The sequence below is a fragment of the Leucobacter sp. genome (assembly GCF_053528595.1).
On sequence record NZ_JAIVPF010000032.1, the window covers coordinates 1 to 57,671 of the forward strand.

A 57,671-nucleotide genomic window follows, 5' to 3' on the forward strand; every position below is an offset into this window, starting at 1 on the left:
ATCATCATGGGTGTGGTCGCGCTGTCGATGTTCGGCACGTTCTCCCTGCTGCCGCTGTACCTGCAGAACGTCGCGGGCCTCGACCCGACGGCCGCCGGCCTCGTGCTGCTGCCCGGCTCGGTGCTCATGGGGCTCCTCGGGCCGGTCATGGGGCGCATCTACGACGCGCGCGGGCCCAGGACGCTGCTGGTGCCCGGCACGATCCTGATCGCGGTGTCGCTGTTCACCTACTCGACGGTGGGCGTGCACACCCCGATGTGGTTCCTCGTGATCGTGCAGATCCTGATGTCGCTCGGCCTGGCCGGTTCGTTCACGCCCCTGTTCTCGGCCTCGCTCGGCTCGCTCGACCGCTCGCTCTACTCGCACGGGTCCGCCGTGCTCAACACGCTGCAGCAGGTCGGGGGAGCCGCGGGAACCGCGGTGCTCATCTCGATCTACTCGACGTTCCTGCACGCGGGCGAGGCCCGCGGACTGCCGACCGCGGAGGCCGGCGAGCCCGGGGCGCACGCGGCGTTCCTCGTGGCGGCGTGCATCGCGGTCGTGCCGGTCGTGCTGGCGTTCTTCGTGAAGAAGCCCGCCGATCAGGAGGCCGGGGCGCCCGCGGGGCACTGATCCCGGCGCCCTCGGGCAGGCCGCGCCTACCCGAGGGCGCTGATGGAGCGCCGCACGGCCTCGGCCAGCTGGCGCACGGCGGCGGACGGGCCGCCGGGCCCCGCCGGCGCCGCGAGGAGCAGCTCGCGCGCGAACCGCGGATCGTCCACCGGCCGGAGCACCACTCCCTCGGGCGGCTGATTGCCCACGAGGCTGGGCACGAGTGCGACCGCCATGCCGGCCGCGACGAGTCCGAGCACCACCGAGTAGTCGTCGGTGCGGATCGCGACGTCGATCTGGTGCCCCTCGGCCTGGAACACCTCCCGTACGAGGTCGTCGAGGGTGTCGCCCGGGGTCGACCCCATGACCCAGCTCTCGCCCGCGAGCGAGAGCAGCGCCTCGTGGTCGAAGGTGCGGTGCCGCGCGGCCGGATGGGTCGCGGGCAGCGCCACGAGCATCGGATCGGTGAAGAGGTGCGTGGTGTGCACCTCGGAGCGGAACGGCAGGTGGTATCCGCCCGCGGCGTAGACGAGGGCCGCGTCGAGGGTGTGCTGGTTGATGCGGGTGACGAGCGGGGAGAGCTCCTCGAGAGTCGCGTCGAGTTCGATCCCGAGCTCGGCGACGCGGCTCGCGATCCCGGGCAGCAGGCGGGCGGCCGCGGTCGGGAAGGTGCCGAACCGCAGCCGGATGCGGCCCAGCTGGGCGAGATCGCGCACGTCGGTGAGCGCGCGCTCGGCGAGGCCGAGGATCTCCTCGCCGCGCTCGAGCATCAGAGAGCCGGCGGTGGTGAGCTTGCTGCCCCGGGTGCTGCGCTCGGTGAGATCGGCCCCCACGAGGCGGTCGAGATTGCGCAGGTGGTAGTCGACCGTGGGCTGGCTCCATCCCAGCCGTGTGGCGGCGCGCGCCACGGACCCCTCGGCGGCGACGGCGCTGAGAGCCTGGAGCTGACGGAGATCGATCATGAGTACCCTCGGTTCTTCTGGAGCGGGTAGCGCGTTCTGAGGCGATATGTTCAATACAGTATATGGTCCCCGAAAGCCGTTTACGGGGTTCCACCCGGCGTTCGCAGCGCGGGATCATGACTCCATGCTGCATCAGGAGCCGGGTACCTCAGACGTTCGCATCGACGGCAGCGGCGCGATCGCCGCGGGGGATCGCGCGCTTCCGGAGAGCGGAGCGGCCGCGCGGGGGACGGCCGAGCGCCGGACGGTGGGGACCCGGACGGTGGGGACCCGGACGGTGGAGACTCGGCCCGCGGAGAGTGCCGGCACCCGGAGCGCTGAGCCGTTCGCGCGGCGCTTCTCGGACGAGCAGCGCCGCGCGCCCTACGCGGACGCGGTCGAGCGCTTCGGCACCTCGGAACCGCTCTCGATGATGGTGCCGGGCCACGGCAACGACCCCGAGGACGGGGGTGCGCACATCGCGCAGCTCTTCGGCGCGCGCGCGGCCCAGCTCGACGTGCCGCTCATGATCGACGGCATCGACCTCGGCGACGACTCGCCGCTCGTGCACGCGCAGCGGCTCGCGGCCGAGGCCTGGGGCGCTAAGCGCACCTGGTTCCTCACCAACGGAGCCTCCCAGGCGAACCGTACGGCGGCCATCGCCGTGCGCGGTCTCGGCGAGCGCGTGCTGATCCAGCGCAGCATGCACTCGAGCTTCACCGACGGGGTGCTGCTCGCCGGGCTGATCCCGTCCTTCGCGGCCCCCGGCATCGACGCCCGCCACGGGATCGCGCACGGTCTCACCCCGGCCGCGCTCGACGCGGCGCTCACCCGCGAGTCCGAGGCGGGGCGCGCGGTGTCGAGCGTCTACGTCGTCTCCCCGAGCTACTTCGGCTCCACCGCCGACGTGCGGGGCCTCGCCGACGTGGCCCATGCTCACGGCGCGGCGCTCATCGTGGACGGCGCGTGGGGCGCGCACTTCGGCTTCCATCCGGAGCTGCCCGAGTCGCCCGCGCGGCTCGGCGCCGACCTGGTGATCTCGAGCACGCACAAGCTCGCGGGATCCCTCACCCAGTCGGCCATGCTGCACCTCGGCCACGGTCCCTTCGCCGACCGGCTCGAACCGCTCGTGGCGCGCGCCTTCTCGATGACGGCGTCGACCTCCATGAGCGGCGTGCTGATGAGCTCGCTCGACGCCGCGCGTCGCGCGCTCGTCACGGGGGAGCAGCGGATCGGAGCCGCGATCCGTGCCGCCGGAGAGCTGCGCGAGCGGCTGCGGCGCGACCCCCGGTTCTCCATCATCAGCGACGACTTCGGAGCCTTCCCCGACATCGTCGACACCGACCAGCTGCGGGTGCCGATCGACGTCTCCGCCCTCGGGCGCAGCGGTCACTGGGTGCGCGGCCGCATGATCCACGAGCACGGCGTGTACCTCGAGATGTCCACGGCCACGAGCGTGGTGGCCGTGATCGGTGCGCTGCGCGCACCCGACCTCGATCGTTTCATGGCCGCGCTCGAGGAGGTGGCCGACGAGGCCGCGCGACTGGGGCCCGAGGACACCGGGACCTTCCCCGAGCTGCCCGAGCCGGGGGCACTGCGCATGCTGCCGCGCGACGCCTACTTCGGTGCGAGCGAGATCGTCCCCGCCCACGAGGCGGTGGGGCGCGTCTCCGCAGACACGCTGGCCGCCTACCCGCCCGGCATCCCCAATCTGCTGCCCGGCGAGGAGATCACCGCCGACACCGTGGCCTTCCTGCGCGCGGTCGCGGCCTCGCCCACGGGCTACGTGCGCGGCGCCGTCGACGCGGAGGTCGCGGGCATCCGCGTCGTGAGCTGAACAACCTCCATCCGCGCGTCAGGAGTTGTCGCCAAACTTGTCGCGAGGCAGCAACTACTGGCGCGCGTGGATGAGGGATCGTCGGTGCGAGGCGGAGTCCCCCCGGACCGTTCGGAAGGCGTGTGGTCGCCGGACTACGAACGCGGCAGGGGCCGGGATCCTCGACGGATCCCGGCCCCTGCCGCTTCTGCGGTACGCCCCGATTACTTCTTCTCGAAGAGGTTGCCCACGAGCGTCGAGCCGATCAGCACGACCGCCAGCAGCACCACACCGACGATGGAGATCGCCACGATGTCGAGCGGATCGCCCGCGGTCGAGAGCGCCGACTCCTCGTGCCCTCCGTCGTGGGCGAATGCGGGCACCGCCACGAAGACCGAGGCGAGCGCTGCGGTCACGGCGGTGGCGATGCGGGTGCGGATCTTCACGTTGTCTCCTCGGTACTTCTGCGCAGGCGGGGACCGGCTGCCGGTGGGCAGGGGCGCGGGATCGCGCCGTGCTACGCCTCTATTCTGCCCTGAAGCGCCGTGCTTCGCGAACCGACAGGCTGGGAGGGCGCGAAGGCGTCGCCGTCCGTCCGCAATAGGGTGGAGGACATGAACGCACAGCGCCAGCAGACCGCCGTCGATCGGATCGCCGAGACCTGGGTCGACACCCTCGTCGCGCACGATCCCGCGATCGGCACCTACATCGGCCGCGGGGGCGGTGGCCTCGCGGACTACTCGCCCGCGGGTGCGGACTCCCTCGCGGACGCGCAGCGGAGCGTGCTCGCGGAGCTCACCGCGACGGCCCCCGCCGATCCGGTCGACGCGGTGACCCGAGCCGACCTCACCGCCGAGCTGCGGCTCTCGCTCGCCCAGCACGAGGCTCGCGAGCATCTCCGGGACCTCAACGTCATCGAGTCGCCGACGCAGCAGATCCGCGACGTCTTCGACCTGATGCCCACCGACTCCACTGCGGACTGGGAGGTGGTGGCCACCCGGCTGCGCGCGGTGCCCAGTGCGCTCGCGGGATACCGCGCGAGCCTCGCCGCGGGCGCCGCGCGCGGGCTGGCGCCCGCGGTGCGCCAGGTGGAGGAGGTGGCGGCCCAGGCCCGCCGGACCGCAGGCACGGCCGAGGAGCCCGGCTTCTTCGGCCGTCTCGCGGCGTCGTCCGCGGAATCGGCCCCGCTCGCACTGGAGCTCGCCTCCGCCGCCGCGGCGGCGTCGGGCGCCTACACGGAGCTGGCGGAGTTCCTCGAGCGCGAGATCGCGCCGCTCGCCCCCGCGGCCGATGCCTTCGGGCGGGAGCGCTACGAGCCGGCCTCCGAGGCGTTCCTCGGCGCGCGCATCGACCTCGACGAGACCTACGAGTGGGGCCTCGAGGAGCTGGCGCGCATGGTCGCCGAGCAGGAGCGGGTCGCGGCCGAGATCGTGGGCGGAGCACCGCGGCCGGGCATCGTGGCCGAGGCCATCGCGAAGCTCGAACGCGATCCGGCGCGCAAGCTGCACGGCACCGATGAGCTGCAGCGCTGGATGCAGGAGACGAGCGATCGAGCCGTCGCCGAGCTCGGCGAGACGCAGTTCGACATCCCTGACGAGATCCGCGCGCTCGAGTGCCGCATCGCCCCCACGCAGGAGGGCGGCATCTACTACACCGGCCCCAGCGACGACTTCTCCCGGCCCGGCCGCATGTGGTGGTCGGTGCCCGAGGGCGTCACCGAGTTCGACACCTGGCGCGAGCTCACCACCGTCTATCACGAGGGTGTGCCCGGCCACCACCTGCAGATCGGGCAGGCGGTCGTCAACCGCGCCGCGCTCAACGAGTGGCGGCGGCAGCTCGCGGGCACGTCGGGGCACGCCGAGGGGTGGGCGCTCTACGCCGAGCGGCTCATGGAGCAGCTCGGCTATCTCGACGATCCGGCCGACCGCCTGGGCATGCTCGACGGCCAGCGCATGCGCGCGGCCCGTGTGGTGCTCGACATCGGCGTGCACCTGGGCAAGCCCCGCCCGGACGGCACCGGCGTCTGGGACGGCGACTATGCCCTCGGCTTCATGCGCGACAACGTCAACATGAACGACGGTTTCGTGCGCTTCGAGGTGCTGCGCTATCTGGGCTGGGCGGGCCAGGCGCCGTCGTACAAGGTGGGGCAGCGCATCTGGGAGTCGCTGCGCGACGAGGCGCGGGATCGCGCGGAGGCCGCCGGATCCGGCTTCGACGTGCGCACCTTCCACCGCGAGGCGCTGGCGCTCGGCGGGGTGCGCCTCGACACGCTGCAGGCCGCGCTGCGCGGTGAGCTGTGAGCAGCGGGAGCTCCGGGTGAACGAGGATCGCGGCGATCGGCGCCGTGCCGGGGAAGCGCGTCGAGTCGAGGCATCGCACCCCTGCCCCTGCGGGCGGGGCGAGCCGTACGGAGCTTGCTGCGGGCCGCTGCACGCGGGGGAGCCGGCGCCCACGGCCGAGCGGCTCATGCGCTCCCGCTACAGCGCGTTCGCGCTCGGGCTGGGGGAGTACCTGCTGCACAGCTGGGATCCCGCCACCCGCCCCGCCTCGATGGACCTCGACGACCCGGTCGAGTGGAGGCGGCTGTTCGTCGAGCGAGTCGAGGCCGGCGGCCCCTTCGACGCGGAGGGCTTCGTCACCTTCACCGCCGTCGGGCGCACGCCCTCGGGACGCCTCGAGCAGCGCGAGCGCAGCCGATTCACCCGCGCCGGCGACGGACGGTGGGTCTACGCGGACGGGGTCGAGCCGTAGCCGCGCCGTCGGCGCGTCAGCGGATGTAGACGTCGAGGTGGTTGCCGAAGGTGCCGCGGTCGTAGATCTTGCCCTGGTAGCCGAAGGGCGTGTCGAACACGGATCCCTTCGGCGCCGATCCGGCGAGCACGATGTAGCCGTCGCCGTCGCTCACATAGCCGTCGTCGTTGACGTGGCGGCCGGGGATCTGCAGCCCGGGTCCGGGCAGCACCTGCTGACTGTAGTAGGTGAAGCGGTAGCCGTTCCAGTTGACGGCGCCGCTGAACATGAACTGCTGCAGCGTGTACATCGCGCCATCGCCGGACGCCCTCCGGGTCTCGGGGGAGGCCGCGGTGACGCCCGTGTCGATGAGCATCTCCGAGGATGTCGCGGATTCGAGCCGCTGCCGCCCCTCGAACACCGCCGCCGCGTCGGTGGCGGCGTTCGCCATGGAGAGCGGAGCCGTGGCGACCGTTCCGAGCAGCACCATCGAAGCGCCCGCGGCACAGGCGGCGCGGGCGCGGGACCATCGGGGCGAAGCCGGGCGCACGGGAACAGCAGTCATCAGGGCTTCGATGATACCCCGGTCGCCTGGGTGCGGCTCAGCGCCCGGGTGCTCCGGGGATCCACTCGCCGTTCTCGACGCTGAACACGATGTGGGTCTCGGTGCCGCGCACCGAGGGGAGGACGGTGACATGGTCGAGCACGAAGCGGCGCAGCTCCTCGGTGCCGGCCACTGCGACCGTGACCATGAAATCGTAGCGTCCGGTCAGATTCATCACGTTCAGCACGTTCGGCTGCTGCACCATGTGCGCCATGAACTCGTCGACGACCTCCCGGGAGTGGCGGGCGAGGAACACGAGCACCACTGCGCGCAGCGCGTATCCGAGGCGGGCGTAGTCGAGGTCGAGCCGGCGCGGACCGATGACGGCGGCGTCTCTCAGCCGCCGCACCCGGTAGGCGCACGTGGACTCGGCGATCCCGAGCCGATCGGCCAGCCCCCGGTTGCTCAGTCCGGGTTCGCGGCTCAGCGCCTCGACGACGGCGTAGTCGAGGTCGTCGAGCACGGGCTGCCCGTCTTGCGGAATCGTCATGATCCATCCTGTTCTCTGCAGATGACTTGCAGAAAGCATAGTTCCAGGCCCGGATTCTTGGGTGATCGACAAGAACTCTTCCCTCGAGCTGCTGATGAGCGCATCGTGGAAGCATGGACGCTTCGAAGATGAACATCGACACGCTGGCCGTGCACGCGGGCCGGGAGGACCTCGCGTCGCTCGGCGTGCACGCCCTGCCCATCGACCTCTCGACGACGAACCCGCTGCCGGACATCGAGCGGGGCGGCGACTCCTACGAGGCGCTGGCGACGGGCGGCACCCCGCCCGAGGGCGGGAGCGCGGTCTACGCGCGGCTCTGGAACCCGACGGTCGCACGCTTCGAGTCCGGGCTCGCGCGACTCGAGCACGCCGAGTCGGCTGTCGCCTTCTCGACCGGCATGGCCGCCTTCACCGCCGCGCTGCTCGCCTTCACGGCCGCCTCGGGGCGCCGGCACGTGGTCGCGGTGCGGCCGCTCTACGGCGGCAGCGACCACCTGCTGGCCTCGGGGCTGCTGGGCACCGAGACGACGTTCTGCCGCCCCGACGAGGTGGCGGCCTCTCTGCGAACCGATACCGGGCTCGTGGTCATGGAGACGCCGGCCAATCCGACGCTCGAACTGGTGAGCATCCGCGCGGTCGTGGATCAGGCGGGCGACGTGCCGGTGCTCGTGGACAACACCTTCGCCACGCCGGTGCTGCAGAACCCGCTCGACCACGGGGCCGCGCTGTCGCTGCACAGCGCGACCAAGTACCTCGGAGGCCACGGCGACGTGATGGGAGGGGCGATCGCCTGTTCGGAGGCCCACGCGGAGCGGATCCGGTCGATCCGCGCGATCACCGGTGCCCTCCTGCACCCGCTCGCCGCCTATCTGCTGCACCGCGGTCTCACGACGCTGCCGCTGCGCGTGCGCGCCCAGCAGGAGACCGCCGGGCGGGTCGCCGCGTGGCTCGCCGAGAGCCCTGAGGTCGCGGAGGTCTTCTACCCGGGCCTGCACGGCGACCCGCAGGGCGTTCTCGGCGCCCAGATGGCCGGGCCGGGGGCGATGGTGTCGATCCGGCTCGCCGGAGGCGGGGAGGCGGCCGAGCGCCTGACCTCGGCCGTCGAGGTCTTCACCCACGCGGTGTCGCTCGGCGGGGTCGACTCGCTGATCGAGAACCCCGCGGCGCTGACGCACCGCCCGGTGGCGGGCGACGCGAAGCCCGACGCGGGCATCGTCCGCATGTCCATCGGCCTCGAGAGCGCCGAGGACCTCCTCGCCGACCTCGAGCAGGCCCTGCGGACCCCGCGGGTTCCCGAGACCCGGCTGCTCCACGCGCACGCCGGCGGAGGCGCCGGCTGACCGGAGCCGCCGAATGCCCGATCCCGCCATGGATCGGGCTCAGGCCCGCTGAGCCTCCCGGATCCAGGCCTCCACCTCGTCGGCCGTGCGCGGAATACCCGCCGACAGGTTCAGGCAGCCGTCCTCGGTCACCACGATGTCGTCCTCGATGCGCACCCCGATCCCGCGGTACTCCTCGGGCACCGTCAGGTCGTCCGGCTGGAAGTAGAGTCCCGGCTCGATGGTGAACACCATGCCGGGCTCGAGGATGCCGTCGAGATACATCTCGCGGCGCGCCTGCGCGCAGTCGTGCACGTCCATGCCGAGGTGATGGCTCGTGCCGTGCACCATGTATCGGCGGTAGTAGGCGGTGCCGTCGTCCTCGGGCAGCAGCCCCCACTCGCGGGTGCGGCGCTCGATCACCGCCATGGCGGCCTCGTGCACGTCGCCGAAGCGGATGCCGGGACGCACGATCTCACGGGCGGCGTCGGCGGCCTCGAGCACGGCCTCGTAGACGCGGCGCTGCACCGCGGTGAAGGATCCGGAGACGGGAACCGTGCGGGTGATGTCGGCGGTGTAGAGGCTGTCCAGCTCGACGCCGGCGTCGAGCAGCAGCAGGTCGCCGTCGAGCACGGGACCGTCGTTGCGGATCCAGTGCAGCGTGCAGGCGTGGGGGCCCGAGGCCGCGATGGTCTCGTAACCGACCGTGTTGCCGTCGAGCCGCGCGCGCTGGTTGAAGACGCCCTCGACGATCCGCTCCCCGCGGGGGTGCGCGCTCGCCCGCGGCAGGGCGGCGAGCACCTCGGCGAAGCCCTCCGCCGTCGCGTCGACGGCGGCCTGCATCTCGGCGAGCTCGTAGGCGTCCTTCACCAGCCGCAGCTCGGAGGCGGCGCGGGCGAGCTCGAGATCGTCCTCGGTGAGTCCGAGAGAGCGATCGTCGGCGCCCGCGGCGAACTCGGCGAGATGCGCGGTGCGGATCCCGAGCGCCGCGGCGACCTGCGCGAGCGAGGGACGGGGGCCGATCCAGAATTCGCCGATCTCGGGGTTGGCGAAGAACTCGTCGCTGTCGCGACCCGCGCGCTCGCGGAAGTAGAGGGTGGCCTCGTGGGTGGCCTCGTGGGTGCCCTCGACCGGGTCGAGCACCAGGATCGCGCCGGGCTCGGCGTCGGATCCCCAGCCCGTGAGGTGGGCGAACGCGCTGTGCGCTCGGAAGGGGTAGAAGGTGTCGTTGGATCGCTGCTTCATCGCGCCCGCGGCGATCACGAGCCGATCGCCCGGGAAGAGCGAGCCGAGGGCCGCGCGCCGACGCGCGGCATGCGGGGCGGCCGGGTGCGGATCGGGCAGGGTCTCGGGGCGATCGGCCCAGTGGGCCGAGATGTACCGGGCGAAGGCGTCCGTCTGCGGGGTGGTGCTGCGGTTGCTGTTGTCGATCTCCACCTCGTGGGTGGCCTGAGCGGTATCGGTCATGGCTCCATCCTCTCACCCCGCGCTGCCGATGCGGCCCCGCTCCGCGCGGTGCCCGGGGCGGCGCCGGATAGAATACCGGGATGGCAGCATCCGGGACGCAGCGGGGATTCGATCTGCACACCCACTCCGTGTTCTCGGACGGCACGACCCGGCCCGCCGAGATCGCCCGCGAGGCGTCGCAGCTCGGCCTGGCAGGATTCGCACTGACGGATCACGACACGATCGACGGCTGGGACGAGGCGCGTCTGGCGGCGCGGGAGCACGGCGTCGAGTTCCTCCCCGGCATCGAGATCACGACGAAGCACGCCGGCAGATCGCGGCATCTGCTCGGCTACGGGATCGAGCCGAGCGCGGGCGAGCTCTTCGAGGCGCTCGCCGAGGTGCGCACCGCGCGCCGCGCCCGTGCGCGGGAGATGGTGCGCCGCGTGTCGGCGGACTACGCGATCACGTGGGAGACGGTCGTGGGCGACGAGGACGTGCGGACCGTCGGCCGCCCCCACATCGCGGACGCCCTGGTCGCTGCGGGGTATTTCGACGACCGCAGCTCGGTGTTCGAGCAGGTGCTGCACCCGGGCTCGCCCTACTACCTCGGCACCCACGCGATCGACACCGTCGACGCGATCCGCATGGTCCGCGTCGCGGGCGGCGTCGCGGTGCTCGCGCATCCGGCGGCGTTCCGGCAGCGCCGGCCGAGTTCGGTGGACGAGCTGCGGGAGTTCGCGGCGGTCGGGCTGTGGGGGATCGAGCTGCACCACCCGGAGAACCGCATGGACTGGCTGCCGCCGCTCGAGGCCGCCGCCGCCGAGCTGGGGCTCGCGGTCACGGGGTCGAGCGACTACCACGGGGCGGGCAAGCCGAACCGCCTGGGGGAGCGGATGACCGACGCCGCGCTGGTGGAGCGCCTGCGGGCGCTCGTCGTCACGCCCCGCTGAGGCGCGCCGCACTCCCGTCTCGCGAAACCGAGCCGAGTGCTCGAACCCGAGGGTTCCAGCTCCGAAAATCCGATCGGTCTCGGAGAATCGGCTCGGTCCCGCGGGCGGGGCAGCCGCCCCGGCTCCTCAGCCCGCGCTACTCCGCTCCGGAGGCGGCCTCGGCCGCCGGAGCGCCCTCGGCCCCGGCGCCACCGGCACCGCCCGATCCGCCGCGACGGCGGCGACGGCGCCGCTTCGGCGCCGCTCCCTCGCCGGTCTCCTGCAGCAGCGGGGCGCCGGGCTCGCCGCCGCCCTCCTGGTCGTGTCCGTGCCCCTCGTGCCCGTGGGCCTCGTGACGCCCGCGCCCCTGCGGGTTCGCGCTCCGCGTGCGGCGCCGAGCGCGCTTGCGGGCCCCGTCGCCGGATGCCGAACCCTCGTCGGATCCCTCGTCGGATCGCGACGACCCGCTGCGCGGTGCCCGCTCCTTCACCGGGGTGGCCTTGAGCCGCCCCTTCGACCCCTCGGGGATGTTCAGGTCGGCGAAGAGGTGCGGCGACGAGGAGTAGGTCTCCACCGGCTCCGGCACGCCGAACTCGAGCGCCTTGTTGATGAGCGCCCACTTGTGCAGGTCGTCCCAGTCGACGAAGGTCACCGCGATGCCGGTGCGGCCCGCGCGTCCGGTGCGGCCGACCCGGTGGAGGTAGGTCTTGTCGTCGTCCGGCACCGTGTGGTTGATGACGTGCGTCACGTCGTCGACGTCGATGCCTCGTGCGGCCACGTCGGTGGCGATGAGGATGTCCTTCTTCCCGGCCTTGAAGGCCGCCATCGCGCGCTCGCGCTGATCCTGGTTGAGGTCGCCGTGCACCGAGGCCGCGTTGAAGCCGCGGTCCACCAGCTCCTCCTGCAGCTTCGCCGCCGCCCGCTTGGTGCGCATGAAGACCACGGTCTTGCCGCGGCCCTCGGCCTGCAGGATGCGTCCGATCACCTCGTCCTTGTCGAGCGAGTGGGCGCGGTAGATGATGTGCTCGATGTTGGCCTGGGCCGCACCCTCGTCGGGATCCGTCGCGCGGATGTGGATCGGCTTCGACATGAAGCGCCGCGCCAGCGTGACGATCGTGCCGGGCATGGTCGCCGAGAACAGCATCGTGTGCCGGGTCGCGGGGGTCTTCGCGAAGAGCTTCTCGATGTCGGCGAGGAAGCCGAGGTCGAGCATCTTGTCGGCCTCGTCGAGCACCATCTCGCGGACGTTGCCGAGGTTCAGGATCCGCTGGCTCGCGAGATCGAGCAGGCGGCCCGGGGTGCCGACCACGATCTGCGCGCCCGCCTTCAGCTGATCGATCTGTCCCTCGTAGGCCTTGCCGCCGTAGATGGGCACGACCGTCGCACCGCGGTTCTTCGCCGCCAGCTCGAGATCCTCGTAGACCTGTACGCAGAGCTCGCGGGTCGGAACGACCACGAGGGCCTGCACGCCGGGCTCGGGATCGGCGCCCACCCGCTGCAGCAGCGGCAGGCCGAAGCCGAAGGTCTTGCCGGTGCCCGTCTTCGCCTGGCCGATGATGTCCTGGCCGGTGAGCGCGAGCGGGATCGTCTGCTCCTGGATCGGGAAGGCCTCGATGATGCCCTGGTCTGCGAGCGAGTCGACCATGTCCTGGTCGACGCCGAGTTCGAGGAAAGTCGTCACGTTGCGTCCTATTCTGCGCCTGAAACGGCGTGTGGGTGCTGCGCGCGCATTCGCAGAGGGCGCAGCGGCGGGGGATCCGATGTCCTCCGCGGCCAATACGTACGGGGTTCAGTCTATTCCAACCTCCCCGCGGCTCGGCGGTAAGCTGACAGGGTGTTCGAGTGGATCCGTGGGCTGCGCAAGAAGAAGGCCCCAGCGCGCAAGTTGCGGGCGCGCGGCGAGGGGAGCGACGCGGAGCGCGTCGAACTCGCCGAGTTCGCCCCCGGAATGCTGCCCTTCCTCGGGTTGACGGCCTACCTGCAGCTGGAGCTGTACGAGGCCGCGACCCGTGCCGTCTCGGGCGCTCCGACCCTCGAGGCGAAGGAGGTGCTGGCGCGGGTGGCCGGGCTGACCCTCGCGAAGCACCAGCGACTCGCCGATGAGATCCGTCGGCGCGGCGAGGAGCCGCACGTGGTCATGGGCCCCTACTCGCGTGTGATCGACGAGTACGTGGAGCGCATCGACACCGCCGACTGGCATCAGCACGTGCTGTCGCTGTACCTCGTCGGCGGCCTCTTCGACGACTTCTTCGCGAGCCTCGCCGCCGGCATGCGCGACGGGTACCGGGCCGAGGCGATCGAGATCCTCAGCAGCGACAGCGGACGCGACCAGGTCGCGGTGCTGCTCGCCGACGCGCTCGCCGAGGACGACGGGCTGTCCAGCTGGCTGGCGCTCTGGGGCCGCCGCCTCGTCGGCGACACGCTGCTGGTCTCTCGTGCGGTCCTGCTGCTCAGCGAGCACCGGTCCTTCGACGCCGACGAGGTGGAGCCGGTCTTCACCGAGCTCATCGCCGATCACATCCGCCGCATGGACGGCCTGGGCCTGACCGCATGAGCGCGGCTCATCCGTTCGTCCTGCCGGAGGGTCGCAGCCGTCGCCGCGCGGGGCTTCGCCCTGCCCCGAGCGGCCTGCCGGGTCGGGACTCGACCGCATGAGCGGAGACCGGACTCAGCTCCCGGGCGGGCTCGGGAACGGGATCCGGAGCGCGGTCGCGGAATCGCCGCCGCACTGCGAGTACTTCGAGGCCGGGCGCTGCCGCAGCTGCGCGCTCATCGAGACCCCGTACGCGGAGCAGCTGCGGGCCAAGGAGCGGCGCTGCCGCGAACTGCTCCCCGGTGTGCCGGCGGATGCCTGGCTGCCGAGCGTCGGCGGCGGCGTGCGCGACTTCCGCAACAAGGCGAAGCTGGTGGTCGGCGGCCGTCCGGGCCGGGTGACGCTCGGGATCCTCGGCCCCGACGGCGAGGGCGTCGACCTGCGCGACTGCCTCATCCAGTCGCCGGGCATCCGCCGCGCGATCCCGCGCATCGCCGCCTTCGTCGAGCGGACCGGGCTGCCGCCGTACGACGTGCCGCGCCGCCGAGGGGAGCTGAAGTTCGTGCACGTCACCGAGGCGCCGCGACGCGGCGCGACCGAGGGCACCGACGCGGGCCGCGCCGCGGGTGCCGTCGACGCGGGCGGCGAGCTGATGCTGCGGTTCGTGGTGCGCAGCGAGCGGGCGCTCGCGGTGCTGCGGCGCGAGCTGCCCGCGCTGCGGCGCGCGCTCCCGGGCGTCGCTGTGGTCTCGGTCAACCTGCTGCCCGAGCACAAGGCCGTGCTCGAGGGCGAGCGCGAGGAACTGCTGCTCGGATCATCGCTCACGATGGACCTCGGGGACGGCGTGCCGCTGCACCTGCGCCCGCAGAGCTTCTTCCAGACCAACACACGGGTGGCTCGCGCGCTCTACGCGCAGGCCGCGGAGTGGGTCGCCCGCGAGGATCCCGCGTCGCTCTGGGACCTCTACTGCGGGGTGGGCGGTTTCGCGCTGCACGTCGCGAGCGCCGCGCCCGGCGGCCGCGAGAGGCGGGCCCGCCGGGTGCTCGGCGTGGAGATCAGCGAGGCCGCGGTGCGCTCCGCACGCCGCAGCGCCCGCGAGGCGGGGATCGCCGCGCGCTTCGAGGCGGCCGATGCGACGGCCTTCGCGCTGGCGGCCGATCCCGCCGCACTGCCCGAGGCCGTCATCGTGAACCCGCCGCGCCGCGGGATCGGCGCCGAGCTGTGCGGGTGGCTGGAGGGATCGGGGGTGCGGCAGGTGATCTATTCCAGCTGCAATCCCGAGAGCCTGGCGCGGGATCTCGCCGCGATGCCCGCGTATGCGGTGCGCGAGGCGCGGGTCTTCGACATGTTCCCGCACACGGCGCACCTGGAGGCCGCGGTGCTGCTGGAGCGCCGCGGCTGAGCCCGGGCCCGCATCGCACAGCCCCCGCCCGTCCTGCCGCCCTGCCCGCCCGCTCCTTGCACCCGTGGTGAGACTGAGCGAATGGTTCGAGACTGAGCGAATGGTTCGAGACTGAGCGTTCCAGCGTTGCTGCTCGGGTCGGTTTCGAGCAATCGCATCGGTTTCGAGCGAGTGGGTGCGGCGGCGAGTGGGTGCGGCGGCGCGGGTGGAGACCCGCGGCGGCGCGGAGCGGTGCATTCGATTCCGGTATGCGGGGGCGTGGGATGATGAACGCATGAACATCGTGCTGGGAGTGACCGGTGGCATCGCCGCCTACAAGGCCGTCGCGCTGGCGCGCCTGCTCGTCGAGGACGGCCACGAGGTGCACGTCGTGCCCACGGACGACGCGCTGCGCTTCGTCGGCAAGCCGACCTGGGAGGCGATCAGCCGCAATCCGGTGACCACCTCGGTGCACGAGGACGTGCCGGAGGTGCGCCACGTCGCGCTGGGGCAGCGGGCCGACCTCGTGATCGTCGCCCCGGCCACCGCGCACTCCCTTGCGCGCATGGCGGCCGGTCTCGCCGACGATCTGCTCGGCACGACGCTGCTCGCGACCCGCGCGCCGCTGCTCGTGGCGCCCGCCATGCACACCGAGATGTGGCAGCACCCGGCGACGCAGGACAACATCGCGATCCTGCGCTCGCGCGGGGTCGAGTTCGTCGGGCCCGAGAACGGGCGGCTGACGGGCGACGACAGCGGGCCCGGGCGCATGAGCGAGCCGGAGCAGATCGCCGAGCGCGCGCGACGGATTCTGAGCGACGCGGCCGACGGCTCCGGTTCGGCCGCGGATGCGCTCGGCACCGCGGATGCGCTCGGCACCGCGAGTGCGCTCGGCGCGGCGGACGCCGACGGAGCGGCACCCGGGGTCGAGACCCGGGCCGAGGCGGCGCCGCTCGCTCCGGAGGAGCCGGAGGAGCCGACCCATCCCGGAGACCTCGACGGGGTCCGGGTGCTCGTGACGGCCGGCGGCACCCGGGAGCCGATCGACCCGGTGCGCTACCTCGGCAACCGCTCGAGCGGACGGCAGGGGGTCGCGGTGGCCGCCGCGGCGGCTGATCGCGGCGCCAAGGTGGTGCTGCTCGCGGCGAACGTCGACGAGTCGGTGCTCGCCGGGGTGCGGGATCGCGGTGCCGTGCGCGTGGTCCCGATCGGCACCGCGGCCGAGCTCGAAGCCGCGGCCCACGCCGCCGCCTCGGGTGCGGAGGCGGTGATCATGGCCGCGGCCGTGGCCGACTACCGCGTCGCGGAAGTCGCGGAGCACAAGATCCGCAAGGAGGACACGGCGGGCGAGGCGCCGACGCTCACCCTGGTTGAGAACCCCGACATCCTGGTCGGCCTGGTGCGCGGGCGGCGGCCCGGCCAGGTCATCGTCGGCTTCGCGGCGGAGACCGTCGACGCCGTCGCCGAGACCGAGGCCGAGGACGAACTGCTCGAGCGCGGCCGGCGCAAGCTGGCGCGGAAGGGCGTCGACCTGCTCGCGGTGAACGCCGTCGGGTGGACGGAGGGCTTCGAGAACGACGCGAACCGGCTGTACGTGCTCGACGCGGACGGGCGGGTGGCCTGCGAGGCGTCGGGCTCGAAACGCGAGGTGGCGGATCGGCTGCTCGACGCCGTCCGCGACGAATTGCGCGCGCTGAGCCACTGATCCCCGCTCACGGAAGGCACGATCATGACCGACCCGCACCCGGGCCCCGACCACCGGCCATCCGACCGGGGCGCCGCCGAGCCCCGGGCCTCGGCGTCGTCGGCACCGGCGCCGCGGCTTCCCGCTCCCGCCGGTCCCGGAGAGCCCGCGGCTGGAAGGGCGGCCGAAGCCCCCGCACCCGCGATCCCGAAGCCGGTGGCGCAGCGGATCCGCCGCTGGATCGTGGTCGTCATCGTGGCGTCCTTCGCGATCGCGGCCGCCGCCGGCATCGCCGTGCTCCTCGGCGGCGCGACCTCGGGGCCCGCCACGAAGGTGCTCAGCACGACTGCGCTGATCGGGATCTTCAGCGTCGCAGCGCTCTGCGGCGCGGCGCTGATCGGCCGGCGGGTGCAGTGGTTCGGCTGGATCGCGGTCGGGATTGCGGTGGTGACGCTCGCGCGCCTGCTGTGGATGATCTGGATCGAACCCGAGTGGGACGAGGGGGCGTTCAAGCTCACCATCACGCTGGTGATCCTCACGGGTGCGTGCTCGATCGCGTCGCTGCTCCTGCTGCTCGTGACCCACGACCGCAGACCGGTGCGCAGCGCGCTCTTCGCGACGCTCGCCATGCTCGCCGCCGGCGTGCTGCTCACCCTCGTGCTGCTCTGGGAGCTGGTGGGCGACTACCCCGACGGGTATCTGCAGGCCACGGGCATCGTGTGGATCCTCGCCGCCCTGGGCATCGTGGTGCTGCCCGTGATGTCGCTGCTGCTGCGCTCTCCGGGCACGACGGCACCGCACGGACCCGGTGCGGCGGGCGGCGGGGGCCCGCTCACGGACCAGGGGCCGCGAGCGGACGCCGATCCCGTGCACGACCTGTCGCGGAACTCGCTCGAGCGGATCGCCGCCGCCGCCCGCGCCGAGGGACTCAGCCCCGACGAACTCGTCGAGCGCCTGCTGCCGTAGCGGTGCGGCGGGTCTAGCTGATGAAGCCGACCTTGCGGCTGCCCTCGCCGCCGAGCTCGATGTAGGAGATCGACTCGGCGTCGACGAGGTACTGACGGCCCTTGGTGTCGGCGAGCGCGATGAGCGCGGCGTCCTTGGCGACCGCGTCCTCGACGAGGGCGCGCACCTCGTCGGCCGTCGAATCGGTCTCGAACGAGAGCTCACGGGGCGAGTGCTTGATGCCGATGCGGACTTCCACGGGGTGCCTCCTCGAATGCCGCGGCGCTTGCCACGGAGCGGTCTGTGTACGACTGACTCCGAGTCTAGGGCCGAGAGCGCCCGCCGCGGCCCCACCCGCCCTCGCGTTCGCCCTCGGCGCAGCCGCGGCGCCGGAACCGGGCGATGTCGGAGGTGCTCACTAGGCTGAGCGCATGACCGGATTCGACCCCTCCCAGGCTCGCGCGCTCGAGCTCGATCCGGCGCGTCACGCCCGCATCCTGGGAGCGCCCGGCAGCGGCAAGACCCGCGTGCTGGTCGAAGCCTACGCCCGTGCGCTGCGGCGTCCGGGATGGAGGGAGGAGCACGTGCTCGCGCTCGCCCCCAGCCGCCTCGTCGCGACCGAGCTGCGCGCGGCGGTCGAGCGCAGCGTCGGCCGGGCCATCGGCGGCACTCCCGTCCGCACGGCCGCATCGCTGGGGTTCGCAGTGCTCGCCCGAGCCTCCGCCCTCGCCGGTCGCGAGGCCCCGCGGCTCCTGACCGGCACGGCGCAGGACGAGGAGATCGCCGCGGTGGTCGAGGTCGGGCTCACGGACGTGGAAACGACCGGTACGGGTGTCGCCGGGCTCTCCGCCGAGGTGCTCCGCAGCCCCGCCTTCCGGGCGGAGCTGCGCGAGCTGTGGCGCATCGCCGACGACTTCGATCTCGACGCGGCGCCGTTCGCGGAGCGCCTGCGCGGTCTGCGCGGGCGGGCGGGTGGCGAGGCCTTCACCCGGCTGCCCGAGCCGGGGCTGCTCGACCGGTGGGTCGACGGGCTGGACCTCATCGCCGCGGTGACGGATGCGCTCGCGCGCGAGCGCCCGGACGAACTGAGCTCGAGCGGGCTGCTGCGAGCGGCGGCGGCCGCGGTGCGGGCGGAGGGGGCGGTCGCCTCGGAGGCCGCCGGTGGGATCCGGCTGCCGCGGATGATCCTCGTCGACGACGCGCAGGAACTGGGGGAGGGCGAGCTCGCCCTTCTCGCGGCGTGCGCGAGCGCGGGCAGCGCCGTCTGGGTGTTCGGCGATCCCGACATCGCGACGAGCGCCTTCCACGGCGAGCGCACCGAGGCGCTCTCCCGGCTCGGTGCGGAACTGGCGCGGCGGGGCGGCGCAGGGGCGCCGCCGGCGGAGCCCGAGCAGCTCGCCGTGCTCGAGACCGTGCACCGGCACGGCACGGAGGTGCGCGGACTCGTCGGGGAGCTGACGACCCGCATCGGCGCGGCCGGCGCCGGCGAGCAGCGCGCGGCGACATCCGCGGACGACGGTGCCGCACCCGCCGCTCCCGACGCGCCTGCCCCCGCCCCGGCTACCCCCGGGGCCGCCGTTCCCGGGGCTGCCGTTCCCGGTGCCGCTGCTGCAGATACCGCCGCCGTGCAGTTCGCCGCGGCGGGTTCGCCGGCCGAGCAGCTCGGGATCATCGCGCACCGGCTCAGAGCGCGGCATCTCGGCCTGCACGGGGCTCCGCCGGTCGCCTGGCGAGACATGGCGGTGATCTGCCGCAGCCGGGCCGAGGCGTCGCGGGCCGCACGCGCCCTCGCGGCGCATCAGGTGCCCACCGGGGTGGCGGCCGGCGGGATCGTGCTGCGCGAGCACCAGATCGTGCGCGAGCTGATCCTCCTGCTGCAGCACGTGCTCGGCATCCGCGAGTTCACCGCCGCCGACGTGCTCAGGCTCGTGGGCGGCGTGGTCGGGGGACTCGATCCGGTGGCGATCCGGCGCCTGCGGGGGGCGCTCCTGCTGCAGGAGCGCCGCGAGGCGGGGGCCGAGGGGCGGGAGCCGCAGCCGATCGACGGGCTGGTGCTCGAGGCCTTCGCGATCCCAGGTGCGACTCCCGTCATCGACAGCGCCGGAGGGCGGGCGCTGCGCCGTCTCGGCCTCCTCGCGGCGGCGGCGTCGCAGGTGCTGCAGGCGGGTGGCACCCCGCGCGAGGTGCTGTGGGCGCTGTGGGAACGCACGCGCCTCGCCGAGCGGTGGCAGGACGAGGCGCTCGAGGGCCGAGGTGCGCGCGCCGACGAGGCGCATCGGTCGCTCGACGCCGTCATGGGGCTCTTCTTCGCGCTGCAGCGGCATGAGGAGCAGGACAGCGAGCAGCCGATCGCCGAGCTGCTCGAGGATCTCCTGCAGAGCGCCGTGCCCGAGGACTCGCTGGCGCAGCGCAGCCAGCGCGCGGCGGTCACGGTCACCACCCCGCAGGGGGCCATCGGCCGCGAGTTCGGCGTGGTCGCGGTCATCGGTGTGCAGGACGGGGCCTGGCCGAACCTCCGGGCGCGCGGTTCCCTGCTGGGCACCGCCGCGCTGGAGCGCTGGCTGCGCGGCGGTGAGGCGATCCCGCCGTCCCGTCGCGACACGATTCACGACGAGCTGCGGCTGTTCGCGCACAGCTGCGCCAGGGCGCGCGACGAGCTCCTCGTCGTCGCGATCGCGGACGAGGATCAGCGCCCCAGCCCCTTCTTCGGGTTCGGGCGCGATCACCTGCGCGAGGACCTGCCCAGCGCCCGCCTCACCCTGCGCGGTGTCACAGCCGAGATGCGGCGCAGGCTCGCGTGCGATCCCGCGGACGAGCAGGCGCTGCGCGCCCTCGTGGCACTCGCGGGCGAGCAGGCGACTGGCGCCCATCCCGACGAGTGGTACGGCGTGCTGCCGCCGAGCACCACGGCGCCGCTCTACGACCTCGACGGCGACCCCGAACTGCGGGTCCCGGTGAGTCCGTCGCAGCTCGAACGCGCGGAGAACTGCCCGCTCGACTGGGCGGTCGCCGCGTTGGGCGGGGGCGGCGGGAGCGTGCAGGCCGGCCTGGGCACGCTCGTGCACCACGCGCTCGAAACGGCACAGGGGCACGACCCGGAGGAACTGCTCGACGCCGTGCTGAGCGAGTGGCGCAAACTGCCCTTCGAAGCGGAGTGGGAATCGGAGCGCACCAGACGGCTCGCCGAGGCGCAGACCCGCGGTCTCGCCGCCTATCTGCGCGATTTCGAGGCGTCCGAACGGCAGCTCCTCGGTCGCGAGACCCGGTTCGCCGTGCCGATCGACCGTGCGGTGCTGCGCGGTGTGGCCGACCGGATCGAGGCGGTGCCGCGCGCCGACGGCGGTGTGGAGATCAGCGTGCTCGACCTCAAGACGGGGAGGAACCTGCCGTCCAAGGCGGACGCCGAGACTCACGCGCAGCTGCAGGCCTATCAGCTGGGCGTGACGCGGAACGCCTTCGACTTCGACCGCGCGGAAGCGCACGCGACGGAGACCTCGATGGCGGACCCGGCGGTGGACCCGGTGGTGGACCCGGTGGTGGAGGACTCGAAGGGGGGAGGGGCGGCGACTGAGACCTCGGCGGCCGAGGCCTCGGCAGCAGCCCCGGCGGCGGAGATCCCCGAACCGATGAGCGGCGGCGCCAGGCTGCTCTACGTGCACCCCGACGCCGCGAAGAAGGCGGAGTACGTCGAGCGCGTGCAGCAGCCGATCACGGAAGAGGCGGCGGAGGAGCTGGTGCGTCGGGTCGCGGAGGTCGCACGGGTCATGGCGGCCGGGGAGTACACGGCGCGCGTGGAGCATCACTGCTCCGATCCGCACCAGCCGGGCGACTGCAGACTGCACATCATCCCGGCGGTGAGCCGCGCATGAGCGACACGATGACGGCCCCCCTCGCACTCGACCGCGGCTCCCGACCCGTGTTCTCGGCCGAGCGCATCGCCCGGATCCTCGCGACCCCGCCGAAGCCGCCGGTCGTGCCCACGCCCGAGCAGCGCGCGGTCATCGAGCACCCGCTCGGCGGCAGCACGCTCGTGGTCGCGGGCGCGGGCAGCGGAAAGACCGAGACCATGGCGAATCGGGTCGTCTGGCTCGTGGCGAACGGGCTGGCGGCACCCGACGAGATCCTGGGGCTCACCTTCACCCGCAAGGCCGCGGGAGAACTGCGCGAGCGCATCACCGGCAGGCTCGAGACCTTCGCCGCACGGCTGCGCGACGCCGATGAGCGCGGAGACCTCTCGGCGGACGAGTCGGCGCGCGCCGCGCAGCTGATCGAACTGCTCGCCGATGGCCTCGACATCCCGGAGGTGAGCACCTACAACTCCTTCGCCGCGGGTGTGCTGCAGGAGTTCGGCGTCGCGGCCGGCGCGGCGTCCGGCTCGGTCGTCATCGACGAGGCGACGGCCTGGCGCATCGCACGCGAGGTCGTGCTCGAGAGCGACGATCCCGCACTCGCGAGCAGCGAGCTCGGCATCGCACAGCTGGTGCGGCACGTCCTGAACCTCGATCACGCCGTCGCGGATAACCTCACCTCCCTCGACCGCGTCGACCAGGTCGTCGAGGAGTTCGCCGGGGTACGGCGACTGCCCTACAACGAGAAGACCCCCCTCGACAGCGGCAAGATCTACGCCCCCGTGCGCGACGCGGTCGCGAGCCTGGCGGAGACCCCGCTCATCACCCGGCTCGCGCGCGCCTACGCGGATGAGAAGCAGCGCCGGGGACTCGTCGAGTTCTCCGATCAGCTCGCCCTCGCCACCCGCTCGCTCGAGCGATCGGCGGACGCGATCCGCGTGCTCCAGCGGCGCCACCGCGCCGTGCTGCTCGACGAGGTGCAGGACACCTCCGTGGGGCAGACCCGATTCCTGTCCATGATCTTCGCGGGAGCCCCCGTCATGGCCGTCGGCGATCCGCACCAGTCGATCTACGGCTGGCGGGGCGCCTCCGCCGAGGGACTGCAATCCTTCCACGTCGATTTCCGGGCACGGACCGCAGCGGTCCCGGCGCACGCGCCGGCGACGCTGACGCTGTCGACGAGCTGGCGCAACCCGGAGCGGGTGCTCGACGCCGCCAACGCCATCTCGGCCCCGCTCGCCGCGGAGGCCGCGGTCGAGGTGCCGCGCCTCGCGCCGCGCCCCGGAGCGGGGGCCGGAACGGTCGAGTGGTGCTATCCGGAGACCGTGCACGAGGAGCGGCTCGAGGTGGCCGACTGGATGCGCGCCGCCCGGGCGGCGCACCTCGCCGAGCACGGCGAGCAGCCGAGCGCCGCCGTCATCTTCCGCAAGCGCAGCCCCATGGCGGCGTTCTCTGCCGCGCTCACGGACGCGGGCGTTCCCAATCGGATCGTCGGCCTCGGCGGCCTCCTCACCACCCCGGAGGTCACCGATGTCGTGAGCGTGCTGCGCTGCCTCTGGTACGCCGACGCCGGGGGGCCGCTCATCCGGCTGCTGACCGGGCCGCGCTTCCGCCTGGGCGTCGCCGATCTCGGAGGTCTGCGCGACGCGGCCCGGTGGTTCGGCGACCGGGACGTCTCGCAGCAGCCGATCGGCGAGGCGGAGCGCTCCGCCGACAGCGTGCTCCCCGACCCCGATCGGCAGTACACCCTCATCGACGCGCTCGACCAGATCGCCTCGATGCGCGATCTCGATCATCGCGCGCTGCGGGGGATCAGCGAGACGGGACGCGTTCGCCTGCGCGAGGCGGGCCGGATGCTGGCCGGCCTGCGACAGGGCGTCGGCGGCAGCGTCGGAGAGCTGATCAGCGCCACGGTGCAGGCACTGCGCCTCGACATCGAGCTCGACGCCAACGAGGCCCGGGAGCTGGCCGGGAGCTCGGCGGCCCACGCCAATCTCGACGTGTTCGCCGAACTCGTGGAGGGCTACCTCGCGGTGGACAGCCGCGGCACGCTGGCGTCGTTGCTCGAGTGGATCGAACGCGCCACCGAATCCGACGAAGCGGCGGAGCACGTCGCGGCGCCGCAGCCCGGCACGGTGCAGCTCATCACCGCGCACGGGGCGAAGGGACTGGAGTGGGATCTGGTCGCCGTGCCCCGGCTCGTGAGCGGAGAGTTCCCGGGTACCCCGCGCACCGGAACCGGCTGGCTGCGCACCGGAGAGATCCCCGACGAGCTGCGGGGCGACGCCCCGGCCAGGCCGCAGCTGAACTGGCGCATCGCCTCCACGCAGAAGGAGCTCTGCGACCGGATCGCCGCGTACAAGGAGGAGCTCAAGGAGCGGCATCAGGAGGAGGAACGGCGGCTGGCCTACGTCGCCGTCACGCGCTCCGCCGATCGGCTGCTGCTGAGCGGATCGTTCTGGGGCGGGCAGACGCGCCCGCGCCCGCCCTCGCCCTATCTGCTCGAACTGCAGGAGGCCGGAATCGTCGCCGGTCTGCCGGAGGCCAGCGCGCACGAGAGCGATCCCAGCGAACTCGCCGAGCTCACGATGCAGTGGCCGCCGGACCCGCTCGGGGCCCGGGGCCCTGCGGTGCTGCGCGCGGCCGAGACGCTGCGCGCAGCACTCGACGCGCGCGAGCCCGGATGGGACTGGCGCGGGGACGCCGATCTCGACGAGACGGTCCGCCTGCTGCTCGCCGAGCGGCGTGCTGCGCAGGAGGCCCGGGGCGGGAGTCCCCGCGGCGGAGCGGCCCCGGCTGCTGCTGCTGCGAAGACCGCTTCGGCCGCGGCCGAAGCGGCGGAGCTCCCGGAGCGCATCACCGCCTCGACCTTCCACGAGTTCGTCGAGGACCCCGAGCGGGCCGAACGGCGGCGGCTGCGCCCGGTGCCGCAGCGCCCCTACCGGCGCACACGCATCGGCAACCGCTTCCACGAGTGGGTCGAGCGGCGCGCCACCACGGCCCGAGGCACGGCGCTACCGCTGAGCGGGCTCGAACTCGAGCTTCCCGATCCCGAGCTGACCGAGTTCGACGGTGCCGGCCTCGGATCGGCGGGCGCCGCGGACGCGGCGGGGCCGGGCGGAGAAGCCTCCGGCCCGGCTGGAGGGGCCGCGGGAGCGGTCGCGGGTGCCACGAGTGCCACTGGCGCGGAGGCCGCCGGTGCGGGGGATCCCGGGCCCGAGGACGAGGCGGCGCTGCAGCCGCTGATCGAGCAGTTCGAGCGCTCGCGCTGGGCCGACCGGAGGCCGATCGCCGTGGAGCAGGAGGTGACCCTGCCCTTCGCGGGAAGAACCCTCGTGTGCAAGCTCGACGCGGTCTACCGGGTGACGGACTCCGCGGATCCGGAGGGAGCGACCGCGCGCTACGAGATCGTCGACTGGAAGGCCGGGCGGCCGCCGCGGAACGACCGGGAGCGCGAAAGCCGGTTCTTCCAACTCGATCTCTACCGGCACGCCTACGCGCAGTGGGCCGGCATCGATCCGGCGCTCATCGACGTCTCGCTCTTCTACGTGGCCGAGGGCGTCGAACTGCGCGGCGGCACGCCTCGCAGCATCGACGATCTGGAACGGATCTGGAGGGAGGCCGCGGCCCGGCTCGCCGGGGCTCCCGAGCGCTGACTCACCCCAGTGCGTCGAGCGCGAGATCCGCGCGATCGGTGATGACCCCCGATACGCCGAGGTCGACCAGCTCGCGCATGCGCTGCGGGTCGTTCACCGTCCAGACGTGCACCTCGACTCCGTTGCGGCGGGTCTCCTCGATCAGGCGGGGGCTCAGCACGCGCAGCGGACCCCGGCGCTCGGGGATCTGCAGCGCGTCCACCTCCGAGAGCGCACGCCCGATCCGGGGGCCGGACCGCGAAGCGATCGCCGCGAGTACTGCCACGAGCCGTCGGCGTCCCGGCGAGGTCGCGGGGCGGTGGTGCGATCCCGGGACCGCGGCGGCGGCCTGCAGCGCCCGCAGCCGATACGCGTCCGAGAAGCTCGTGACGAGCACCCGGGCCCCGTGGCGGGCGACGGCGCGCCCCACGGCCTCGGCCGCCTCCGAGGCCTTGACATCGATGTTGAAGCGCGCCCGCGGGAACGCCTCGAGCGCCTGCTGCAGTGTCAGGAGGCCGCCCCGATCCGCCATGAGGGCGGTGAGCTCGCTGATGGACACCGCCGAGATCGGCCTCGGGTCGCCGACGACCCGGCGCAGATCGGCGTCGTGGGAGAGCACCACCTCGCCGTCGCTCGTGAGATGGCAATCGGTCTCGAGATACTCGGCCCCGGCCTGCACCGCCGACTCGAAGGCGACGAGGCTGTTCTCGACGACGCCGGAGGCGGCAAGCGCATCGGGCACGAAGCCGCGATGCGCGAGCACACGAGGTCTCGGAGTGCCGGAGAGATAGGGGTGGGTCATGCGTCCGTGCGTTTGACGGTCAGCGGCGCCCGGTCCGAGGACTCCGCCCGTCGGGATCCGGTGGCCCCGGCAGATCCGACGGATCGATGGGCTCCGTGAGCTGTTCCGAGGGATCGGTCGCGGCGGCGGCCCCGGTCGGGCCGGTCGCCTCGCCGCCGCCGGCGCGCCCGGGCGTCTTCTCCGAGTCGCCGTCCGCGGAGCCCCCGTCCGCGGAGGCGCGCCCGTCGGTGTCGCCCGGCTCGGAGGCGTCGGGCTCAGAAGTCCCGTCCCGCGACGCCCCGTCGGGAGCCCCGTCCTCGGGGACTCCGTTCTCGGAGGCGCCGCCGTCGCGGAGCGGCTCTACGAAGTCGGTGTCGACCCCGAACATGCGGTCCTCGTCCAGTGCCTCGTACGCTGCGGTGTCCGAGAGCTGATCGACGACCTCCGGAGTTTCGGCCAGCAGCGCGGAGACCTCGGCCTCTCCCATCGGCGCACGCGGAGCGCTCGAATCGAGCGCGCGGCCGAGCGGCCCGGCGATGCCGACCATGCGATCGAGCATCGCGATCGCGTCGTCCACGACCGAGCGATCGTGGGAGTCGACGCCGTGCAGCAGCCAGCGCGCCACCTCCAGCTCGTGGTACAGCGCGGCCCGGGTGCGCAGGTGGCTCAGCGATCCCGCGTTGCGGAGCTGAGCGTATCTCGCGAGCACGGCATCGAGCACGTCGGAGCCGGCCTCCAGCAGCCAGGATAGGTCGGCTGCGGGATCGCCCAGCGACAGCTCGGACCAGCCGAGCACCGCGGTGACGCGATCCTCCTCGACGCGCATCTGATCGGCGTCGAGCGAGCCGTGCACCATGACCGGGGAGAAGTCCCACAGCTCGGCGCTCTCGACCGTCTGCTCCCAGCGCTGCAGCACCGTCTCGGGCAGCAGCCGCGTCGCGCTCGCACGGTCGATGAGCCGCGTGGCGCGCAGCCGCAGATCCTGCGCGCTGCGCACCGGCAGGCCGCCCTGCTGCGCGACGTTCAGCGGGAGTTCGTGGATCGCCGCGATCGCCTCGGCGATGGGCTGCAGCAGGAGCGCGTCGTCGGCGAGATCCTCGGCCGTGAAGCGCGCGCCCTCCAGCATCGTGAAGACGACGGCGCGCGTCTCCCCGGCCCGGGTCATTCCGAGCGTGCGCGGTACCGCGAACGGCAGGCGGCTGCGCGGGCCCTCGGTGAGGGCCGCGAGTCCGAGCACCTCGGCGGACTGCTGCACCTCGGCGGCCTGTGAGCGCGGCACCCGCACGAGCAGTTCCTCGTCCTCGCTCGCCACGACCGCGGCCGCGTAGCTCTCGTCATCCAGATTCTCGCGAACCCCGAAGACCACGAGACCCGGCACCGCCGAGGTCGCAAGCGCGGCTAGAGTGAAAGGAATGCTGGCCATGTACTCAGGGTATGCACGTGCGGAGCCTCGGCCCACGCGCCACGCGCACCGCATCCCATACCGGACCGCGAACGACTGCACCGAGCGGATCCGGGGCGGCGTCGCGGAGGCGCCCGCGCACGAGAGGAGAAGCGATGAACCCCGATAGGCCTCCGCTCGCGAGCGGCGCCCTCGACCGCGACGCAGCGACCCGGATGGAGCCCCGCCGCCTGCGCGCCGCCTGGGCCGAGCCCGGAGCGCGGCTGCTGCGCGTACGGGGTGTGGAGATCCCCGTGCGCCGGAAAGCGGGCGCGCTGCGGCTCGCGCTGCTGCCGACCTCGGACGAGTACGCGCTGGCCGATCCCGGCAGCGGCGCGGCGCGGCACCTCTACCTCGGCCGGATGAACGGCGACCCGGTGTTCGCGATGGCGGACGACGGCGCGGCGGATGCCGATGCGGCGGACGACGGTGCGACGGACGCCGAGGATCGCGGCGCATCGGCCGCCCTGAACGCCGATGAACGGGATGCGCACTCGGACGGCGAGGAGTGGCGGCACCCCTTCGAGGTCGGCGGCGAGCTGAGCGACACCGAGCGAGAGCTCGTGGGCGTCGCCTCCGCGCTGCTGCGGTGGCACGAGAGCGCGGCCTTCTCGTCGCGGGACGGCTCTCTCACCGCGCTCGAGTACGGCGGGTGGGCGCGGCGCGATGCGCACGGGGGAGAGCTGTTCCCGCGCACCGATCCGGCCGTGATCGTGCTCATCGAGCACGGCGACCGGGTGCTGCTCGGCTCGAACGCGCTATGGGAGACGGGGCGGTTCTCGCTGCTCGCCGGCTTCGTCGAGGCGGGCGAGTCGCTTGAGCAGGCGGTCGCGCGCGAGGTCTTCGAGGAGTCGGGGGTGCGGCTCGGCGACATCGAGTACGTGACTTCCCAGCCGTGGCCGTTCCCGAGATCGCTCATGCTGGGGTTCCGCGCCCGCCTGGCCGACGGCGCCGATCCGGACGATCTGCGTCCGGATCCGGAGGAGATCTCGGAGCTGCGATGGTTCACCCGCGCCGAGCTGCGCGTTCCCTCGCCGGGCATCACGTTCCCGATGCCGCTCTCGATCGCGCGCTGGATGATCGACCGCTGGGTCGCGGAGGGCGACGCCGGTGGCGAGTGACGGCGACGAGGTGCTCGCGGGCCTCGATCCCGAACAGCGGGAGATCGCGGAGTGCCTGCGGGGTCCGGTGGCGGTGCTCGCCGGGGCCGGAACGGGGAAGACCCGCGCCATCACGCACCGGATCGCGCACGGCGTGCGCACCGGCGTGTACGCGCCGGATCGGGTGCTCGCGGTCACCTTCACCCGCAAGGCGGCGGGTGAGCTGCAGGGCCGTCTGCGCGGGCTCGGCGCGGAGGGGGTGCGCGCGCAGACCTTCCACGGCGCGGCGTTCGCGCAGCTGAACCACTTCTGGCCGCAGCTCGTCGGCGGCGCCGCCCCGAAGATGCTGCCGGGAAAGGTCGCGGCCGTCTCCCAGGTGGTCGAGAGCCTCGGCCTGCGTCTCGGCGGTGAGGCGCTGCGCGATGTCGCCTCCGAGATCGAGTGGCGCAAGACTTCGATGCTCGGCATCGACGGGTACGAGTCCCGGGTGGAGGAGCGGCCGGTGCCCCTCGGTCTCACCCGCGAGCAGCTCGTCGACGTGCATCGGGGGTACGCGGCGCTGCTCGAGGAGCGCCGGCAGATCGATTTCGAGGACGTGCTGGTGCTGCTCACCGGCATGCTCGAGACCGAGCCCCGCGCCGCGCTGCAGGTGCGCGAGCGCTATCGCTTCTTCACCGTCGACGAGTTCCAGGACGTATCGCCACTGCAGCACGCCCTGCTCCGGGTGTGGCTCGGCGACCGGGACGACGTATGCGTGGTGGGCGACGCGAGCCAGACCATCTACTCGTTCGCGGGGGCCTCGAGCTCGTACCTGCTGCGCTTCGGCGTGGAGTATCCGCACGCGCGGCAGATCCGCCTCGAGCGCAACTACCGCTCGACGGAGCCGGTGGTCCGCCTTGCGAACCGCCTGATGCGCGACCGGCCGGGCGCGCTCACGCTCCAGGCCACACGCACGGAGGAGGTCCACGCCGAACTCGCGCCGACGTTCGAGTGGTTCGCGAGCGAGCACGACGAGGCCGAGGCCGTGGCCGACTCGATCGCGGCGGCGCTGCGGGCCGGCACCCCGGCCTCGCAGGTCGCGATCCTCTACCGCACCAACGCGCAGTCGGCGCGCTTCGAAGCGGCGCTGCAGCAGCGCGGGATCAGCGCTCGCGTGCACGGCGCCCAGCGGTTCTTCGAGCGCGCGGACGTGCGTCAGGCGGTCATGCTGATCCGGGGCGAGGCGAAGGTCGCGGACTCGCGTCCGCTCTTCCAGATCGTCAGCGACGTGCTGCGGGCCGGCGGGTGGACGGCGAGGGCCCCCGAAGGCGCCGCCGAGCGGGAGCGCTGGGAGGCGCTCGGCGCGCTGCTCTCGCTGGTCGACGAGATGCCGCCCGGTGCAGGGATCCGCGAGTTCAGCGAGGAGCTGCTCGCACGTCAGCGCACCCAGCACGAACCCACCCTCGACGCCGTCACGCTGAGCGCGATCCACGCGGCGAAGGGTCTCGAGTGGTCGCTCGTGCACGTGGTCGGCCTGAGCGAGGGGATCCTGCCGATCGCGCACGCGAGCGATGAAGCCGGTGTCGACGAGGAGCGGAGGCTCTGCTACGTCGCCTTCACCCGGGCCCGCGACGTGCTGCGGCTCTCGGGGGTGGAGGGGGGAGCCCGCTCCGCTCGTCAGCCGTCGCGCTTCGTCGCGGAGGCCGGGCTGCTGCACTGAGCGCGCATCCGCATCCGCCGTGCGGCGACACGACGTCGATGCGCGGTGCCCCGTGCACGAGACCACGGTGCACGGGGATCGTGAAGCGCTTCACGTGAGCCGTCTCCGCGCCGGAGAGCCACTCCCGGATCAGCAGCGCGGCGAAGGCGGCGGCCATGTGCGCGCTCGCGGCGGTCTCGCTGCGCGGCGTGCGACCCGAGAGTTGCGCCGCGAGCACCGGATAGGCCGGATCCCGGCTCAGGAAGCCCAGAGAGATGCAGCTGTGGCACGGGCGTCCCCGCGCTCCGACCAGCGGGCCGACCTGAACCGCGCCGTCCGTGAAGCGGACGAGCAGGTGCGGGACCTCCTCGATGAGCCAGCGCTGCGCGCGCTCGAGCGGCTCGAGGAACCGCTCGACGTGGACTGCGAGCTCGCAGTGCGCCCCGGACGCACCCTCTTCGCCGCCGTCGAAGGTGCACAGCCCGGTGGCGATGAGCGCGTCGCGCAGTCCGGGAGGTTCGCGGCCGTCGTCGCCGAGGATCGTGCGCAGCAGTCGCGGTCGCGCCGTCGGAGCGGACGGCCCCGGCGGCCCCGGCGCGGTGAGGAGTGCCGGAGCGAGGTCGTCGAGCAGCCGTCGGGCCTCGGGAGGCATGAGGCCCGCCCGGCGGGCCTCTTCGAGCAGCTCGTCTCCGGGCACTCCGGAGACCAGCCTGCCGATGAACCGCTGCGCACCGGCGGAGGGACTCCGTATCCGGGCGCGCGCCCGCTCGAAACCGATGCGCAGCGTCTCCGGGTCCTCCCAGCAGAGGGGGAGATCCGGGTGGATCCGGGTGATGAGGTCGTTCATGCCCCGAGTCTGCAAGGCCCGGACGTCCTCGACCGCGCTATCCACAGGAACGCGGATGGATTCGATCGGGGCCGCGGCGCGGAGTCGCTTGTGGACGAAGGGCCGGCCCGGCCGGGGCTCAGCTCGTGCCGCGGCCCGTGCCGTCCTCCCCGCCCTCGTGCGGCGGCAGTTCGCCGTCGAGCAGCTGCGCGAGCGCGGCGTCGAACTCATCCGACTCGGCGTCCGGTGCTGATCCGGCCAGCCCGAGGCGCTCCAGCAGCCGCGCGGGGTGATCGAGCTCCTCCGAGCTCGGCAGCAGGTCGGGATGCGCCCACAGCCCGTCCCGGGTGGCGACATCGCTGCGCTCGGCCACGAGGCGCCACAGCGCCGCGGCCTCGCGCAGTCGGCGCGGCCGCAGCTCCAGTCCCACGAGCGCGGCGAAGGCGTGCTCCGCCGGTCCGCCCGTCGCGCGGCGCCGGCGCACCATCTCGGCGATGGCCTCCGCGCCGGGCAGGCGCTTCGCCGCGTCGGCCGTGACGACGTCCACCCAGCCCTCGACGAGCGCCAGCATGGTCTCGAGGCGCGCGTGCGCCGCCTCCTGCGCGTCGGTCTTCGGCGGGATGAGAGCGCCGCCGGCGATGATCTCCTGGATCTGCTCCGGGTGCTCCGGATCGATCTCGCGGGCGAGCTCCTCGATGCGATCGGTGTCGATCCGGATCCCGCGCGCGTAGTCGGTGATCGCCGTGAGCAGATGCAGCCGCAGCCACTTGGTGTGGCGGAAGAGCCGGGCGTGCGCCAGCTCCCGCACCGCGAGGTAAAGCGTCACCGCCTCCGCGTCCTGATCGAGGCCCTCCGCGAAGGCCGCGACCCCGCCGGGCAGGAGGGCGCCGCCCTCGCGCCCGGTGCCGGAGAGCAGCGGGATCCCGATGTCGCCCGCCGACACCACCTCGCCCGACAGGCGGCCGACGATCGTGCCCAGCTGCACCGCGAAGAGGGCCCCGCCCACGCTGCGCAGCATGGGCGTCGCGCCCTGCAGCGCTCCGCTGAGCTCCTCGGGCATCTGGCTCTGCAGCGCCTCCATGAGCGCCTTCGTGATCGACTCGGCCACGGGTTCCGCCAGCCCCACCCAGGTGTCGATCGACTGCTGCACCCACTCGATGCGGGTCAGCGTGCGGGGCGCGTCGGGAGTGGTGCCGAGCTCGGTCGCCTCGTCGAGCCACAGCGCCGCCACGGGGAACGCCCGCTCGGCCGGGGCCGGGTCGGCCGGCGCGGCGCCGTCGCTCGCCACCTCGATCGCGGTGCGCCGCGCGGCGGACCAGTCGATCCCCTCGCCGGGATGCTGCATCGCGCCCTGCAACGTGCTGAAGAGGCCCTGCAGGGCCTGCGGATCGATCGGCAGGCCGGCGGCCTTCGCGAACTGCTCGGGATCCATGCCGCCGCCGGGGGCGCCGCCCGAGAGCATGTTCCGCAGCATGCGCTGCAGCTCTTCGAAATCGTCGCTCCGGCCCTGGTCGTCCGCGCCGTTCTGGTCGTTCGCGCTCATCACCCGTTCCTCCGGTCATCCGTTGCCCACCACGCTACGGCACCCCGATCAGATCCGCCTGCTAGATTGACCGTCGCTCGGCGATTTCCATTGCGCCGACTGCGAACAGCGGCGCCGAGCCGTGGAGGGGCGGGACCGGGTGGACGACGAGGGCATCGAGCGCCGCAGATCGCGCGTACTGCTCGGGATCGCGATCCTCGCCTGCGTCATGCTGCTCGCGGCCGTGGTGCCCTCGCCCTACGTCATCGAGCAGCCGGGTCCCGTGGTCGACACGCTCGGCGAGGTGAAGATCGACGACGAGCCGGCTCCGGTCATCACGATCGACGGCGCGCGGACCTATCCCACGACCGGCGAGCTGAACCTGCTCACTGTCTCGATCCTCGGCAACCCGGATCAGCCGAAGAGCTGGCTCTCACTCGTGCCGGCCCTCCTCGATCCCGCCCAGCGCGTGGCCCCCGTCGGGGAGTTCTACCCCCAGGGTGTCACGGTGGAGCAGCGCGAGACGGAGAACGCCGTGCTCATGGACTCGTCCCAGGCGCAGTCGGCCGCAGCCGCCTTCCGCGCGGTGGGGGCGCCCGTGGGCGTCGAGCTGAGCGTCGCGGGCGTGTCGGAGGACGGCCCCGCCGACGGCCTGCTCGAGACCGGTGACCGGCTCGTGAGCCTCGACGGCCGGGAGGTCGAGGACTTCGACGATCTGCGCCGCGGGATCGCCGAGGCGGGCGCGGGCACCGAGATCCGCGTCGGGATCGTGCGCGACGGTGAGGAGCGCGAGGTGCGGCTCACGCCGCGACTGCCGGAGGGCGGGGACCAGCCGCTGATCGGCGCCATGATCTCGAGCGCGTACGAGCTCCCGGCCGAGGTCGACATCAGCCTCTCGCAGATCGGGGGCCCGAGCGCGGGGCTCGTGTTCGCGCTCGCGATCCTGGACCGGCTGACGCCCGGCGAGTTGCTCGACGGGCGCGTCGTCAGCGGCACGGGCACGATGACGGACTCCGGGGAGGTCGGCGCGATCGGCGGCCTCGCGCAGAAGATGTGGGCCGCGGAGCGCGCCGGCAGCGAGCTGTTCCTCATGCCGCTCGACAACTGCGCCGATCTGCCCAGTCGGCTGCCGGCGGGCCTGCGGATCGCGCCCGTGGAATCGCTCGACGAGGCGGTCGCCGCGATCGACGCGCTGACCTCCGGCGAGGAGCCCGCGGGGATCGAGCGCTGCGACGCGCTCGCGGGGGAGTAGCGGCGCGCGCACCGCGGCTGCACCGGGCGGGTGGGCGGGTCGCATGCGCCGGCCTGGCGCGAGTGTCGCTCCGTACCGGTCGCGGGGCGCGGGGGTTCTTGTCAGGGGCGACCGATAGGGTGGTACGGACCCCGCCCGGCACCCCTCGGGGTGCACTCTGGACAGGAAGAACTACAGAGACGTGACCGACCAGAACGCACACGCTCCGGCCCGTCAGCGCCGACTATCGCCGCTCGCCATCACCGTGATCCTGGTGGTGGTGCTGATCCTCGGCTTCCTCGCCGTGGCAGCGGTGCTCGCCGAGGTGATGTGGTACCGCCAACTCGGATATCTGCCCGTGCTGACCACCCAGTGGATCGCGGCGGGAGTGATGTTCGCGATCGGATTCGTCGGAATGGCGGTGCCGGTCTTCTTCGCGATCGATATCGCCTACCGCAAGCGCCCCGTCTACGCCCGCCTCACCGCGCAGCTCGACCGGTATCAGGAGCTGTTCGAGCCGCTGCGCCGCCTCGTGAAGTGGGGGCTGCCGGCCGTCGTTGGCCTCTTCGCCGGCTTCAGCACCGCGGCCCAGTGGCAGCGCGCGCTGCTGTGGCTCAACGGCGAGGCGTCGGGGGAGAAGGACGCCCAGTTCGGACTCGACATCTCGTTCTTCCTCTTCGATCTGCCGATGCTGCGCGGGATCGTCGGCTTCGCCTCCGCGGTGGTGCTGATCTCGCTCATCGCGGGGGTGGCCACGAGCTACCTCTACGGCGGCATCTCCTTCTCGGGCCGCGATGTGCGGGTCTCGAAGGCCACCCGCATCCAGGCGGCGGTGCTGGCCACCGTGTACCTGCTGCTGCAGGCAGCGAGCCTGTGGCTCGATCAGTACGGAACGCTCACGGGGGCCAGCGGGCAGTGGACCGGCGCGCTCTTCCAGGACGTGCACGCCGTGATCCCCGGCAAGCAGATCCTCGCCGGCATCGCGATCATCGTGGCTGTGCTGTTCCTCGTCACGGCCTTCACGGGCAAGTGGCGGCTGCCGGTGATCGGCACCGCGCTCTTCCTCGTGTCGAGCATCGTCCTCGGGATCGGCTATCCCTGGGCGGTGCAGCAGTTCCAGGTGCGCCCCGACGAGAAGAGCCTCGAGGCGGAGTACATCCAGCGCAACATCGAGGCGACGCGAGCCGCGTACGGCATCGACGACGTGCAGGTCGAGCGCTACGACGCGGTGACCGACGCCGAGCCCGGCGCGCTGCGCAACGACGCCGAGACCACGGCCAACATCCGCATCATCGACCCCGAGGTCGTATCGCCGACGTTCGCCCAGCTCGAGCAGATCCGTCAGTACTACCAGTTCCCCACCTCGCTCAACGTCGACCGCTACGAGATCGACGGCCGCGTGGAGGACACGGTCTCCGCCATCCGCGACATCGACATCAGCGATCAGAGCGGCTGGTACAACCGCACGCTCGTCTACACGCACGGCTACGGCCTCGTCGCGGCCTATGGCAATCAGCGCTCCCCGGGCGGCGAGCCCGTGTTCCTCGAGAACGGGATCCCCACGAGCGGCAAGCTCGGCGAGTTCGAGCCCCGCGTCTACTTCGGCATGAACTCGCCCGAGTACTCGATCGTGGGCGGCGAGCGCTCCAAGCCGATCGAGCTCGACTTCCCGGCGGACGCCGAGAGCACCGCCGAGGCCACCGCCGACGATCCGGAGCCGGCCGAGCCCGAGGGCGGCGAGGCGGCCGAGGAGACTCCTGCCGAGGAGACGCCCGCCACGGAGGAACCGGCGGAGGAGGAAGCGGTCGAGGAGGCCCCCGCGGGCCGTCAGAACATGACCACCTTCTCCGGCGACGGCGGCCCCACGCTGAGCAATCTCTTCACGAAGCTGATCTACGCGCTGAAGTTCCAGGACATGGAGGTGCTGCTCTCGGGCGCCGTGGTCGAGGGATCGCAGATCCTCTACGATCGCAACCCGGTCGATCGAGTGCAGAAGGTGGCGCCCTACCTCACGATCGACAAGTCGCCCTATGCCTCCGTGGTCGACGGCCGCATCGTCTGGATCATCGACGGCTACACCACGTCCGCCGACTATCCGTACTCCCAGCAGAACGACATGAACGCTCTGACGGTCGACGCGGACAACGAGCGCACGGACCCGATGCCCAAGACGGTCAACTACATCCGCAACTCGGTCAAGGCGACGGTGGACGCCTACGACGGCTCCGTGAAGCTGTACGCCTGGGACACCGAGGATCCGCTGCTGCAGTCGTGGGGCAAGATCTTCCCGGGCACCCTCGAGAGCGTCTCCGAGATGAGCGGCGACCTGCTCAGCCACGTGCGCTACCCGAGCGATCTCTTCAAGGTGCAGCGGGCGGTGCTCGGCCAGTACCACGTCACCGACTCCGACGCCTTCTACTCGGCCGAGGACCGGTGGCGCACGCCGGACGACCCGGTGTCGAGCGCCGCCGCCGGTGCGGTGAAGCGGGCCCAGCCGCCGTACTACCTCACGCTGGCGGCCGGGGCCGAGGCCGACCCGAACTTCTCGATCTATTCGACCTACATCCCGGATCAGCAGGGCGAGGGCTCGCGAGACATCCTCACCGGCTACCTCGCGGCGAACTCGAACGCGGGCTCCGACGCGGGCGAGATCTCCGAGGAGTACGGCACGCTCAAACTGCTGACGCTGCCGAAGGGCAACCCGATCCCGGGCCCCGGACAGGTGCAGAACAGCTTCACCACCGACTCCGAGGTGTCGCGCCTGCTCAACATCCTGCGTCAGGGCGAGAGCCGGGTCATCAGCGGCAACCTGCTCACCCTGCCGGTCGGCGGCGGCCTGCTGTACGTGCAGCCGGTCTACGTGCAGGCGTCTTCGGGCACCAGCTTCCCGATCCTGCAGAAGGTGCTCGTCGCCTTCGGCGACCAGATCGCGTTCGAGGACACTCTCGACGAGGCGCTGGACTCCCTCTTCGGCGGCAATTCCGGCGCCAACGCCGGTGACGGCGGCGTCGAGGTCCCGGCGTCGCCGGACGAGCCCGACGGAACCGGCGAGACCGAGGATCCCTCGGGCGAGGAGGAGCCCGGTGGATCCACGGGGTCCGACTTGAGCCTCGACGAGGCGCTGCGAGAGATGCAGCAGGCGATCCAGGACCGCGACGAGGCCATGCAGGCCGGCGACTGGACCGCCTACGGTCGGGCCGACGAGCGCCTGCGACGGGCCCTGGAGGCCGCGCTGCAGGCCGAGTAGCCGACGCGCCGACGCGCGCACGGCCCGGTCCCCGATCAGGGGGCCGGGCCGTCGTGCGTTGTGTGCCGCTCTGCGTGCCGCCCGCAGCCCGGCGTGCCGCCCGGCCCACCGCCCTGCCCGCGGCCCGGCGTGCCGCTCTGCCCGCCACTCCGCTATGTCGCTCTGCGTGCTGTCCACCGCTCCTCTCATGCGAGGCCTCTGCTCGAGATTCGCGCGTCAGTAGTTGTCACCAAATCGGAGAAATGGCAGCAACTTCTGGCGCGCGGAGTGCAGGGTCCGTGGGTGGAAGGGCGCGCCGACGCCCGTTCACACGTTGCCGCCGATGATCCCGTGTGGTTCTCAGGCCCCGCTCGGTGCTCCGCTCACAGCTGGGCGCAAACGCATTGGGCGCAGAGATTCTTCGCCGGTGCGAGAGCTCTCGATCCGGTCTGCTGCGACGGCCGGGCTCGGGACATGCGAAAGGCCCCTGATCTGGATTTCTCCTGATCAGGGGCCTTTCTTGTGTCGCTTATCCGTTGCGGGGGCAGGATTTGAACCTACGACCTCCGGGTTATGAGCCCGGCGAGCTACCGAACTGCTCCACCCCGCGGCACAAGAATTTACTTTAGCACGGATTCTGAGCCGATGCGAATCGAGCCGCGAAATCGCCTGTGGACAGTCGGAGCAGCCCACCCCGAGGAGCCCGCAGCATCGATGGAGGAGCGCCTCTCCGTGGTGCTCCCGAGCGATTCGCATCAGGAGGCACGAACATGATCAGACCGAATCCGGGACGCCCCGCCGTCGGCGGCGAGGCCCCGCGCACGGCCCTTCGACAACGCTCCGGGCGGCTGCTCCGGCGGCTGGCGGGAGCGACGGCGGCGGCCCTGTTCCTCGGGGGAGCGATCGTCGCGGTCGACTCGGTCCCGGCCGAATCCCTGCCGCGGGGCGAGAGCGTGAGTTTCTCCGGCGGCCTCACGATCTCGAACTTCGTCATGCCGAACGGGAAGCGGGCCTACTGCATCGAGGTGTCGATGAGCGAGCCGTCCGGGCGCGTCTCGGGAGGCGGCCGGGTGAGCCTGCTGCCCGGGCGCTCGGGCGCCTTCTCCTCGTGGGGCGATCCCGCCGGGATGCGGCAGATGAACTACCTCATCGATCGGCACGGGCAGAGCGGCGACGCGTGGACCGCGGCTGCGGTGCAGCTGACGATCTGGCGCATGCGCGAGAACTTCCGCAGCGGCAATGCCCACCTGAATCAGAAGATCGCAACGCTGCAGGCATCGCAGCGGGGGCGGAATCTCATCGCCGCCTCCGACCGGCTGTACGCCGAGGCGAAGCAGCGGGCCCAGCCGCCGACGACCCCCGCCGCCGTTACGGGAGTGCTTCAGCTCGGTGCAGACCCCGGAGGACATCCGGGTCGGTTCCGCGTCGCGTATCCGAAGGGCACGACGTCGCTCACGGTGCAGGGCGGTACCTTCATCCGCAACGGGGCGTCGCAGCTCGCGGTGCCCGCGGGCGAGGCATCCGCGCGATACATCGAGCTCCGGGCAGGGGCGAAGAAGCTGGAGGTCTCCGGTGCGTGGGTCTCGACCGGCGCGGTGGGGTGGGAGCCGCAGCTCGACGTCTACACGACCACCACCGCGGTGGGAGGGACCGGTCAGCGCGTGGCCGTCGCCACGGGCGCCTCGAAGCGCCAGGATCGCACCGGAGCCTTCGAGGCGGTGTCGCTCGACACCCGCGAGTGGGCACCCCCGACGGCCTCCTCGCTCGCCCAGCCCTCCGCGGAGCTGGGAGGCACGATGGCGGACGAGCTGATCGTCACGCCGCCGCAGGGCAAGGAGCTGCGGATGTGGCCGGGCGCCGAGGCGGACTTCACGGCCTATCTGCTCCCCGAGGCGGGCGCGCCGAAGTACGATGACACCTGGCAGCCGCTCCTCGGCGAGCCCTACGAGGCGCAGGCGGAGGATCCCGAGACCGGGGAGGCGCTCTGGCGGGAGTGGTGGTCGGCGCCGGACGGCAGCCCGCTCCTGGATGCCGACGGCGAGCGGATCCCCGTGCTGGATGCCGACGGCGCGGTCAACGCCGGAATCGCGGGGGACGGCAGCGCCTACCCCGTGCCGCAGTTGGACGCGGCGGGGCAACCGATCCTGGACGAGGACGGCGAGCCGAGATACTTCACCGGCAGGGATCCCGTTCTCGAGGAGCGCCGGGATCCCCTGCGGTGGAGTGCGGCGGAGATCGCCGAGATGAGCGCTGCAGAGCGCTGCATCGTCCAGCCGGTGCACCGGCAGTCCGGCGTCCCCGTGCCCGGGGCCGGGCGCTTCAGCACCGGACCGGTGCCGGTGCGCAGTTCGGGGACGATCCACTGGGTGGAGCGGGTGCGCTCGGGCGGAGCCGTGGTGCACGAGGGCAGGTGCGGGGTCTCCAACGAGACCACCCGCATCGGGCAGCCCGGCGTGGTGACTCAAGCGCTTCCCGAGGCCGTGGTCGGGGAGGAGGTGCACGACGTGGCGACGCTCTCGGGGGCGTTCGCGCCCGGGGCGGAGTACTCCGTGCGGTTCGAGGCGTACCGTGCACCGGAGCCGGGCGACGCCGATCCCGCCGCCGGGGGAACCGGGGAGACTGCACCGGGCGAGCCCGTCTGCTCGGCCGAGAACATCGTGTTCCGTTCCTCGTACGTGCCGGTCGCGGGTCCCGGTGAGGTGCGTTCTCCCGGGTTCACCGCCCGATGGGAGCACGGCACCGTCATCTGGTGGATCGAGACGCTGTTCGTCGATACCGGCGACGGTCCTCGTGCCATGCATCGCGGAGAGTGCGGGCTCGAGAACGAGACCACCCGCATCGGGCGTCCCGCCGTGGAGACCGTCGCCACTGCGACGGCCTCGGCCGGGGATCGCATCTCGGACATCGCGCGGATCTCGGGTCGACTCGAGGCGAACGAGGAGGCCAGATGGGAGATCGCCTTCAGCGGCTATCGCGAGCGGTACGAGCCGGTGGAGGGCGCGGACGACGCGAGCTCGGCTGCCGAGGGGAGCGCGGAGCGTCCCGTGTGCGGTGCTGAGAACCGGTTGTTCGAGACGGGCGCGGTGGAGGTGACCGGACCCGGTGAGGTGCGTTCGGACGAGGTCGTCGCGCAGCCCGAGTGGGCCGGTCCCGTCTGGTGGGTGGAGAGGCTGTGGCTCGTGCAGGGCGAGGAACGGCTCCTCGTGCACGAGGGCGAGTGCGGCCTGCCGCATGAGACCACGACGATCAGCGCTCCCGAGGTGGTCACCGAGGCGAGCGGTTTCGTCGCCGTCGGCGATCGCATGGGCGACACCGCGATCGTCTCGGGGGAGCTGAGCTCGCGCGACGGCGTCGTGCACGAGGTGCTGTTCGAGGGGTTTCGCGGGGATCCGCGACTCACCGGGACCGATGCCGCTGAGTGCGTCGACGGGAATCGACTGTTCGCCACGGAGCCCGTGCCGGTGACCGGCCCCGGCGAGGTGACCTCTCCCGAGGTGACCGCGCTCCCGGAGTACGGGGACACCATCTGGTGGGTGGAGACGCTCGTGCTGCGGGACGGCGAGGCGTCGACGGTGCTGCATCGGGGCCGGTGTGGACTGCCGAACGAGACGACGACGGTGCAGCATCCGGAGGTGCGCACCGAATCGGCGGGCGCCGTGACCGTCGGCGAGGACATGTACGACATCGCGATCGTGACCGGTGCGCTCTCGCAGCGCGACGACCTCGAGTTCCGCGTCGTCTTCGCCGCCTACGAGCGTCCCGCCTCGGGCGCCATGAGCTGTGACCCGGGCACGGAGATCGAGGATCTCGGCGATGCCGAGGGGGTGGTCGTCGCCGGTCCGGGACGGTACGAGTCCCGGCACGTGCGCACGACGGAGGAGCACGTCGGCCTCGGCGGCTACGTCGAGACGCTGGTGATGATCGAGGACGGAGAGACCCACGTGGTCCGCACGGGGGAGTGCGGCGCGTCGAGCGAGGAGTTCGAGGTGCGTGCTCAGGAGTCCCCGGACGCTCAGCGTCCGCCGTTGGCGTCGACGGGCACCGCTCCGCTCCATCCGCTCCTGATCGGCTCCGGCCTGCTGCTGCTCGGCGGGCTCCTCGTCGCCATGATCGTGCATCGGCACCGCACTCGCCGCGAACGTGTGCGGGAGTGCCGCGACATGGCGGAGGTGCTCGAGTGACCCGATGCCCGCGGTGCCCGCGGAGCTGGCGGTGCTGGTGAACCGGTGGAGCGAGTGGCGCGGGCGAACGGTCTGAGCGGGCGAACCGGTGGCGCGAGCGGTGCGGGCGGATTCCCCGGCGGGAGCGCCGCTCCGCCGGGGATCTGCAGATCACATGCAGTGCTCGCAAACGTAATTCATAGCTTCACGAGCCAGTCTGGACGTACGAAGAAGGGAGCTCCCGATGACCACCACCCCGGAGTACGACCAGCAGGGCTCATCACGCGACGCCGAAGCCCACGACGGAGCGAGGACCGCGAACGATGGGACGGGCCCCGCTGCGGCTGCGGGAGGTGCGAGCGGATCCCCGTCCGCGGACGCCGCGCCCTCCGCCGCAGCCGAGTCCGCCCGCGCCGGTCAGGCGCCGCAGGCCCCCCAGGAAGCCCAGGCTCCCCGGGCTCCGCAGATCCAGGCTCCGACGCCGCCGCAGACGCCGACCACGCCGCAGGGGCAGACCCCGCAGGCACAGGCACCGCAGGCGTTCTCGCAGACGCAGCCGACCACCCCGCTGCCCGAGGCCGCTGCCGCCGGTGGCTATGGTTCGCCGGCCGCCGGGGACCCCGCGCAGCGGTCGATGCACGCTCAGCAGCAGCCCTACGGGACCGCCGCTCCGGCCGGCTACGGCGCCCCCCAGGTTCCGGTTCAGACCCAGACCCAGACCCATCCCCAGGCGCACCACTTCCCGGCCGCGCCTCCGCAGGACGGAACCGCTGCGCCGGTGCAGTCCGGCCCGGCTCAGCCCAAGAGCCGGACCGGGGCGCTGCTCGCGGGGCTCGCGATCGGCGCGCTGCTCGGCGGTGTGGTCGGCGGCGGCGTCGCCGCGGTGGTGGCCTCGAACGTCACCCCGCAGACGGTCGCCCAGGGCGGGAGCGGAGCGATCACCCTGAACAACCCGGAGAATGCGACCGCGATCTCCGGCGTCGCCGCAGTCGCGACTCCGAGCGTCGTGACGCTGGAGGTCTCGAGCGGCAGCACCGGAGGATCCGGCTCCGGGGTGATCTACCGCGAGGACGGCTACATCATCACGAACGCGCACGTCGTCACCCTGGACGGGGCGGCCACGAGCGGGGCCCAGATCCGCGTCAAGCTGAGCGACGGCCGCATCCTCGACGGCGATCTCGTGGGGGTCGACCCCTACGCGGATCTCGCGGTGGTCAAGGTCGATGCGGACGGGCTGTCGGCGATCCAGGTCGCCGACTCGGATCAGCTCGACGTCGGTGATCTGACGGTCGCGATCGGCGCCCCGCTGAACCTGGCGAACACCGTGACCAGCGGCGTGGTCAGCGCGCTGAACCGCGGCATCTCTGTGGGCAGCCCCCTGATTCCGCAGGATCCCACGCCGCAGGAGGACGACGGGCAGGACAACGGCCAGGGCGACGGACAGGACGACGGCTACGGATTCCCCTGGGACTTCCGCTTCGGTCTCCCCAACGAGGAGGGCCAGGAGCAGTCGCAGCAGACGGCGGGCGGCACGGTCACCCTCCCCGTGATCCAGACCGACGCCTCCATCAACCCGGGCAACTCGGGCGGCGCGCTGCTCAACGGCAGCGGAGAGCTGATCGGCATCAACGTCGCGATCGCCTCGGCGACGAGCGCCAACGGCACGGCCGGCAGCGACGGCCTCGGCTTCGCGATCCCCGCCAACCTCGCCACCCGCGTCGCCGACGAGATCATCGCCGGCGAGCAGCCCTCGCACGGCCTGCTCGGCGCGACGGTCGCGGACTCGACCCAGGACACCGACGAGGACGCGAACCACGCCGGCGGCCTGCTGGTCGATGTCACCCGCGGTGGTGCGGCCGATGAGGCCGGCCTGCGATCCGGCGACGTGATCACGGCGGTCGACGGTGTTCCCGCGGTGGACGGCACTTCGGTCTCCGCGCTGATCCGCATGCACGCCGGCGGCAGCACGATCACGATCGACTACACGCGGGGCGGCGAGGCCGGGCAGACCGAGGCCACGCTGGGCACCCTCGAGTGGTGACCGGATAGCGACGCGGCTCCTCGACGACGCCGCGAGCGGGTGCCCCGGGCGCCCGCTCGCGGCGTTCCCGTCTGCGATGGCCTAAGGTGGATCCGATGAGTACCGCCGGATTCAGCTTCGCGAGCGGCAACCTCGAGAAACTGCTCGCGCTCCCCAAGTACCTGCTGTCGTTCATCGTCTCCTGGTTCGTGCCGCGCGACGCGCGCCGCTGGGTGTTCGGCAGCGGCATCGGCGTCGGCGAGGGGGCGCTCGCGCTCGCCCGCGCGCTCCGACGGGAAGAACCGGACGCCGAGATCGTCTGGCTCGTCGCGGACGACGCCGAGGGCGAGGCCGCGCGGGCCGAGGGCTTCGAACCCGTCGCGCGGACGGGCTGGGCGGGCTACCTGGCCACGCTGCGCGCAGGCCAGATCGTGGTCACGCACGGTCTCGGCGACGCCAACCGCTTCGGCGTGCACGGCGCCACGGTCGTGCAGCTGTGGCACGGCGCTCCGCTCAAGCGGCTGCACCTCGACTCGCCGGTGACCACCGCAGTGAGCGGGCCCGCGCCGGTGCGCGCCCTGCTGCGGCGCATGTACCTCGCCGGCTCCCGGGAGGTCGACCTCTTCGTCGCGGGATCACCGACGGCCGCCGACCGGCTGCGCTCGGCCTTCCGCGTCGCGCCCGGCAGGGTGCGCGTGCTGGGGGATCCCCGCGATGACGCGCTCGCCGAGCAGGCGCGGGATCCCCGCGCCGCCCGCGCGGCCCGCAGCGCGCTGCTGGGGCTGCTCGGCGCCGCCGGGGCGGCGATCGGCGACGACCGGACCGTGGTGCTCTACGCGCCCACCTGGCGTGACGGCGAGCCGGACCCCGCGGTTCCCGACGCGGCAGCGGCGGAGCGCATCCGGCAGGCCCTCGAGCGTGCGAACGCCCACCTCCTGATCCGATCGCACCCGCTCGGGAGCGGCGCCTACGAGGGGCTGGCCGGAGACCGCATCCACCTGCTCGGCAGCGACGTCGTGCGGGATGTCACTCCGCTGCTCGGCGGGGTCGACGTGGTCGTCACCGATTACTCCTCCCTCGCACTGGACTTCTCCCTGCTCGGGCGCCCGATCGCCTGGTTCGCCCCGGATCTCGAGCGCTATGCCGACACGCGCGGCCTCTACGAACCGCTCGAGGTGACGAGCGCCGGTCGTGTGCTCCGCGACTGGACCGCGGTGGCCGAGCGGATCGAGGAACTGGTGCCGGGATCCCGGGCGTTTCGCGCCGCGGAAGCCGACACGCGGGCCCTCGCGGCCCGATTCCATGCCCGCCCCGAGGGCGACGCGGCCGGCCGGGTGCTCGCCGAGACCCGTCGGCTGCAGCAGCCGGCGCGTGAGCTCGTCGACGCCGATGCCGCGTTCTTCGAGAGCTTCTACGGCCGTCAGGTCGGCTGCAACCCGCTGGCGATCGACCGCGAGATCGCGCGCCGCCTCCCGGCCCTCACCCGTTACTGGAGCGTGACGAGCGAGGGACAGGAGGTGCCGGAGGGCGCGATCCCGCTGCTCGTCGGCGGACGGGACTGGTTCGCCGCCCGGCGGTACGCGCGCCTGCTCGTGGTGAACGACTGGCTGCGGTACGGGTTCCGGCGACGACGCCGGCAGACCGTGCTGCAGACCTGGCACGGCACAATGCTCAAGCACCTCGCGCTCGGGCGACCGGGCGTGGGGCTGCGCACGCGGATCGCGATCCACCGCGAGAGCCGGCGGTGGAGCCTGCTGCTCTCGCAGAACCCGCACTCGACCGAGCAGTTCCGCTCGAGCTACGCGTTCCGCGGCGAGATCCTCGAGACCGGTTACCCCCGCGACGACCGGCTCGCCCGCGCGATGGTGGGCGACGAGCGCAACCCGATCGAGGTGCGCACGGCCCGAGCGGCCCTCGGCGTCGACCCGGGCAGCCGCGTGCTGGTCTACGCACCCACCTGGCGCGACGGCGGGATCACCCTCGTCGACGATCTCGACGTGCGACGCCTCGCCGAGGAGCTGGGCGAGGACTGGACCGTGGTGGCGCGCGGTCACACGCGCACGCACGCCTTCGGCAGCTACGGCGTCGGAGCGCGGGTGGTCGACGCTTCCCGGCACCCGGACGTGAACGACGTGATCCTCGCGGCCGATCTGCTCGTCACGGACTACTCGTCGATCATGTTCGACGCCTCGATCGTCCGGGTGCCGATGGCGTTCTTCGTGCCGGATCTCGCGGCGTACCGCGACCGGGAGCGCGGATTCGCCTTCGACTTCGAGCGCGAGGCGCCGGGGCCGCTGCCGACCCGGCGCGCCGAGCTGGTGGACCTCGCGCGCGAGCTCGCGGAGCGAGGCGCCGATGCCGCCTGGGTGCGAGCCGGGGCCGAACGCGCGGCCGCGTGGCGGATGCGCTTCAATCCCCACGACGACGGCGGCGCCGCCGTGCGCGTGGTGGACGCGCTCGTCGAGCGCGGGGCGCTGCCGGGGGCCTAGCGGGCTCCGGCTCTACCGGGCTCCGGCTCTACCGGGCTCGTTCGTCGTGGTGAGTCGCTCCAGCAGCCGGTCCGGGAGCACGCGGGTGAGCGGGGCGGCGAGCCGGTAGCGCCAGTCGGAGACGACGACCCGCCGGCCGCGGCCGAGCCCGCGCAGTCCCTCGCGCGCGACGCGCGCGACCGGCGCCCAGGCGAGGCGGGGGAGCGCGGGCAGGTGATCCACCCCCATGCGCTCGTGGAACTCCGTGTCGAGCAGTCCCGGGCAGAGCACCGTCACGCGCACGCCGCGTCGGCGGTACCGCGCCCGCAGCGAGCGCGACAGCGACACGAGCGCCGCCTTCGCCGAGCCGTACGTGCCGGCAGGCGTGAACGCCGCGACGCTCGCGACGTTGAGGATCCAGCCGCGGCCGCGCCGCAGCATCCCCGGCACGGCCGCGTGGCAGAGCCGCAGGGGCACCCACGACAGCAGCTCGTGCAGCCTGCGCTCGTCGGCGAGGTCGCTGGCCTCGAATCCGTCGTACACCCCGAAGCCCGCGTTGTTGACCAGGATGTCGACCGGATCGTCGTCGCGCTGCAGCCGTGCCGCGACCCGATCCTGTCCCGACTCCTCGGTGAGATCCGCCGCGAGCACCTCCACGCGCACGCCGTACCGCTCCCGCAGCTGCTCGGCGATGCCCTCGAGGCGAGCGGTGTCGCGCGCGACGAGCACGAGGTCGATCCGCTTCGCGGCGAGCTGGCGGGCGAACTCCCGGCCGAGTCCTGCCGATGCCCCGGTGACGAGCGCGGTGCGGCTCACGGGATCACACCCGCGAACGATCGACCACGCGGCCGCCGCCGAAGAGGATGCCCCGCAGGAAGCCGGCGCCCCAGCTCAGGTGCATGGTGACGAGGGCGACGGCGGTGAGGGCCCGGTCGCGCAGGCCCCGCTGATCCGGGATCCGGGTCACGGCGAAGGCGATCCCGAGCAGGTAGCCGACCGCGGGAAGGAGCAGCAGCGGCCATCCCGAGGCCCAGGGGAGCAGCCCGGCCGTCAGCAGCACGAGCGCGACGAGGCTCGTGGCGATGCCGAGCACGAGCGCTCCGGGCACGAAGAAGCGCCAGGGGTTCGCCCGGCCGTAGCGCCGCACGAGCACCGCGCGCCAGGTGCCGGTGGCGAAGAACTGCCGTGCGAGGTCGCCGAACGAGGCCCGCGGCCAGTAGGTGACGCCCAGCGCGGGTTCGAACCACACCGTGTATCCGGCGCGCCGCAGCCGCAGATTGAGCTCCCAGTCCTCGCCGCGCAGGATCGCGGGGTCGTATCCGCGCACCGCCTCGACCGCCTCCCGGCGGAAGATGCCGAGGTACGCCGACTCCGCCGGGCCCGCGGTGCCGTCGCCGTGATAGGCGCCGCCGCCGAGGCCGAAGGGGCTGTTGTAGCCGCGTGCGATGGCACGCTGCACCGCGCCGAGCCCGGCGGCGCGCATGACGCCGCCGACGTTCGCGGCCTCCTCGCGGCGCAGTGCGGCGATCCCGCGCCGGGTGTAGTCGGGGGTGAGCTCCGAGTGCGCGTCGACGCGCACCACGACGGCGTGCCGGCTCGTGGCGATCGCGCGGTTGAGGCCCGCGGGGATGTCGCGCTCGGGATTGGCGACGAGGCGCACACGCGGGTCCTCCGCCGCGAGGCGGCGAGCGATCTCGTCGCTGCGATCCCGGGACGGACCGAGCGCGAGCACGAGCTCCTTCTCGCCGGCGTAGTCCTGGGCGAGGATCGTGCGCACCGCGTTCTCGAGGAACGCCTCCTCGTTGAGCACCGGCATGACGTAGCTCACGGCGGGTTGCTCCGGCAGCGCGGAGAGGCCGGGAGCGGGGGTCTCGGACGGGGAGGGGAGCATCACCTCAAGATACTCCCACAGGATTCGCCGACTACCCTGGAGGGATGCAGTTGGCGAAGGATGCGAAACGCGCGGTGCGCCTGGCGAAGCGAGTGCTGAAGGGCCGTCGAGCCTACTTCGAGCTGAGGACCCTGCTCGCCGATCGCGAGCCGCTCGCCGAGCAGCACTACCGGGTCGGCGTCTACTTCGCCGACAGCGACGTGAACATCTACCAGATGCGGCAGTGGTACGCCCCGCTGCAGGAGCTCTCGAAGCGGCTCCCGGTGCTCGTGCTGGCCCGCAACGCGGCCGGGGCGCTGCAGCTCACGCGCGAGAGCGGGCTCGACGTGGCGTTCGTGCCGAAGGTGACCGACATCGAGCGGACGATCGAGCAGCAGCGGCTCGACGTGATCCTCTACGTGAACCAGAACACGCGCAACTTCCAGATGATGCGGTACGGCCACCGCTGGCACGTGTTCGTCAACCACGGCGAGAGCGACAAGATGTACATGACCAGCAACCAGCACAAGGCGTACGACGTCGCGCTGGTGGCGGGCGACGCGGCGCGCGCCCGCCTCTCGAGGGTGCTCTGGGACTACGACGTCGAGAGCCGCACGATCCCCATCGGCCGCCCGCAGACCGACCATCTGAGCGGCCGGCCGCCGTTCGAGCCCGACGATCGCACCGTGGTGTTCTACGCGCCGACCTGGGAGGGGGATCGCCCGGCCGCCTGCTACGGCTCCGTCGCGACGCACGGCGAGGCGCTCGTGCGCGGGCTGCTCGGCACCGGGCGCCACCGGGTGGTGTACCGGCCGCACCCGCGCAGCGGTGTGGTGGACGCCGACTTCGGGGCCGCGAACCAGCGCATCATCGCGATGCTGGAGGAGGCGAATCGCCAGGATCCCGAGGCGCAGCACGTCTACGACGACTCGCCGGCGCTCGGGTGGCAGCTGAGCCTGCCTGACGTGGCGATCTGCGACATCTCGGCGATGGTCTACGACCGTCTCGCCACCGGCAAGCCCCTCATGGTGACGCGGCCGCTCGCCCCCGAGGCCTCGGTGGACGAGGGCGGCTACCTGAGCGTCTGCGAGTGGCTCGACGCGGCCGAGACCGGCGACATCGTCGAGGTGCTCGACCGCGTCATCAGCGACGACGCCGCGCGCGAGCGCCTCGGCACCTGGTCGCAGCACTACTTCGGCGACACGTCTCCCGGTGCGCCGACCGCGCGGTTCCACGCGGCGATCGACGCGCTGCTCGCGAAGGCCGAGGAGTGGCGGGGGCGGAGCTGAATCAGGCCGGGTGATCGCTGTTGTAGCGATCCAGCACCTCGTCGATGGGGCCGTCGAGCGCGAGCCTGCCGCCGTCGAGGTAGAGCCCGCGGCTGCAGAAGCGGCGCAGGTCGCGCTCGTTGTGCGAGACGAGGAAGAGGGTCTTGCCCTCGGCGAGCAGCTCCTCGATGCGCCGGTAGCACTTGGCGCGGAAGGCCTTGTCGCCCACCGCGAGCACCTCGTCGACCAGCAGAACGGGTTCGTCGAGCTGCGAGATGAGCGAGAACGCCACGCGCACCTTCATCCCGCTCGAGAGGTGCTTGAACGGGGTGTCGATCACCTCGTCGGCGCCGGCGAAGTCGATGATCGAGTCGAAGCGCTCGGCGATCTCGCGCTTCCCGAGACCGTGCAGCCCCGCGGCGAGATGCACGTTGTCGCGCACCGTCAGGTCGCCGACGAAGCCGCCCGTGATCTCGATCAGCGGGGCGACGCCCCCGCCCACCTCCACGCTGCCCTCGTCGGGGAACAGCACCCCGGCGACGAGCTTGAGCAGGGTCGACTTGCCCTGGCCGTTGCGGCCGACCACGCCGATGGCCTCCCCGGCGCGCACCTCGAACGAGACGCCGCGCAGCGCCCAGAACTCGCCCGGCCGGCTGCGGCGGGAGCGTCCGGCGAAGAGATCCTTGAAGCTGCGCCGGGATCCCCGATTGCGCCGGAAGCGCACGCCCAGCCCCTGCGCCGAGATGATGGTCTGCCCGGTGACGATCGATGCGGTCCCCATCACAGCTCCTTCAGGACGCCGCCGATGGTTCGGCGGAAGACGATCACGCCGGTGGCGAGGATGGCGAGCGAGAGCGCGGCGGAGACCCCGATGAGCGGCCAGTCCAGCTGGTCGGGGAAGAACCCCGCGCGGAACAGGGCGAAGATGCCGGAGAGCGGGTTGAGCCACGCCAGGGGCTGGGCGAAGCCCGGGAGGTCGGCGGCGCCGTAGATGACGGGCGACGCGTAGAAGAGCACGCGCAGGATCAGCTTCGCGGCCCGCTCGACGTCGCGGAAGAACACGGTGAGCGGTGCGATGATGAGGCCGATGCCGAGCGTGAGTGCGGTGAAGAGCAGCACCGCGACCGGGAACAGCAGCAGCCCCCACCCGGGCTTCGCGCCGGTGGCGATCGCGAAGGCAGCGAGCACCGGGAGGCTGAGCAGGAACTCGATGCCCTTCGAGCACACGATGCGTCCCACCCAGATCCAGTGCGGCAGCGACACCGAGCGCACCAGCTTCACGTCGCGCAGGAATGCGCGCGTGGAGTCCGAGACCGCGCCGTTGAACCACACCCACGGCAGCATCGCGGTGAGCAGGAAGACGATGTAGGGCTCCTCGCCGACGGTGCGCGAGAAGACCTGGGTGAAGATGAACCAGTAGATGAGGCTCATCAGCAGCGGGTCGAGGATCGACCACAGGTATCCCAGCAGCGACGTGGAGTACCGCACCTTGAGGTCTCGGCGGCTCAGCAGCCACAGCGAGGACCACGCGCTCGCGCGCAGCGGCCGGAGCTCGGAGGAGGAAGTCACAACAGCTATTCTGCCGGTTCGGAGGGCCACGGCGCGCATCGGGGCGTGCGCGGCGCGGTGCGCGGACGCCGCAACTCGGAGTGCACGCCCCGACGCACATCCGCTACGCACGTTCCCGGTCCGATGATTTGCTAAATTAGAACGCGTGCCGCCCGAAACCACGTCTGCCATGCCCATTCCCGAAGCGGAGTCGGAGGGGCGATCGCCGCGTACGGGTCGTATCCAGGTGCCGGTCCCCTCGGTGGTGCGCGCCCGCGAGCGCGGGCGCATCGCCGAGCAGAACCCCGTGGTGCTGCGCACCGAGATGCTCACCAAGACCTACGGGAGCCTGATCGCGGCAGGCGACGTGTCGATCGAGGTGCACGCCGGATCGTTCACGGGCATCGTCGGCCCCAACGGCGCGGGCAAGACCACCACGCTCTCCATGATCAGCGGCCTGCTGCGCCCCACCTCCGGCCGGGTGACCGTGGGCGGCGTCGACGTCTGGTCGGACGGGCCGGCGGCGAAGCGGCTCATCGGCACGCTGCCCGACCGGCTCCGGCTCTTCGACCGGCTCACGGGTGCGCAGCTCCTCTACTACTCGGGCGTGCTCCACGGCGTTCCCGAGGCCTCGGTGGCCCAGCGCTCGGCCGAACTCGCGGCCGCGTTCGGCCTCGAGTCCGCGCTCGGCCGTCTCGTCTCCGACTACTCCGCCGGCATGCAGAAGAAGATCGCCCTCGCGTGCTCCATGATCCACGCGCCCGAGGTGCTCGTGCTCGACGAGCCCTTCGAGACCATCGATCCCGTCTCGGCGTCGAACGTCACCGAGATCCTGGAGAAGTACGTGGGCGGCGGCGGCAGCGTGGTGATGTCGAGCCACAGCCTCGACCTCATCCAGCGGGTCTGCGACCACGTCTCGATCATCGTCGACGGCAGCGTGATCGCCCAGGGCACGGTGGACGCGGTGCGCGACGGCCTCAGCCTGGAGGAGCGCTTCACGAAGCTGACCGGGATGAGCGACGCGAGGAAGGGGCTCGAGTGGCTGCACGGCTCTTCCGACTCCGTCTAGCGCTGCTGGGAGGGGACTTCCGGGGATCGTTCGGCAGGGGCCTGCGCACCTCGCTGTGGTACCTCGTACTCGCCGCCGCCGCGGTGCTGCTGGCCTATCTGCCCGCGCGCCTGCTGCCCGCGGGTGAGGATCGCGCGCTCGTCGACACCATCGTCGGCTCGCTCGTGCTCGCCGCCGTCTTCCTGGTGCCGTTCTTCGAGAACCGCCGCCACCTCGAGCCGCGGCAGTTCGCGCTGTTCCCGTCCGGTCCCGGATCGATCGCCGTCGCACTGCTCCTGACCTCGATCGTGAGCTGGCCGTTCCTGCTGCTCGCGGTGTGGCTCGTCGCGCTCGCGATGCTGCGTCCCGAGTGGCACCAGCCGGGCTGGCTCGCCCCCGCGGCGCTCGTACTCGCGGCGCTCCTCGCCGTCTGCAGCGCCCGCGTGATGTCGGCGCTCTCCAGGCTCCTCGCCGGTCAGCGCTTCGCCGGTGCCGTGCGCACGGTCGGCGCGGTGCTGTTCGTGGCGTTCCTGCCCGTCGCGGTGTTCGCCGGCGCGACGGTCTTCGGTCCCGAGGGCCGCGACGCCGCGGCCGATGCGGCGGAGGTGGCGGGCTGGACGCCGTTCGGCGCGCCGTTCGCCGCGCTCTCGCTCGCGGCCTCGGGCGACGTCGACGGCGCCGTGCTCCGGCTCGCGGTGGTCGCCGGTGCGATCCTGCTGCTGATCGGACTCTGGATCCCGATCGTCTGGGTGTCCAATCAGCACATCGAGCGCCCGGTCGATCCGGGAGCGGCGCGCACCGGCCTCGGCTGGTTCGAGCGCTTCGCCGCCCGACCCGCCCAGGTGATCGCGGCGCGTCAGCTGACCTACTGGGCCAGGGATCCCCGTTACCGGGTGGCGCTGTTCGCGATCCCGATCGCCCCGATCGTCATGATGCTCGCGTTCTGGGTGGCCGGCGCGGATCTGCGCACGCTGTCCCTCGTGCCGCTGCCGGTGATCCTGCTGCTGCTCGGCTGGTCGCAGCACAACGACGTCTCCATGGACTCGACGGCCATCTGGGAGCACGTGGCCAGCGGCATCCGGGGTCGCGCCGACCGCGCGGGCCGGCTCGCGCCGGTGCTGATGCTCGGCGTGCCGATCGCCCTCATCGGATCGAGCCTCACCGTGACGGTGCTGGGGGACTGGCGGGTGCTGCCCGCGGTGCTGGGCATGAACCTCGCGGTGCTGTTCGTGTCGAGCGCCGTGTCGAGCGTCTTCTCGGTGCTGATGCCGTACCCGGCCACCCGCCCGGGCGACAGCCCCTTCGTGCAGCCGCAGTGGTCGGGCTCGGGATCGGGGCTGGCGCAGACCCTCTCGATGCTCATCGCCCTCGTGCTGGCCGTGCCGCCCGTGTGGTTCTCGGTGCTCGCGCTCATCGACGTCGGCTTCGTGCAGAACATCTGGGCCCTGGCCTTCGGCATCGGCTACGGCGCCCTCGCGCTGCTGCTCGGCGTGCTCATCGGCGGATGGATCTTCGACCGCAGCGGGCCCGAACTGATCGCGGTGACCCAGGTCTTCGACTGACGGGGGCCGCGCGGCCGGGCAGGAGTAGAATGGCCGCATGGGTATCTTCACGCGACGAGACTCCGACCCCGCGGGGGGCACCGACGTGCTCGACCGCGAACTCGAGAAGCTGCTCGAGGACGCGCAGATCGAGGACGGCGACCACGAGCGCTTCTCGCACTACGTGCCGAAGGACAAGATCCTCGAATCGGCCGTGACGGGGAAGCCGGTGCGCGCGCTCTGCGGGAAGAAGTGGACCCCCTCGCGCGATCCCGAGAAGTTCCCGGTGTGCCCCGACTGCAAGCGGGTCTACGAGCGGATGAAGGGCTGATCCGACCGCGTCCGTCGGAGCGGCCGTGCCCGCCGCGTCCGCCCTGCGGTGCCCGGCCCGTCTAGCGGTACTCGGTGGGGATCGCGGGATCGCCGCGGGTGAGGCTCATCGCGACGAGCGGCAGTTCGCGCACGCGCAGCGCGTGACGCTCGCGGGCGGCGGCGATGCCCTCCGCGCCGGTGTGCCCCGCCTGCACCGCGCCGTCGACGACGAGCGGTACGAGCACCTCGCGGGCGCCCCCGCCGGTGGTCTCGGCGAGCTCGGACCCCTCGCTCTCGCCGCCGGGGCCGTCTCCCAGGAGGATCAGCTCGGCCGTCGCGACGCCGCGCGCATCGTATGCGCGGCGCACGCTCTTGCGGCCTCCCACGGAGACCTTGTCGGCCGACTTCTTCGCGACCGAGACCCACTCGCCGGCGTCGTCCTCGTGCGCGACGAGCTTGTACACCATGCCCATCGTGGGCGATCCCGAGCCGACCACCACGGAGGTGCCCACGCCGAAGCTGTCGACCGGTGAGGCGGCGAGTGCCGCGACCGTGTGCTCGTCGAGGTCGTTGGTGACGGTGATGCGCGTGCGGGTCGCGCCGAGCTCGTCGAGCAGGCGGCGCACGCGCGCGACGACGACGGGCAGGTCGCCCGAGTCGATGCGCACCGCCCCGAGCTCCGCGCCGGCGACCTCGACCGCCGTGCGCACGCCCTGCTCGATGTCGTAGGTGTCGACGAGCAGGGTGGTGCCGGTGCCCAAGGCCGCGACCTGCGCCTCGAAGGCGTCCCGCTCGCTGTCGTGCAGCAGGGTGAAGCTGTGCGCGGCGGTGCCCATCGTCGGGATGCCGTAGCTGCGGCCGGCCTCGAGGTTGGAGGTGGCGCTGAAACCCGCGATGTAGGCGGCGCGCGCCGCGGAGACGGCGCTGCGCTCGCCGGTGCGGCGCGAGCCCATCTCGGCGAGCGGCTTGCCGCCCGCGGCGTGCGTCATGCGGGAGGCCGCGGTGGCGACCGCCGAGTCGGAGTTGAGGATGCTGAGTGCGAGGGTCTCGAGCAGCACTCCCTCGGCGAAGCTCGACTCGACCGTGATGAGCGGGGAGCCGGGGAAGAAGACCTCGCCCTCCGGATATCCCCAGACGTCTCCGCTGAAGCGGAAGTCGGCGAGCCAGTCGAGCGCGGCGTCGCTGACGATGCGCTGCTCGCGCAGGAAGTCGAGCTCGTCTTCGGCGAAGCGGAAGCGCTCGATCGCCTCGAGCAGCCGTCCGGTGCCGGCCACCACGCCGTATCGCCTCGCACCCGAGAGGCGCCGTGCGAAGAGCTCGAAGACGCTGCGCCGGTGCGCGGTGCCGGCCTGGAGCGCCGCGTCGACCATGGTGAGCTCGTAGTGATCGGTGAGGAGAGCCGTCGAGGTGTGCACGTCGCCAGCATATCCGGTCGTCGGTGCGGGCTAGCGGAAATCCCGGGAGGTGATGCCGGCGGGCGAGGCGAGCGGCTCGAAGGCGTCGGCGATGATGTTGACCACGCCCTCCGGGGAGCGCTCGACCGCGCCCCGGATCACGAGTGCGGGGGAGGATCGGGCCACGAGCCGGTTGCGCAGCCAGACGTCCCGCCACGTCACCACGTTGACGCTGCCGGCTTCGTCCTCGAGCGTGACGAAGACGATGCCTCCCGCGGTGCCCGGCCGTTGGCGATGCGTGACGAGGCCCGCGACCTCCACCATCGTTCCCGGGCGCGTGCGCCGCACCCGGTCCGAGCGCACCACGCCCCGTGCGTCGAGCGATTCGCGCAGCAGCGCGAGTGGGTGCGCCGCGAGCGGGATCCCCGTCGTCCACAGGTCGAGCGCGGTCTGCTCAGCGGGATTCAGCACCGGAAGCAGCGGCGGCTGCACGTGCACCGCGATGCCGGGCAGGAACCGCTCGCGGTTGTCCGCCGCCGGCACGGCCGCCCAGAGGGCCTCGCGGCGTCCGATCCCGAGGCTCTCGCAGGCGCCCGCGGCGGCCAGCGCCTCGATCCTGCCGCGGTCGAGATCGGCCCGGCGGGCGAGATCCGCGAGGTCCGCGAACGGGGCCTGCTCGCGCGCCCGGGTGATGCGCTCGGCGGCCTCGAGTTCGATGCCGCGGATCCCGGTGAGGCCGAGCCGCACCGCGAAGGCCCCGTCGCGGCGGTGGGCGCCGCTCGTGTCCGGCGCATCCGGGTCGAAGGGCCCGACAGGCGGTTGCGTCTGGGCGATGCAGGCGTCGGAGCCGGTGCTGCGGGCGCGGGGAGCGGGCGCTCGATCTGCGGATGCTCCGGCTGCGGGCGCTCGATCTGCGGATGCTCCGGATGCGGGCGCTCGATCTGCGGATGCTCCGGATGCTCCGCCTGCGGGCGCTCCGTCCGTGGATGCTCCGTCCGCGATCGCTTCGAGTTCCGCTTCCGCACCCGAGCGCTGCACGTCGGGCGGGCGCACCTCGACGCCGTGGCGCCGCGCATCCTGCACGAGCTCCCGCGAGGAGTAGAACCCCATGGGCTGCGAGCGCAGCAGTCCCGCGAGGAAGGCCCCGGGATAGTGCAGCTTGAACCAGGAGCTGACGTAGACGAGCAGGGCGAAGCTGAGCGAGTGGCTCTCGGCGAAGCCGAAGTCGGCGAAGGACTTGATCTGCTCGTAGAGCCGGGCGGCATCCTGGTCCGTGATCCCGTTCCGCTTCATGCCGGCGAAGAGCTTCGCCTCGAGGCTCTCGATCCGCTCCTCGCCGCGTTTCGAACCCATGGAGCGGCGCAGCAGGTCGGCGTCCTCGGCGCTGCAGCCCCCGATCGTCGTGGCCATCTGCATGAGCTGCTCCTGGAAGATGGGGATGCCCAGGGTGCGCTCGAGCACGGGCTCGAGCAGCGGATGCGGATAGGTGACCGGCTCTCCCTCCCGGCGACGCAGGTACGGGTGCACCGCGCCGCCCTGGATGGGGCCGGGGCGGATGAGCGCGATCTCGATGACGAGGTCGTAGAACGTGCGGGGCCTCAGTCGCGGCAGGGTGTTCAGCTGGGCGCGGCTCTCGACCTGGAACACGCCGACGGCGTCGGCCCGGCACAGCATGTCGTAGACGCCGGGCTCCTCTTTGGGGATCGTGTCGAACGCCCAGCGCTCGCCCGTGCTCGCGGCGACGATGTCCATGGTCTTCTGCAGCGCGCTGAGCATGCCGAGGCCGAGCAGGTCGAACTTGACGAGCCCCATCGTCTCGCAGCTGTCCTTGTCCCACTGCAGCACGGTGCGCTTGTCCATGCGGGCGTGCTCGATGGGGCAGACCTCGCCGACGGGTCGCTCGGTCAGCACCATGCCCCCCGAGTGGATGCCGAGGTGCCGGGGAGCCTTCAGGAACTGCCGGGCCAGCTGCTGCACGGGCGCGGGAATCGGGCTGTCGGGGTCGTCCTCGATCCCGCCCCACCGCTCCAGCCCCTTGGTCCAGGCCCGCTGCTGGCCGGGGCCGTAGCCGAGGGCCTTGGCCGCGTCGCGGATCGCGGCCTTGGGGCGGTAGCTGATGACGTTCGCGACCTGCGCCGCGTTGCGCCTGCCGTACTTCTCGTAGACGTACTGGATGATCTGCTCGCGCTTCTCGGAGTCGAAGTCGACGTCGATGTCGGGCTCCTCGTCGCGCATGCTCGACAGGAAGCGCTCGAAGGGGAGCCGGTAGAAGATCGCGTCGACCGCTGTGATCCCGAGCACGTAGCACACGGCCGAGTTGGCGGCGGATCCGCGCCCCTGGCACAGGATCCCTCGGCTCCGGGCCTCTCGCACCAGGTCGTGCACGATGAGGAAGTAGCCGGGGAACTCCTTCTTCTCGATGACGGCGAGCTCCTGCTCGAGCCTGGTCCGGTGGCTCTCGGGGAGGGACGCGCCGTAGCGGCGCCCGGCCCCCTCCCACACGAGCCGGCGCAGCCAGCTCATCTGCGTGTGCCCCTCGGGCAGCTCGAGCCTCGGCAGATTGGGGCGGGCCGCCTTGAGTGGGAAGGCGAGCTCGCGGGCCAGGGGCACGGTGCGGGCGACCGCGTCGGGGTAGCGCGCGAAGCGGCGGAGCATCGCGGCGCCGCTGCGCAGGTGGGCGCCTCCCGAGGCGGGCAGGTGCGGATCGAGCTCGTCGAGGCTGCGTCGCGCCCGCACCGCGGCCATGGCCTCGGCCAGCCGCGCCTGGGCTCGGGAGGCGTAGTGCACGTTGCCCGTCGCGATCGTGGGGAGCCCGCGTTCGGCGGCGAGGCCGGCGAGGCGTGCATTGCGTGGATCATCGCCGGGGTGCCCGTGGTGCGTGAGCTCGACGTAGACGTTGTCGGCGCCGAAGAGAGCGGTGAGGCGGTCGAGCTCGGCCAGCGCCGGTGCGTCGCCGGCCCCGCGGGTCGAGGGACCGCCGGCGCCGATCATGCCGGCCGCGCCGATCCCGCCGGTCGCATCAAGGGCGCGGCGCACCGCGCCCTTGCGGCAGCCCGTGAGGATCACCCACTCGCCACCGCCGGCCTCGGCGAGCGCCTCCAGGTCGTACACGGGACGTCCCTTCTCGCCTCCGGCCAGCTGCGCCTCCGTGATCGCACCGGCGAGACGGTGGTATCCCTGCGCACCGCGGGCGAGCACCAGCAGGTGCGTTCCCGCGGGATCGGCGGCCCCGAGCTGCGGCGCGTCGAGCCCCAGGGAGAGCTCGGCCCCGTAGACGGTGAGGAGCGAGGCGCCGCGCTCTCCGTCCCGGTCCTGGTCCCCGTTCCTGTGCGGGTTCCCGTC

Annotated in this window: 40 protein-coding genes and 1 tRNA gene (1 of these 41 running past the window's edge); 23 read left to right on the plus strand and 18 right to left on the minus strand. The window is 72.5% G+C overall.

Annotated features, from left to right (window positions below):
• Positions 1-612, plus strand: a 612-nt coding sequence (locus ACWKZU_RS06345) for an MFS transporter (protein WP_449281558.1), incomplete at its 5' end; no start/stop codon positions are given.
• 26 nt (positions 613-638) lie between these two features.
• On the opposite strand, the gene ACWKZU_RS06350 is transcribed toward ACWKZU_RS06345, so the two are convergent.
• Positions 639-1,553, minus strand: a complete 915-nt coding sequence (locus tag ACWKZU_RS06350; RefSeq protein WP_449281559.1) for a LysR family transcriptional regulator — start codon at positions 1,551-1,553, stop codon at positions 639-641.
• 124 nt (positions 1,554-1,677) lie between these two features.
• Here ACWKZU_RS06350 and ACWKZU_RS06355 point away from each other — a divergent pair, with 124 nt between their 5' ends.
• Positions 1,678-3,369 carry an aminotransferase class I/II-fold pyridoxal phosphate-dependent enzyme gene (locus ACWKZU_RS06355; RefSeq protein ID WP_449281560.1) on the plus strand — a complete coding sequence of 564 codons (1,692 nt, stop codon included), beginning with the start codon at positions 1,678-1,680 and terminating at the stop codon, positions 3,367-3,369.
• Between the two features lie 203 nt (positions 3,370-3,572).
• Here the strand turns inward: ACWKZU_RS06355 and ACWKZU_RS06360 are convergent, their stop codons facing one another.
• Entirely contained in the window at positions 3,573-3,794 is a 222-nt protein-coding gene (locus tag ACWKZU_RS06360) for a hypothetical protein (protein ID WP_449281561.1), read from the minus strand.
• A 168-nt stretch (positions 3,795-3,962) separates the two neighbouring features.
• Between ACWKZU_RS06360 and ACWKZU_RS06365 the strand changes: the two genes are divergently transcribed.
• Both ACWKZU_RS06365 and ACWKZU_RS06370 read left to right on the plus strand, forming a co-directional pair.
• On the plus strand, positions 3,963-5,648 hold the full coding sequence (locus ACWKZU_RS06365) for a DUF885 domain-containing protein (protein WP_449281562.1): 1,686 nt from the start codon (positions 3,963-3,965) through the stop codon (positions 5,646-5,648).
• Between the two features lie 16 nt (positions 5,649-5,664).
• The gene (locus ACWKZU_RS06370; protein ID WP_449281563.1) at positions 5,665-6,099 is read left to right on the plus strand and encodes a YchJ family protein; all 435 of its coding nucleotides are present in this window, start codon (positions 5,665-5,667) and stop codon (positions 6,097-6,099) included.
• Between the two features lie 16 nt (positions 6,100-6,115).
• Here the strand turns inward: ACWKZU_RS06370 and ACWKZU_RS06375 are convergent, their stop codons facing one another.
• Complete coding sequence (locus tag ACWKZU_RS06375; RefSeq protein WP_449281564.1) at positions 6,116-6,643, minus strand: hypothetical protein; 528 nt, start codon at positions 6,641-6,643, stop codon at positions 6,116-6,118.
• Between the two features lie 37 nt (positions 6,644-6,680).
• Positions 6,681-7,172, minus strand: a complete 492-nt coding sequence (locus ACWKZU_RS06380) for an Lrp/AsnC family transcriptional regulator (protein ID WP_449281565.1) — start codon at positions 7,170-7,172, stop codon at positions 6,681-6,683.
• A 113-nt stretch (positions 7,173-7,285) separates the two neighbouring features.
• Between ACWKZU_RS06380 and ACWKZU_RS06385 the strand changes: the two genes are divergently transcribed.
• Positions 7,286-8,512, plus strand: a complete 1,227-nt coding sequence (locus ACWKZU_RS06385; protein ID WP_449281566.1) for a trans-sulfuration enzyme family protein — start codon at positions 7,286-7,288, stop codon at positions 8,510-8,512.
• A 39-nt stretch (positions 8,513-8,551) separates the two neighbouring features.
• On the opposite strand, the gene ACWKZU_RS06390 is transcribed toward ACWKZU_RS06385, so the two are convergent.
• Entirely contained in the window at positions 8,552-9,958 is a 1,407-nt protein-coding gene (locus ACWKZU_RS06390; RefSeq protein WP_449281567.1) for an aminopeptidase P family protein, read from the minus strand.
• Between the two features lie 80 nt (positions 9,959-10,038).
• Here ACWKZU_RS06390 and ACWKZU_RS06395 point away from each other — a divergent pair, with 80 nt between their 5' ends.
• The gene (locus ACWKZU_RS06395) at positions 10,039-10,890 is read left to right on the plus strand and encodes a PHP domain-containing protein (RefSeq protein ID WP_449281568.1); all 852 of its coding nucleotides are present in this window, start codon (positions 10,039-10,041) and stop codon (positions 10,888-10,890) included.
• A gap of 136 nt (positions 10,891-11,026) precedes the next feature.
• On the opposite strand, the gene ACWKZU_RS06400 is transcribed toward ACWKZU_RS06395, so the two are convergent.
• Positions 11,027-12,550, minus strand: a complete 1,524-nt coding sequence (locus ACWKZU_RS06400; protein WP_449281569.1) for a DEAD/DEAH box helicase — start codon at positions 12,548-12,550, stop codon at positions 11,027-11,029.
• 153 nt (positions 12,551-12,703) lie between these two features.
• On the opposite strand from ACWKZU_RS06400, the gene ACWKZU_RS06405 reads away from it, so the two are divergent.
• The 4 genes from ACWKZU_RS06405 (at position 12,704) to ACWKZU_RS06420 (ending at position 17,433) form a co-directional block, all read left to right on the plus strand.
• The gene (locus ACWKZU_RS06405) at positions 12,704-13,423 is read left to right on the plus strand and encodes a ferritin-like fold-containing protein (RefSeq protein ID WP_449281570.1); all 720 of its coding nucleotides are present in this window, start codon (positions 12,704-12,706) and stop codon (positions 13,421-13,423) included.
• Between the two features lie 97 nt (positions 13,424-13,520).
• On the plus strand, positions 13,521-14,804 hold the full coding sequence (locus tag ACWKZU_RS06410; protein WP_449281571.1) for a methyltransferase domain-containing protein: 1,284 nt from the start codon (positions 13,521-13,523) through the stop codon (positions 14,802-14,804).
• 274 nt (positions 14,805-15,078) lie between these two features.
• Complete coding sequence (locus ACWKZU_RS06415; RefSeq protein ID WP_449281572.1) at positions 15,079-16,488, plus strand: bifunctional phosphopantothenoylcysteine decarboxylase/phosphopantothenate synthase; 1,410 nt, start codon at positions 15,079-15,081, stop codon at positions 16,486-16,488.
• 24 nt (positions 16,489-16,512) lie between these two features.
• A complete protein-coding gene (locus ACWKZU_RS06420) occupies positions 16,513-17,433 on the plus strand; it encodes a hypothetical protein (RefSeq protein ID WP_449281573.1) in 921 nt (306 codons plus the stop codon).
• Between the two features lie 13 nt (positions 17,434-17,446).
• On the opposite strand, the gene ACWKZU_RS06425 is transcribed toward ACWKZU_RS06420, so the two are convergent.
• Entirely contained in the window at positions 17,447-17,671 is a 225-nt protein-coding gene (locus ACWKZU_RS06425) for a DUF3107 domain-containing protein (RefSeq protein WP_449281574.1), read from the minus strand.
• A gap of 172 nt (positions 17,672-17,843) precedes the next feature.
• Between ACWKZU_RS06425 and ACWKZU_RS06430 the strand changes: the two genes are divergently transcribed.
• Both ACWKZU_RS06430 and ACWKZU_RS06435 read left to right on the plus strand, forming a co-directional pair.
• A complete protein-coding gene (locus tag ACWKZU_RS06430) occupies positions 17,844-21,281 on the plus strand; it encodes a PD-(D/E)XK nuclease family protein (protein WP_449281575.1) in 3,438 nt (1,145 codons plus the stop codon).
• Positions 21,278-24,916: an ATP-dependent helicase gene (locus ACWKZU_RS06435; protein WP_449281576.1), complete on the plus strand. Its 3,639-nt coding sequence runs from the start codon at positions 21,278-21,280 to the stop codon at positions 24,914-24,916. Before ACWKZU_RS06430 ends, ACWKZU_RS06435 begins: the two co-directional genes overlap by 4 nt.
• A gap of 1 nt (position 24,917) precedes the next feature.
• Here ACWKZU_RS06435 and ACWKZU_RS06440 read toward each other — a convergent pair whose 3' ends face one another.
• Both ACWKZU_RS06440 and ACWKZU_RS06445 read right to left on the minus strand, forming a co-directional pair.
• A complete protein-coding gene (locus tag ACWKZU_RS06440; RefSeq protein ID WP_449281577.1) occupies positions 24,918-25,697 on the minus strand; it encodes a glycerophosphodiester phosphodiesterase family protein in 780 nt (259 codons plus the stop codon).
• A 19-nt stretch (positions 25,698-25,716) separates the two neighbouring features.
• A complete protein-coding gene (locus ACWKZU_RS06445) occupies positions 25,717-27,099 on the minus strand; it encodes a phosphotransferase (RefSeq protein ID WP_449281578.1) in 1,383 nt (460 codons plus the stop codon).
• Between the two features lie 134 nt (positions 27,100-27,233).
• Between ACWKZU_RS06445 and nudC the strand changes: the two genes are divergently transcribed.
• Both nudC and ACWKZU_RS06455 read left to right on the plus strand, forming a co-directional pair.
• Entirely contained in the window at positions 27,234-28,238 is a 1,005-nt protein-coding gene (nudC, locus tag ACWKZU_RS06450) for an NAD(+) diphosphatase (RefSeq protein ID WP_449281579.1), read from the plus strand.
• Entirely contained in the window at positions 28,228-29,916 is a 1,689-nt protein-coding gene (locus ACWKZU_RS06455; RefSeq protein ID WP_449281580.1) for an ATP-dependent helicase, read from the plus strand. The genes nudC and ACWKZU_RS06455 overlap by 11 nt, the downstream gene beginning before the upstream one ends.
• Here ACWKZU_RS06455 and ACWKZU_RS06460 read toward each other — a convergent pair.
• On the minus strand, positions 29,813-30,742 hold the full coding sequence (locus tag ACWKZU_RS06460; RefSeq protein WP_449281581.1) for a hypothetical protein: 930 nt from the start codon (positions 30,740-30,742) through the stop codon (positions 29,813-29,815). The genes ACWKZU_RS06455 and ACWKZU_RS06460 overlap by 104 nt on opposite strands.
• 118 nt (positions 30,743-30,860) lie before the next feature.
• Positions 30,861-32,264, minus strand: coding sequence for a zinc-dependent metalloprotease (locus ACWKZU_RS06465; protein ID WP_449281582.1), 1,404 nt, complete (start codon positions 32,262-32,264; stop codon positions 30,861-30,863).
• 121 nt (positions 32,265-32,385) lie between these two features.
• On the opposite strand from ACWKZU_RS06465, the gene ACWKZU_RS06470 reads away from it, so the two are divergent.
• Complete coding sequence (locus tag ACWKZU_RS06470; RefSeq protein WP_449281583.1) at positions 32,386-33,495, plus strand: YlbL family protein; 1,110 nt, start codon at positions 32,386-32,388, stop codon at positions 33,493-33,495.
• Positions 33,496-33,676: 181 nt separating this feature from the next.
• Positions 33,677-36,721 carry a UPF0182 family membrane protein gene (locus ACWKZU_RS06475; RefSeq protein ID WP_449281584.1) on the plus strand — a complete coding sequence of 1,015 codons (3,045 nt, stop codon included), beginning with the start codon at positions 33,677-33,679 and terminating at the stop codon, positions 36,719-36,721.
• Between the two features lie 515 nt (positions 36,722-37,236).
• Here ACWKZU_RS06475 and ACWKZU_RS06480 read toward each other — a convergent pair.
• Positions 37,237-37,310 (minus strand) — tRNA-Met (locus ACWKZU_RS06480).
• A gap of 160 nt (positions 37,311-37,470) precedes the next feature.
• Here ACWKZU_RS06480 and ACWKZU_RS06485 point away from each other — a divergent pair.
• The 3 genes from ACWKZU_RS06485 (at position 37,471) to ACWKZU_RS06495 (ending at position 45,369) form a co-directional block, all read left to right on the plus strand.
• The gene (locus tag ACWKZU_RS06485) at positions 37,471-40,881 is read left to right on the plus strand and encodes a hypothetical protein (protein WP_449281585.1); all 3,411 of its coding nucleotides are present in this window, start codon (positions 37,471-37,473) and stop codon (positions 40,879-40,881) included.
• Between the two features lie 223 nt (positions 40,882-41,104).
• The gene (locus ACWKZU_RS06490) at positions 41,105-42,901 is read left to right on the plus strand and encodes a trypsin-like peptidase domain-containing protein (RefSeq protein ID WP_449281586.1); all 1,797 of its coding nucleotides are present in this window, start codon (positions 41,105-41,107) and stop codon (positions 42,899-42,901) included.
• A 95-nt stretch (positions 42,902-42,996) separates the two neighbouring features.
• Complete coding sequence (locus tag ACWKZU_RS06495) at positions 42,997-45,369, plus strand: CDP-glycerol glycerophosphotransferase family protein (protein ID WP_449281587.1); 2,373 nt, start codon at positions 42,997-42,999, stop codon at positions 45,367-45,369.
• A 12-nt stretch (positions 45,370-45,381) separates the two neighbouring features.
• On the opposite strand, the gene ACWKZU_RS06500 is transcribed toward ACWKZU_RS06495, so the two are convergent.
• Both ACWKZU_RS06500 and ACWKZU_RS06505 read right to left on the minus strand, forming a co-directional pair.
• On the minus strand, positions 45,382-46,164 hold the full coding sequence (locus ACWKZU_RS06500) for an SDR family NAD(P)-dependent oxidoreductase (RefSeq protein ID WP_449281588.1): 783 nt from the start codon (positions 46,162-46,164) through the stop codon (positions 45,382-45,384).
• 4 nt (positions 46,165-46,168) lie between these two features.
• Positions 46,169-47,239 carry a glycosyltransferase family 2 protein gene (locus ACWKZU_RS06505; protein WP_449281649.1) on the minus strand — a complete coding sequence of 357 codons (1,071 nt, stop codon included), beginning with the start codon at positions 47,237-47,239 and terminating at the stop codon, positions 46,169-46,171.
• Positions 47,240-47,283: 44 nt separating this feature from the next.
• Between ACWKZU_RS06505 and ACWKZU_RS06510 the strand changes: the two genes are divergently transcribed.
• A complete protein-coding gene (locus ACWKZU_RS06510; RefSeq protein WP_449281589.1) occupies positions 47,284-48,507 on the plus strand; it encodes a hypothetical protein in 1,224 nt (407 codons plus the stop codon).
• A gap of 1 nt (position 48,508) precedes the next feature.
• Here the strand turns inward: ACWKZU_RS06510 and ACWKZU_RS06515 are convergent, their stop codons facing one another.
• Both ACWKZU_RS06515 and ACWKZU_RS06520 read right to left on the minus strand, forming a co-directional pair.
• Complete coding sequence (locus ACWKZU_RS06515) at positions 48,509-49,267, minus strand: ABC transporter ATP-binding protein (RefSeq protein WP_449281590.1); 759 nt, start codon at positions 49,265-49,267, stop codon at positions 48,509-48,511.
• Positions 49,267-50,055: an ABC transporter permease gene (locus ACWKZU_RS06520; RefSeq protein WP_449281591.1), complete on the minus strand. Its 789-nt coding sequence runs from the start codon at positions 50,053-50,055 to the stop codon at positions 49,267-49,269. Before ACWKZU_RS06520 ends, ACWKZU_RS06515 begins: the two co-directional genes overlap by 1 nt.
• A 169-nt stretch (positions 50,056-50,224) precedes the next feature.
• Between ACWKZU_RS06520 and ACWKZU_RS06525 the strand changes: the two genes are divergently transcribed.
• The 3 genes from ACWKZU_RS06525 to ACWKZU_RS06535 are packed head-to-tail and all read left to right on the plus strand — an operon-like array spanning position 50,225 to position 52,954.
• On the plus strand, positions 50,225-51,103 hold the full coding sequence (locus ACWKZU_RS06525) for an ABC transporter ATP-binding protein (RefSeq protein ID WP_449281592.1): 879 nt from the start codon (positions 50,225-50,227) through the stop codon (positions 51,101-51,103).
• Entirely contained in the window at positions 51,073-52,644 is a 1,572-nt protein-coding gene (locus ACWKZU_RS06530) for a hypothetical protein (RefSeq protein ID WP_449281593.1), read from the plus strand. Before ACWKZU_RS06525 ends, ACWKZU_RS06530 begins: the two co-directional genes overlap by 31 nt.
• A gap of 37 nt (positions 52,645-52,681) precedes the next feature.
• Entirely contained in the window at positions 52,682-52,954 is a 273-nt protein-coding gene (locus ACWKZU_RS06535) for a DUF3039 domain-containing protein (RefSeq protein ID WP_449281594.1), read from the plus strand.
• Positions 52,955-53,015: 61 nt separating this feature from the next.
• Here the strand turns inward: ACWKZU_RS06535 and ACWKZU_RS06540 are convergent, their stop codons facing one another.
• The gene (locus ACWKZU_RS06540) at positions 53,016-54,350 is read right to left on the minus strand and encodes a nicotinate phosphoribosyltransferase (RefSeq protein ID WP_449281595.1); all 1,335 of its coding nucleotides are present in this window, start codon (positions 54,348-54,350) and stop codon (positions 53,016-53,018) included.
• Positions 54,351-54,380: 30 nt separating this feature from the next.
• Positions 54,381-57,671, minus strand: the 3' portion of a protein-coding gene (locus ACWKZU_RS06545; RefSeq protein WP_449281596.1) for an error-prone DNA polymerase. It continues 477 nt past the right edge of the window; only the last 3,291 of its 3,768 coding nucleotides appear in the window; its start codon lies off the right edge, out of view; the stop codon is at positions 54,381-54,383.

Excerpts from the sequence above, each read along its gene's own strand:
- ACWKZU_RS06440 (WP_449281577.1), bottom strand. The coding sequence starts at position 25,697 with ATGACCCACCCCTATCTCTCCGGCACTCCGAGACCTCGTGTGCTCGCG.
- ACWKZU_RS06375 (WP_449281564.1), bottom strand. The coding sequence starts at position 6,643 with ATGACTGCTGTTCCCGTGCGCCCGGCTTCGCCCCGATGGTCCCGCGCC.
- ACWKZU_RS06380 (WP_449281565.1), bottom strand. The coding sequence starts at position 7,172 with ATGACGATTCCGCAAGACGGGCAGCCCGTGCTCGACGACCTCGACTAC.
- ACWKZU_RS06495 (WP_449281587.1), top strand. The coding sequence starts at position 42,997 with ATGAGTACCGCCGGATTCAGCTTCGCGAGCGGCAACCTCGAGAAACTG.
- ACWKZU_RS06355 (WP_449281560.1), top strand. The coding sequence starts at position 1,678 with ATGCTGCATCAGGAGCCGGGTACCTCAGACGTTCGCATCGACGGCAGC.
- ACWKZU_RS06510 (WP_449281589.1), top strand. The coding sequence starts at position 47,284 with ATGCAGTTGGCGAAGGATGCGAAACGCGCGGTGCGCCTGGCGAAGCGA.
- ACWKZU_RS06485 (WP_449281585.1), top strand. The coding sequence starts at position 37,471 with ATGATCAGACCGAATCCGGGACGCCCCGCCGTCGGCGGCGAGGCCCCG.
- ACWKZU_RS06410 (WP_449281571.1), top strand. The coding sequence starts at position 13,521 with ATGAGCGGAGACCGGACTCAGCTCCCGGGCGGGCTCGGGAACGGGATC.
- ACWKZU_RS06350 (WP_449281559.1), bottom strand. The coding sequence starts at position 1,553 with ATGATCGATCTCCGTCAGCTCCAGGCTCTCAGCGCCGTCGCCGCCGAG.
- nudC (WP_449281579.1), top strand. The coding sequence starts at position 27,234 with ATGAACCCCGATAGGCCTCCGCTCGCGAGCGGCGCCCTCGACCGCGAC.
- ACWKZU_RS06430 (WP_449281575.1), top strand. The coding sequence starts at position 17,844 with ATGACCGGATTCGACCCCTCCCAGGCTCGCGCGCTCGAGCTCGATCCG.
- ACWKZU_RS06505 (WP_449281649.1), bottom strand. The coding sequence starts at position 47,239 with ATGCTCCCCTCCCCGTCCGAGACCCCCGCTCCCGGCCTCTCCGCGCTG.
- ACWKZU_RS06445 (WP_449281578.1), bottom strand. The coding sequence starts at position 27,099 with ATGGCCAGCATTCCTTTCACTCTAGCCGCGCTTGCGACCTCGGCGGTG.
- ACWKZU_RS06535 (WP_449281594.1), top strand. The coding sequence starts at position 52,682 with ATGGGTATCTTCACGCGACGAGACTCCGACCCCGCGGGGGGCACCGAC.
- ACWKZU_RS06460 (WP_449281581.1), bottom strand. The coding sequence starts at position 30,742 with ATGAACGACCTCATCACCCGGATCCACCCGGATCTCCCCCTCTGCTGG.
- ACWKZU_RS06435 (WP_449281576.1), top strand. The coding sequence starts at position 21,278 with ATGAGCGACACGATGACGGCCCCCCTCGCACTCGACCGCGGCTCCCGA.
- ACWKZU_RS06420 (WP_449281573.1), top strand. The coding sequence starts at position 16,513 with ATGACCGACCCGCACCCGGGCCCCGACCACCGGCCATCCGACCGGGGC.
- ACWKZU_RS06490 (WP_449281586.1), top strand. The coding sequence starts at position 41,105 with ATGACCACCACCCCGGAGTACGACCAGCAGGGCTCATCACGCGACGCC.
- ACWKZU_RS06385 (WP_449281566.1), top strand. The coding sequence starts at position 7,286 with ATGGACGCTTCGAAGATGAACATCGACACGCTGGCCGTGCACGCGGGC.
- ACWKZU_RS06365 (WP_449281562.1), top strand. The coding sequence starts at position 3,963 with ATGAACGCACAGCGCCAGCAGACCGCCGTCGATCGGATCGCCGAGACC.
- ACWKZU_RS06390 (WP_449281567.1), bottom strand. The coding sequence starts at position 9,958 with ATGACCGATACCGCTCAGGCCACCCACGAGGTGGAGATCGACAACAGC.
- ACWKZU_RS06515 (WP_449281590.1), bottom strand. The coding sequence starts at position 49,267 with ATGGGGACCGCATCGATCGTCACCGGGCAGACCATCATCTCGGCGCAG.
- ACWKZU_RS06465 (WP_449281582.1), bottom strand. The coding sequence starts at position 32,264 with ATGAGCGCGAACGACCAGAACGGCGCGGACGACCAGGGCCGGAGCGAC.
- ACWKZU_RS06525 (WP_449281592.1), top strand. The coding sequence starts at position 50,225 with ATGCCCATTCCCGAAGCGGAGTCGGAGGGGCGATCGCCGCGTACGGGT.
- ACWKZU_RS06395 (WP_449281568.1), top strand. The coding sequence starts at position 10,039 with ATGGCAGCATCCGGGACGCAGCGGGGATTCGATCTGCACACCCACTCC.
- ACWKZU_RS06415 (WP_449281572.1), top strand. The coding sequence starts at position 15,079 with ATGAACATCGTGCTGGGAGTGACCGGTGGCATCGCCGCCTACAAGGCC.